This window comes from Methylobacter sp. (genome assembly GCF_036845245.1).
Taxonomy (GTDB): domain Bacteria; phylum Pseudomonadota; class Gammaproteobacteria; order Methylococcales; family Methylomonadaceae; genus Methylobacter_A.
On record NZ_DAIUEH010000026.1, the window covers coordinates 1 to 56,816 of the forward strand.

Annotated in this window: 63 protein-coding genes and 3 tRNA genes (1 of these 66 running past the window's edge); 17 read left to right on the top strand and 49 right to left on the bottom strand. The window is 46.2% G+C overall.

Annotation, left to right across the window (positions count from 1 at the left end):
• Window positions 1-7 precede the first annotated feature (7 nt).
• The 15 genes from V7051_RS12610 to V7051_RS12680 form a co-directional block, all read right to left on the bottom strand.
• Window positions 8-295, bottom strand: a complete 288-nt coding sequence (locus tag V7051_RS12610; protein WP_333876044.1) for a GFA family protein — start codon at window positions 293-295, stop codon at window positions 8-10.
• Window positions 296-335: 40 nt separating this feature from the next.
• Window positions 336-659, bottom strand: a complete 324-nt coding sequence (locus tag V7051_RS12615) for a DUF167 domain-containing protein (protein WP_333876042.1) — start codon at window positions 657-659, stop codon at window positions 336-338.
• A gap of 36 nt (window positions 660-695) precedes the next feature.
• On the bottom strand, window positions 696-1,118 hold the full coding sequence (locus V7051_RS12620; RefSeq protein ID WP_333876040.1) for a DUF4260 domain-containing protein: 423 nt from the start codon (window positions 1,116-1,118) through the stop codon (window positions 696-698).
• A 128-nt stretch (window positions 1,119-1,246) separates the two neighbouring features.
• A complete protein-coding gene (locus V7051_RS12625; protein ID WP_333876038.1) occupies window positions 1,247-1,972 on the bottom strand; it encodes a hypothetical protein in 726 nt (241 codons plus the stop codon).
• Between the two features lie 153 nt (window positions 1,973-2,125).
• Window positions 2,126-3,403 carry an MFS transporter gene (locus V7051_RS12630; RefSeq protein WP_333876036.1) on the bottom strand — a complete coding sequence of 426 codons (1,278 nt, stop codon included), beginning with the start codon at window positions 3,401-3,403 and terminating at the stop codon, window positions 2,126-2,128.
• A gap of 190 nt (window positions 3,404-3,593) precedes the next feature.
• Window positions 3,594-3,881 carry a hypothetical protein gene (locus V7051_RS12635; RefSeq protein WP_333876035.1) on the bottom strand — a complete coding sequence of 96 codons (288 nt, stop codon included), beginning with the start codon at window positions 3,879-3,881 and terminating at the stop codon, window positions 3,594-3,596.
• 30 nt (window positions 3,882-3,911) lie between these two features.
• Window positions 3,912-5,204 (bottom strand): adenylosuccinate synthase, encoded by a 1,293-nt coding sequence (locus V7051_RS12640; protein ID WP_333876033.1) that lies wholly within the window; start codon window positions 5,202-5,204, stop codon window positions 3,912-3,914.
• A gap of 2 nt (window positions 5,205-5,206) precedes the next feature.
• Window positions 5,207-6,406: an ATP phosphoribosyltransferase regulatory subunit gene (locus V7051_RS12645; protein ID WP_333876031.1), complete on the bottom strand. Its 1,200-nt coding sequence runs from the start codon at window positions 6,404-6,406 to the stop codon at window positions 5,207-5,209.
• A gap of 88 nt (window positions 6,407-6,494) precedes the next feature.
• Window positions 6,495-7,349: a protease modulator HflC gene (gene hflC / locus V7051_RS12650; protein ID WP_333876028.1), complete on the bottom strand. Its 855-nt coding sequence runs from the start codon at window positions 7,347-7,349 to the stop codon at window positions 6,495-6,497.
• A complete protein-coding gene (gene hflK, locus V7051_RS12655) occupies window positions 7,349-8,551 on the bottom strand; it encodes an FtsH protease activity modulator HflK (protein WP_333876026.1) in 1,203 nt (400 codons plus the stop codon). The genes hflC and hflK overlap by 1 nt, the downstream gene beginning before the upstream one ends.
• A 151-nt stretch (window positions 8,552-8,702) precedes the next feature.
• Complete coding sequence (gene hflX / locus V7051_RS12660; protein WP_333876024.1) at window positions 8,703-9,992, bottom strand: ribosome rescue GTPase HflX; 1,290 nt, start codon at window positions 9,990-9,992, stop codon at window positions 8,703-8,705.
• Between the two features lie 89 nt (window positions 9,993-10,081).
• Complete coding sequence (hfq, locus tag V7051_RS12665; RefSeq protein ID WP_333876022.1) at window positions 10,082-10,321, bottom strand: RNA chaperone Hfq; 240 nt, start codon at window positions 10,319-10,321, stop codon at window positions 10,082-10,084.
• Window positions 10,322-10,855: 534 nt separating this feature from the next.
• Window positions 10,856-12,382 (bottom strand): fumarate hydratase, encoded by a 1,527-nt coding sequence (locus V7051_RS12670; RefSeq protein WP_333876020.1) that lies wholly within the window; start codon window positions 12,380-12,382, stop codon window positions 10,856-10,858.
• 125 nt (window positions 12,383-12,507) lie between these two features.
• Window positions 12,508-13,344 (bottom strand): DHHA1 domain-containing protein, encoded by an 837-nt coding sequence (locus V7051_RS12675; protein ID WP_333876018.1) that lies wholly within the window; start codon window positions 13,342-13,344, stop codon window positions 12,508-12,510.
• A gap of 305 nt (window positions 13,345-13,649) precedes the next feature.
• Window positions 13,650-14,138, bottom strand: a complete 489-nt coding sequence (locus V7051_RS12680; RefSeq protein ID WP_333876016.1) for a septal ring lytic transglycosylase RlpA family protein — start codon at window positions 14,136-14,138, stop codon at window positions 13,650-13,652.
• A gap of 189 nt (window positions 14,139-14,327) precedes the next feature.
• Between V7051_RS12680 and V7051_RS12685 the strand changes: the two genes are divergently transcribed.
• Together V7051_RS12685 and V7051_RS12690 are read left to right on the top strand one after the other, a co-directional pair.
• A complete protein-coding gene (locus V7051_RS12685) occupies window positions 14,328-14,477 on the top strand; it encodes a hypothetical protein (protein WP_333876014.1) in 150 nt (49 codons plus the stop codon).
• 251 nt (window positions 14,478-14,728) lie between these two features.
• On the top strand, window positions 14,729-16,921 hold the full coding sequence (locus V7051_RS12690) for a putative bifunctional diguanylate cyclase/phosphodiesterase (protein ID WP_333876012.1): 2,193 nt from the start codon (window positions 14,729-14,731) through the stop codon (window positions 16,919-16,921).
• A gap of 83 nt (window positions 16,922-17,004) precedes the next feature.
• Here the strand turns inward: V7051_RS12690 and V7051_RS12695 are convergent, their stop codons facing one another.
• The 7 genes from V7051_RS12695 to V7051_RS12725 all read right to left on the bottom strand — a co-directional run bounded on the left by V7051_RS12695 (window position 17,005) and on the right by V7051_RS12725 (window position 24,526).
• Window positions 17,005-19,647 (bottom strand): MMPL family transporter, encoded by a 2,643-nt coding sequence (locus V7051_RS12695; RefSeq protein ID WP_333876009.1) that lies wholly within the window; start codon window positions 19,645-19,647, stop codon window positions 17,005-17,007.
• Window positions 19,648-19,663: 16 nt separating this feature from the next.
• Window positions 19,664-20,722 (bottom strand): FAD:protein FMN transferase, encoded by a 1,059-nt coding sequence (locus tag V7051_RS12700; protein ID WP_333876007.1) that lies wholly within the window; start codon window positions 20,720-20,722, stop codon window positions 19,664-19,666.
• A gap of 291 nt (window positions 20,723-21,013) precedes the next feature.
• Window positions 21,014-21,334 carry a non-heme iron oxygenase ferredoxin subunit gene (locus V7051_RS12705; protein WP_333876005.1) on the bottom strand — a complete coding sequence of 107 codons (321 nt, stop codon included), beginning with the start codon at window positions 21,332-21,334 and terminating at the stop codon, window positions 21,014-21,016.
• Between the two features lie 82 nt (window positions 21,335-21,416).
• Window positions 21,417-22,202, bottom strand: coding sequence for a class I SAM-dependent methyltransferase (locus V7051_RS12710; protein ID WP_333876003.1), 786 nt, complete (start codon window positions 22,200-22,202; stop codon window positions 21,417-21,419).
• 57 nt (window positions 22,203-22,259) lie between these two features.
• Entirely contained in the window at window positions 22,260-22,712 is a 453-nt protein-coding gene (gene sufU, locus V7051_RS12715; protein WP_333876001.1) for a Fe-S cluster assembly sulfur transfer protein SufU, read from the bottom strand.
• Window positions 22,713-22,725: 13 nt separating this feature from the next.
• Entirely contained in the window at window positions 22,726-23,286 is a 561-nt protein-coding gene (locus tag V7051_RS12720) for a DUF6155 family protein (protein WP_333876000.1), read from the bottom strand.
• Window positions 23,287-23,302: 16 nt separating this feature from the next.
• Window positions 23,303-24,526: a cysteine desulfurase gene (locus tag V7051_RS12725; RefSeq protein ID WP_333875998.1), complete on the bottom strand. Its 1,224-nt coding sequence runs from the start codon at window positions 24,524-24,526 to the stop codon at window positions 23,303-23,305.
• Between the two features lie 80 nt (window positions 24,527-24,606).
• On the opposite strand from V7051_RS12725, the gene V7051_RS12730 reads away from it, so the two are divergent.
• Window positions 24,607-25,173: a Uma2 family endonuclease gene (locus V7051_RS12730; protein ID WP_333875996.1), complete on the top strand. Its 567-nt coding sequence runs from the start codon at window positions 24,607-24,609 to the stop codon at window positions 25,171-25,173.
• Here V7051_RS12730 and sufD read toward each other — a convergent pair.
• From sufD to V7051_RS12785, 11 genes are all read right to left on the bottom strand, one after another.
• On the bottom strand, window positions 25,168-26,490 hold the full coding sequence (sufD, locus tag V7051_RS12735; protein WP_333875994.1) for a Fe-S cluster assembly protein SufD: 1,323 nt from the start codon (window positions 26,488-26,490) through the stop codon (window positions 25,168-25,170). The genes V7051_RS12730 and sufD overlap by 6 nt on opposite strands.
• Complete coding sequence (sufC, locus tag V7051_RS12740) at window positions 26,491-27,246, bottom strand: Fe-S cluster assembly ATPase SufC (protein WP_333875991.1); 756 nt, start codon at window positions 27,244-27,246, stop codon at window positions 26,491-26,493.
• A 68-nt stretch (window positions 27,247-27,314) separates the two neighbouring features.
• On the bottom strand, window positions 27,315-28,079 hold the full coding sequence (locus V7051_RS12745) for a hypothetical protein (protein ID WP_333875990.1): 765 nt from the start codon (window positions 28,077-28,079) through the stop codon (window positions 27,315-27,317).
• 167 nt (window positions 28,080-28,246) lie between these two features.
• Window positions 28,247-28,435, bottom strand: coding sequence for a type II toxin-antitoxin system HicA family toxin (locus V7051_RS12750; protein WP_333875989.1), 189 nt, complete (start codon window positions 28,433-28,435; stop codon window positions 28,247-28,249).
• On the bottom strand, window positions 28,432-28,644 hold the full coding sequence (locus V7051_RS12755) for a type II toxin-antitoxin system HicB family antitoxin (protein WP_333875987.1): 213 nt from the start codon (window positions 28,642-28,644) through the stop codon (window positions 28,432-28,434). Before V7051_RS12755 ends, V7051_RS12750 begins: the two co-directional genes overlap by 4 nt.
• An 18-nt stretch (window positions 28,645-28,662) precedes the next feature.
• Window positions 28,663-28,968 carry a hypothetical protein gene (locus tag V7051_RS12760; protein ID WP_333875985.1) on the bottom strand — a complete coding sequence of 102 codons (306 nt, stop codon included), beginning with the start codon at window positions 28,966-28,968 and terminating at the stop codon, window positions 28,663-28,665.
• Between the two features lie 286 nt (window positions 28,969-29,254).
• The gene (locus V7051_RS12765; RefSeq protein WP_333875983.1) at window positions 29,255-29,521 is read right to left on the bottom strand and encodes a type II toxin-antitoxin system RelE family toxin; all 267 of its coding nucleotides are present in this window, start codon (window positions 29,519-29,521) and stop codon (window positions 29,255-29,257) included.
• Window positions 29,521-29,715, bottom strand: a complete 195-nt coding sequence (locus tag V7051_RS12770) for a hypothetical protein (protein WP_333875981.1) — start codon at window positions 29,713-29,715, stop codon at window positions 29,521-29,523. The genes V7051_RS12765 and V7051_RS12770 overlap by 1 nt, the downstream gene beginning before the upstream one ends.
• A gap of 17 nt (window positions 29,716-29,732) precedes the next feature.
• Entirely contained in the window at window positions 29,733-31,181 is a 1,449-nt protein-coding gene (sufB, locus tag V7051_RS12775; RefSeq protein ID WP_333875980.1) for a Fe-S cluster assembly protein SufB, read from the bottom strand.
• Between the two features lie 8 nt (window positions 31,182-31,189).
• Window positions 31,190-31,639: an SUF system Fe-S cluster assembly regulator gene (locus tag V7051_RS12780; RefSeq protein ID WP_333875978.1), complete on the bottom strand. Its 450-nt coding sequence runs from the start codon at window positions 31,637-31,639 to the stop codon at window positions 31,190-31,192.
• Between the two features lie 68 nt (window positions 31,640-31,707).
• On the bottom strand, window positions 31,708-34,059 hold the full coding sequence (locus tag V7051_RS12785) for a DNA internalization-related competence protein ComEC/Rec2 (RefSeq protein ID WP_333875976.1): 2,352 nt from the start codon (window positions 34,057-34,059) through the stop codon (window positions 31,708-31,710).
• Between the two features lie 76 nt (window positions 34,060-34,135).
• On the opposite strand from V7051_RS12785, the gene V7051_RS12790 reads away from it, so the two are divergent.
• Complete coding sequence (locus V7051_RS12790; protein ID WP_333875975.1) at window positions 34,136-34,690, top strand: DUF2062 domain-containing protein; 555 nt, start codon at window positions 34,136-34,138, stop codon at window positions 34,688-34,690.
• 49 nt (window positions 34,691-34,739) lie between these two features.
• Here the strand turns inward: V7051_RS12790 and lolD are convergent, their stop codons facing one another.
• The 3 genes from lolD to fur form a co-directional block, all read right to left on the bottom strand.
• The gene (gene lolD / locus V7051_RS12795) at window positions 34,740-35,420 is read right to left on the bottom strand and encodes a lipoprotein-releasing ABC transporter ATP-binding protein LolD (protein WP_333875974.1); all 681 of its coding nucleotides are present in this window, start codon (window positions 35,418-35,420) and stop codon (window positions 34,740-34,742) included.
• The gene (locus V7051_RS12800) at window positions 35,413-36,660 is read right to left on the bottom strand and encodes a lipoprotein-releasing ABC transporter permease subunit (RefSeq protein WP_333875972.1); all 1,248 of its coding nucleotides are present in this window, start codon (window positions 36,658-36,660) and stop codon (window positions 35,413-35,415) included. The genes lolD and V7051_RS12800 overlap by 8 nt, the downstream gene beginning before the upstream one ends.
• A gap of 179 nt (window positions 36,661-36,839) precedes the next feature.
• A complete protein-coding gene (fur, locus tag V7051_RS12805) occupies window positions 36,840-37,256 on the bottom strand; it encodes a ferric iron uptake transcriptional regulator (RefSeq protein ID WP_442919662.1) in 417 nt (138 codons plus the stop codon).
• 151 nt (window positions 37,257-37,407) lie between these two features.
• Here fur and V7051_RS12810 point away from each other — a divergent pair, with 151 nt between their 5' ends.
• Window positions 37,408-37,962: an outer membrane protein assembly factor BamE gene (locus V7051_RS12810; RefSeq protein WP_333875969.1), complete on the top strand. Its 555-nt coding sequence runs from the start codon at window positions 37,408-37,410 to the stop codon at window positions 37,960-37,962.
• A 103-nt stretch (window positions 37,963-38,065) separates the two neighbouring features.
• Here the strand turns inward: V7051_RS12810 and V7051_RS12815 are convergent, their stop codons facing one another.
• The 3 genes from V7051_RS12815 to V7051_RS12825 are packed head-to-tail and all read right to left on the bottom strand — an operon-like array spanning window position 38,066 to window position 40,132.
• Complete coding sequence (locus V7051_RS12815) at window positions 38,066-38,341, bottom strand: RnfH family protein (RefSeq protein WP_333875967.1); 276 nt, start codon at window positions 38,339-38,341, stop codon at window positions 38,066-38,068.
• Window positions 38,334-38,765 (bottom strand): type II toxin-antitoxin system RatA family toxin, encoded by a 432-nt coding sequence (locus tag V7051_RS12820; protein ID WP_333875966.1) that lies wholly within the window; start codon window positions 38,763-38,765, stop codon window positions 38,334-38,336. Before V7051_RS12820 ends, V7051_RS12815 begins: the two co-directional genes overlap by 8 nt.
• A gap of 2 nt (window positions 38,766-38,767) precedes the next feature.
• Window positions 38,768-40,132 carry a sodium-dependent transporter gene (locus V7051_RS12825; RefSeq protein ID WP_333875964.1) on the bottom strand — a complete coding sequence of 455 codons (1,365 nt, stop codon included), beginning with the start codon at window positions 40,130-40,132 and terminating at the stop codon, window positions 38,768-38,770.
• Between the two features lie 142 nt (window positions 40,133-40,274).
• Between V7051_RS12825 and smpB the strand changes: the two genes are divergently transcribed.
• The 5 genes from smpB (at window position 40,275) to V7051_RS12850 (ending at window position 43,873) form a co-directional block, all read left to right on the top strand.
• Complete coding sequence (smpB, locus tag V7051_RS12830) at window positions 40,275-40,760, top strand: SsrA-binding protein SmpB (protein ID WP_333875962.1); 486 nt, start codon at window positions 40,275-40,277, stop codon at window positions 40,758-40,760.
• A 54-nt stretch (window positions 40,761-40,814) separates the two neighbouring features.
• On the top strand, window positions 40,815-41,381 hold the full coding sequence (locus V7051_RS12835) for a hydrolase (protein ID WP_333875960.1): 567 nt from the start codon (window positions 40,815-40,817) through the stop codon (window positions 41,379-41,381).
• A gap of 23 nt (window positions 41,382-41,404) precedes the next feature.
• Window positions 41,405-41,758: a HopJ type III effector protein gene (locus V7051_RS12840; RefSeq protein ID WP_333875959.1), complete on the top strand. Its 354-nt coding sequence runs from the start codon at window positions 41,405-41,407 to the stop codon at window positions 41,756-41,758.
• 125 nt (window positions 41,759-41,883) lie between these two features.
• Window positions 41,884-42,936 (top strand): NAD(P)/FAD-dependent oxidoreductase, encoded by a 1,053-nt coding sequence (locus tag V7051_RS12845; RefSeq protein ID WP_333875958.1) that lies wholly within the window; start codon window positions 41,884-41,886, stop codon window positions 42,934-42,936.
• Between the two features lie 361 nt (window positions 42,937-43,297).
• Window positions 43,298-43,873: a class I SAM-dependent methyltransferase gene (locus V7051_RS12850; protein ID WP_333875956.1), complete on the top strand. Its 576-nt coding sequence runs from the start codon at window positions 43,298-43,300 to the stop codon at window positions 43,871-43,873.
• On the opposite strand, the gene V7051_RS12855 is transcribed toward V7051_RS12850, so the two are convergent.
• Complete coding sequence (locus tag V7051_RS12855; protein WP_333875954.1) at window positions 43,870-44,244, bottom strand: hypothetical protein; 375 nt, start codon at window positions 44,242-44,244, stop codon at window positions 43,870-43,872. The two genes, V7051_RS12850 and V7051_RS12855, sit on opposite strands and share 4 nt — an antisense overlap.
• Window positions 44,245-44,424: 180 nt before the next feature.
• Here V7051_RS12855 and ppnP point away from each other — a divergent pair, with 180 nt between their 5' ends.
• The 4 genes from ppnP (at window position 44,425) to V7051_RS12875 (ending at window position 47,578) form a co-directional block, all read left to right on the top strand.
• Window positions 44,425-44,736 (top strand): pyrimidine/purine nucleoside phosphorylase, encoded by a 312-nt coding sequence (ppnP, locus tag V7051_RS12860; protein ID WP_333875952.1) that lies wholly within the window; start codon window positions 44,425-44,427, stop codon window positions 44,734-44,736.
• 4 nt (window positions 44,737-44,740) lie between these two features.
• A complete protein-coding gene (locus tag V7051_RS12865) occupies window positions 44,741-45,214 on the top strand; it encodes a LabA-like NYN domain-containing protein (protein WP_333875950.1) in 474 nt (157 codons plus the stop codon).
• A 62-nt stretch (window positions 45,215-45,276) separates the two neighbouring features.
• Window positions 45,277-45,813, top strand: a complete 537-nt coding sequence (locus V7051_RS12870; protein ID WP_333875949.1) for a YaeQ family protein — start codon at window positions 45,277-45,279, stop codon at window positions 45,811-45,813.
• A 178-nt stretch (window positions 45,814-45,991) separates the two neighbouring features.
• The gene (locus V7051_RS12875; RefSeq protein ID WP_333875947.1) at window positions 45,992-47,578 is read left to right on the top strand and encodes an ABC-F family ATPase; all 1,587 of its coding nucleotides are present in this window, start codon (window positions 45,992-45,994) and stop codon (window positions 47,576-47,578) included.
• 204 nt (window positions 47,579-47,782) lie between these two features.
• On the opposite strand, the gene V7051_RS12880 is transcribed toward V7051_RS12875, so the two are convergent.
• From V7051_RS12880 to V7051_RS12890, 3 genes are all read right to left on the bottom strand, one after another.
• Window positions 47,783-48,463: a metallophosphoesterase family protein gene (locus tag V7051_RS12880; protein WP_333875946.1), complete on the bottom strand. Its 681-nt coding sequence runs from the start codon at window positions 48,461-48,463 to the stop codon at window positions 47,783-47,785.
• Window positions 48,464-48,637: 174 nt separating this feature from the next.
• Entirely contained in the window at window positions 48,638-50,845 is a 2,208-nt protein-coding gene (locus tag V7051_RS12885) for an FAD-dependent oxidoreductase (RefSeq protein ID WP_333875945.1), read from the bottom strand.
• 138 nt (window positions 50,846-50,983) lie between these two features.
• Complete coding sequence (locus tag V7051_RS12890) at window positions 50,984-51,250, bottom strand: hypothetical protein (RefSeq protein ID WP_333875943.1); 267 nt, start codon at window positions 51,248-51,250, stop codon at window positions 50,984-50,986.
• 264 nt (window positions 51,251-51,514) lie between these two features.
• On the opposite strand from V7051_RS12890, the gene V7051_RS12895 reads away from it, so the two are divergent.
• The 3 genes from V7051_RS12895 (at window position 51,515) to V7051_RS12905 (ending at window position 54,249) form a co-directional block, all read left to right on the top strand.
• Window positions 51,515-52,024 (top strand): SixA phosphatase family protein, encoded by a 510-nt coding sequence (locus V7051_RS12895; protein WP_333875941.1) that lies wholly within the window; start codon window positions 51,515-51,517, stop codon window positions 52,022-52,024.
• 19 nt (window positions 52,025-52,043) lie between these two features.
• Window positions 52,044-52,997: a magnesium/cobalt transporter CorA gene (gene corA / locus V7051_RS12900; RefSeq protein WP_333875939.1), complete on the top strand. Its 954-nt coding sequence runs from the start codon at window positions 52,044-52,046 to the stop codon at window positions 52,995-52,997.
• A 202-nt stretch (window positions 52,998-53,199) separates the two neighbouring features.
• The gene (locus tag V7051_RS12905; RefSeq protein ID WP_333875937.1) at window positions 53,200-54,249 is read left to right on the top strand and encodes a GGDEF domain-containing protein; all 1,050 of its coding nucleotides are present in this window, start codon (window positions 53,200-53,202) and stop codon (window positions 54,247-54,249) included.
• Window positions 54,250-54,302: 53 nt separating this feature from the next.
• Here V7051_RS12905 and V7051_RS12910 read toward each other — a convergent pair whose 3' ends face one another.
• The 6 genes from V7051_RS12910 to gltX all read right to left on the bottom strand — a co-directional run.
• Window positions 54,303-54,425: a hypothetical protein gene (locus V7051_RS12910; protein ID WP_333875935.1), complete on the bottom strand. Its 123-nt coding sequence runs from the start codon at window positions 54,423-54,425 to the stop codon at window positions 54,303-54,305.
• 273 nt (window positions 54,426-54,698) lie between these two features.
• Window positions 54,699-55,385 (bottom strand): cation diffusion facilitator family transporter, encoded by a 687-nt coding sequence (locus V7051_RS12915; RefSeq protein WP_333875933.1) that lies wholly within the window; start codon window positions 55,383-55,385, stop codon window positions 54,699-54,701.
• A 142-nt stretch (window positions 55,386-55,527) separates the two neighbouring features.
• Window positions 55,528-55,603 (bottom strand) — tRNA-Glu (locus V7051_RS12920).
• 90 nt (window positions 55,604-55,693) lie between these two features.
• A tRNA-Glu gene (locus tag V7051_RS12925) sits at window positions 55,694-55,769 on the bottom strand.
• Between the two features lie 22 nt (window positions 55,770-55,791).
• Window positions 55,792-55,867: transfer RNA gene (locus tag V7051_RS12930), tRNA-Ala, on the bottom strand.
• Between the two features lie 47 nt (window positions 55,868-55,914).
• A protein-coding gene (gltX, locus tag V7051_RS12935; RefSeq protein WP_333875931.1) for a glutamate--tRNA ligase crosses the window boundary here: on the bottom strand, window positions 55,915-56,816 show its 3' portion. 502 nt of this gene lie beyond the right edge of the window; only the last 902 of its 1,404 coding nucleotides appear in the window; its start codon lies beyond the right edge, outside the window; its stop codon occupies window positions 55,915-55,917.

Sequence of the window (56,816 nt, forward strand, 5' to 3'; positions counted from 1 at the left end):
TCAAATTTTACGGATTCTGAAAATTTGAGGCGACAACTAGTCTGACGCAGGGGGCCGCCACCAGATGAGAACCGCACAGCGAACAGAAATAGCGTAACTTTCCCGGAGAAGACTCGAAAGAGGAAAGTTTTTCCTCGCCTTTCAGCCAGCGAAAATGCTCACTCATTACACCGGCAGTTGTGGCGAACGAAGCCGCATGAGCTTTTTGGCAAGTCCTGCAATGACAGTGAACAACAGGCATATCAATGCTGTCGATTTCGTACTCAATTGCTTTGCATAAACAACTGCCTTTCATATTTAGTTTCCTCGCTACAGAGTAAGAAAAGAAGCTTATTCTATGCTTGTTGAGATAAATGTTTGTTAATAACAGTGGGTAGATGTTTGGGCGATTTAATCCGCAGCTGTTTATTGACATTGAACCTGCCGAACACAACTTCAATATCCTTGGTTGCCACGCCAAATTCCTTGGTCAGGAACCGGACCATATGATCGGTTGCCCTGCCCGCCACAGGCGCTGCCGTGACACTGATTTTAAGCTGCTTGCCTTTAACCTTGCCGATAGCATCCTGTTTGGCGCTGGGTTGGCCCAGAATATTAAGCACTAAGGTTTCCCCATCCCAGGCACAGAAATAATTAATCGCCAATCCTTTGTTTCTCACAAACTCATGCTGTTGATTGTTTTTATTGACCAAAAGCTATTCGCCCGAGCCCTGTTTAACTTCAGCGCCGGACATCATTGCAGGAAATCGCCCGATACGGCCAAGATGAGTAAAACCAAAACCGGCTGAATACTTAAGCCCGTAGCCGAGTGCACGGTCAAAACCGATATGGGCGCACCAGATAAGGCCGATACAAAGAATAGTCGGGGCCGGAAGCATAACGCCAGCCGCCAAGCAAACAACTGCCCCAATATAGGAGTGCGCTAAATTGTAGCTAATAGCGCCAACCTTGGGGCCTGCGAGATAACCGAGAAAAGAAATGTCCGGCGTAAGAAAGAACAGCGCGAACGTTCCCCAGCCAAGACCGAATTTTGAATAGGCGACGGAAGCCGCAACGAGTACACACAAGCCCTCAAGCCGAAGCACGGTGCGCACTGCGCCGGTAGTTTCACCAGACATACGATCTCCTTAATTTATTGTGTGATTGAGTGGGTAAGGTAGCCCCGGAGAATTTGGAAGAGTTTATATCACGTTCCCGTATTTCGTTTCATTTTAGGCAAGACGGGGGATCCCTGCTTGGAGAATTCTCATTCTGCCCAACCCTTAACTGTCTTAATCTCGTTATCCAGCCATTCTGAGAAACATTCCACCTCTGAAATTGCCATGAACAACTTTTCCTCGGAAACATGCAAATTAAACCACTTATACCAGAACTTTTTTTCTTCATCTGTCTCAACAAAAGGATCAATCTCCCCCTCATCAATAAAGAAGGGGTTGTTTTGCAATTTATCTAAATCAGAATCTCCGTAATATGTTTTTAAGTTAGTAATCGACGGGGGATGCTCAATTTTATTCCGCGAAAGAAAAATATCCTCAAGCTTAACAAGACATGCTGGACTAGCATCAAAATCAATATTTAGATGATATGAAAAAACCCATCTATATCCATGTAGGGCACCTTTTTTGAACGATTCGTTTCTTTCTCTCCAATAGTCTTTATATTTCTGATCTATTTTTGTTCTCTTTTTATCTTCGCCTACAATTCCGATTGCTTCTTTTTCCCATGACTGAAAATAAAGTTTTAATGCTGTAGACAGCATTGAAACGCAGGAATATCCAATCACACAAAGAGAATCATTTGCTTCAGCCAAGTCTGCATAAAACTCACCTTCATCGTCTTCATTGTATGACGGGACAAATGGCTCTTCCCCTGCATAAATTTTTTCGATCCGCTCAATGTATGGCGTGGATGTTGTCGTATAAAACTGGCGAATAAATTTGGTTCGTTCTTTCAAGAAAAATAGAACATCCATTGATGTTGCCTTATTTTAAAATATACCGCTATTACTTTAATAAACCGATGCGTTTAATTAAAACAAAAACTTTGAGAAGCCAGCCAATAGCCCGTAGGTAACTCGTGTAATGGGATTCCACTTCATATGAGCTACATCACTAGATTCTGCGCCTTATACCCATCGATTATCTCGAGTTTCCCGCATCAAATACACTGCAAGCAGGCTAATAGCCGCAGCCAATGACACATAGCCGCCAACCCAGTCTAATCCTCCTTCGCTTACCAACCGTTGCGCGATATAAGGGGCAAACGAAGCGCCCAATATGCCACCTAAGTTATAGGCCGTTCCCGCACCGGTATAACGTAACTCGGACGGAAACAGTTCCGGCAGCAAGGCTCCCATCGGCGCGAAGGTGGCTCCCATCAGGAACAGCTCCAATGACAGGAAAGCGGTAATCATTAACGGCGAGCCGCTTTCCAGCATCGGCTTTAACAAGAAACCGGACAGGAATGCCAAGCTTCCGGCAACCAGCAAAACGGGTCGCCGTCCGAAACGATCACCCGCCCATGCCGATAGCGGCGTGGCTGCGGCCATAAACAGTACAGCCACGCATAACATACCGAGAAATTGCTGCCTTGGAATTTGAAGCGTCGTGGTACCGTAGCTCAGCGAAAACACGGTTGAAATATAGAACAGCGCATAGCAGACGACCATCGCCATCGCTCCCAGCGCCAGCGGGGCGGCATGGGATTTAAGTATTTCCTTAAGCGGCAGACCGACCTGTTGGTGTTGCTGTAACACTTTGGCAAACACTGGGGTTTCCGCCAAGGCCAGACGCACATACAAACCGATCACGACCAGCACCGAACTGGCAAGAAACGGAAGTCGCCAACCCCAGTCTTTAAACTCTTGTTCGCTTAGAAAATGAGCCAGCAGTAGAAAACTGCCGGTCGCCAGCAGAAAACCCACCGGCGGCCCCAACTGGGGAAACATGCCGTACCAGCCGCGCTTTCCGGCCGGGGCGTTCTCGGTCGCCAATAGTGCTGCCCCACCCCACTCGCCGCCCAAGCCGATGCCCTGACCAAAACGCAACAGGCACAACAACGCCGGAGCCCATGCGCCAATAGCGTCATAACCCGGCAATAAGCCGATCAATGTGGTTGAAACGCCCATGACCAACAGCGATGCGACCAAGGTTGTCTTGCGCCCGATGCGGTCTCCGAAATGCCCGAACAGCGTCGCACCTAAAGGCCGGGTAAGAAACGCAACAGCAAAAGTAAGAAAGGAACTGAGCGCTTGGGTTGTCGGGTTGCTGCCGGGGAAAAATACCGGGCCGATAACCAAGGCCGCCGCCATACCGTAGATATAAAAGTCGTAAAACTCGATAGCGGTGCCGATGAAGCTGGCTAAGGCGATACGGGTAACGGAAGGGGCGGTGGTTTTGCTCATGAATGCCTTGAACGTCCGGTGCTGGGTGGAATCCTCAGCTTGTTATTTTAGAAACCGATTATAACGAATGTGCTGGCTCAAGTTCTGGATCGGGCTACCAACTTTGATGTAGGGCGTACCGTGCGCGCCAAAGAATAGCAAGATTATTCAAGTATCTGAAAAGGCGCGCGCGGCGCGCCCTGCATTGACATTAATCCAATTTAACCCAATCTTCCAACGCTTCGATAATGGCTTTCGCCTGATCTTTGCTGGAAATATTGAACTTCGATTTTTGCTTGTATTCACCGTTTTGCTTCTGGTAACGGCGAATGGTGTATTTATCGGGACCGTATTCTTCTTTAGCACGATTCCAGTCCTGATAACGGTACATCACCGTAGCCCATGCGCCTTTGGTCAGCACTTTTTTGTCCAGTTCCTTGACTGTCTCAATACCGCCATCTTCGTATGTTACGGTTAACTCATCTACTGTTTCAGCCATGTTATCTCCAGGTAATTGGGCAACAGCCGTTCAAGCGAACGGATGTTCCAGGATTATTGTTTCGTCTCTATCCGGGCCGGTTGACAGAATAGCAATCTTAACGCCGACCAGTTCTTCAATTCTCTTGATATAGGCTTTGGCGTTATCAGGCAGCGCATCAAAATCGGTTACGCCGGCAGTCGTTCCCGTCCAGCCCGGCATGTCTTCGATGATCGCGTGACATTCCTCATATTGATCAGCACCTAAAGGCGCAGTTTCGGTAATCACACCGTTAAGCCTGTAGGCGGTACAAATACCGACCTTTTCCAGGCCGTCAAGCACATCAAGTTTGGTTAAACAAATACCACTCAGGCTGTTCATTTTGGCGGATTTGCGCATGGAGACCGCATCAAACCAGCCGGTGCGGCGTTTACGGCCCGTGGTAGCACCAAACTCATGCCCTACCGTACCCAAATGATCGCCGTTCGCGTCATGCAATTCGGTTGGGAATGGGCCATTACCTACGCGTGTCGAATAGGCTTTAGTGATACCCAGCACATAGTCAAGATCAAGAGGTCCGATCCCGGTTCCGGTAGCGGCCCCGCCTGCGGTAGTACTGGATGACGTCACATAAGGAAAGGTGCCGTGATCAATATCGAGCAGAGCGCCTTGGGCGCCTTCGAACAACAGGTTTTTGCCTTGATCTTGGTATTTATATAAAACCTCGCTCACATCGGTCAACATCGGCTTGATTTGCTCGCCCAGCTTCAGCGCTTCTTCAAGACCTGTTTGATAATCGATTGGATCGGCATCATAATAATTGGTCAGCATGAAGTTGTGGTATTCGACCAGTTCTTTAAACCGTTCGGCGAAAAGCGCGGGATTTAAAAAATCTCCGGCGCGCAGGCCTCTTCTGGCTGCCTTGTCTTCATACGCAGGCCCTATGCCGCGACCTGTCGTGCCGATCGCCTTGCTGCCTCTAGCTAATTCACGCGCCTTGTCAATGGCTACATGAACCGGCAATATCAGTGTGCAAGCTTCGCTGATCAGCAAGCGGTTTCTCACCGGAATACCGGCTTTTTCCAACAATTCAATTTCTTCCAGCAGGGCGTCGGGCGATAAAACCACACCGTTGCCGATCATGCATTGCACATTTTCCCGAAGGATGCCGGAGGGAATAAGATGCAAAACCGTCTTTTTTCCCTGTATAACCAGCGTGTGCCCTGCGTTATGACCGCCCTGAAAACGGATCACAGCTTCCGCCTGCTCCGTTAACAAATCAACCAGTTTACCTTTTCCTTCGTCACCCCATTGGGTACCGATGACAACGACATTTTTTCCCATAATTATTCCAAGCTTGCTAATGGCCTAACGACCCAATTTTGATGATCTTGTTCTAAGACGGATGTGCACTTAAGTTCTTGCGCAGTCCCGGTTTGTCCCGGCAGTTGTTGAACAACTGCCAGTCCTTCGGCACGTAAATCCCTGATTTTTTCATGTAGCGTTGCATCGTCCCCATATGGAGCGAAAATCAAAGCTTGCTGTTCTTTTTGATAGGAGGCTTTGCCTAATACCGACAATACTTTCAAGTCCGCACTAAAGCCAGTCGCCGCGCGCGCGCGTCCGAAAATGGCGCCGATATTGTCATAGCGGCCACCTCTGGCAATCTCCCTGCCTACCGTCGGTACGAAAGCAGCAAAAACCACGCCGGTGTGATAATGATAACCACGCAATTCAGCCAAATCGAAACTGATCGGTAGAGATGGAAAACAGGCTGTCAATTTATCCGCAATAGCTTCCAAATCCGCTAAAGCTTCTTTGACTTCACCATTAGCCGACAATAAAACATCTCTGGCTCTAGCAATGGTTTCCTTGCCGCCATTCAATTGCGGCAGTTTCAGGAACATAGTCTTCAGTTCATCATCAATGCTGTAGCTGACCATCAATTCCTGAAGTTCCGGCCTGGCCTTACGCTGCAACACATCGAACAACTCAGCTTCCTGCACTTCATTTAATCCAGCTTGTTTTGACAGCGCCCGATAAATGCCGACGTGACCCAAGTCAAGATGCACATTTTGCAATCCGCTCATCGCCAACATTTCCAGCATCAGGCGAATGACTTCTACATCGCTTTCCTTACCGTCATGACCGTATAGCTCGGCGCCTATCTGCATAGGGCTTCTTGTTTTTTCGAGCGGATCGCCTTTGGTATGCAAAATGGTTCCGGTATAGCAAAGGCGCGTCGGCCATTCGGCATTGAGATTATGCGCATCTATTCTGGCAACCTGGGGGGTCATATCCGCCCTCACCCCAAGCATTTCGCCGCTAATCTGGTCGGTCAGTTTAAAAGTCTGCAATTCCAGGTCATGACCTGAACCGGTCAATAAAGAATCCAGATAATCTATGAACGGAGGAATGACTAATTCATATCCCCAACAGGCAAATGTGTCCAATATTTTACGGCGCAAGCTTTCAAGATGCTTAGCCTCTTCCGGCAAAATCTCTTCTATGCCGTCGGGCAAAAGCCAAGAGTCTTTTTGTTGCATGTTTTGTATGTCCACTCAAACAAAACGCCCCGCATGCGGAGCGTTGGTTACTGGTTCCCAAGCTAAAACTTGGGAATCTTATCTTTGGCTATTTCTGCTGTTTAAAATATCTAAAAAAGTCGGAATCAGGATCAAGCACCATCATGCTAGAACTTGAAAACGTCTTTTTATAGGCATTCAAGCTGCGATAGAAAGTGAAAAACTCGGTATCGGCGCCATAGGCTTTGGCGTAGATTTCAGCAGATTTTGCATCGCCTTCACCACGCAGCATTTCCGCATCCCTAAACGCGTTTGCCATCGTAACAACCCGTTGCCTGTCGGCATCGGCACGAATTCTTTCTGCGGCTTCCGCACCTTGCGAACGGAACTCACGGGCAACCCGCTCACGCTCCGCTTCCATTCTGCGGAACACGGAACTGCTGACTTCGTCAGGCAAATCGATGCGCATGACTTGGACATCAACAATTTCCATACCCAAGTCTGCTGCAAGAGGTTTGGCATTTTTGATCAGTACTTCACGAATAACCTGACGATCCGTTGACAGTAATTGCTTGATATTACGCTTGCCGAATTCGCCACGAAAAGCATCTTTAACAATTTGATCGAGACGTAAATTAGCCTGATCGGTATCACCGGCAACAACCGTATAAAAAGTAGTTACGTCACCGATGCGCCATTTAACGAAAGAATCGACAATGACGTTTTTCTTTTCGGCGGTTAAAAAACGCTCAGGCTTGGCGTCCATCGTTTGGATACGTTTATCAAACTTTTTTACATTGTTGATAAGCGGCCATTTAAAATGCAATCCAGGCTCATAATCGTTTTTTACGATCTCGCCTAAACGAAACTTAATGGCTTTTTCTGTTTCATTGACGGTAAATATACACATCATGCCAATAAACAATAATGCACCCAGAGTTACCAATATTTTATTCTGTGTCATTAGCGTCCCCTTACATCACGACCGCGAGTTGAAGTTCGCACAGCCGGAGGTTGTGGTGTTTCAACCGCTGTCTGAGCAGGCTGTTCCGCTGTGCTTTGAGGAACATTAGGTTGTTGAATCGAAGGCTGATGCTGGATCATTTTATCTAATGGCAAATAAAGCATGTTATTGCTGCCTTTCACATCAACCATCACGGTATTGGTTTCACCCAATACATTTTCCATGGCTTCGATATAAAGACGTTTTCTGGTTACATCCGGCGCTTTGGTATATTCCGCCAGCAATTTTGAAAAACGGCTGGACTCACCTTCCGCCTGAGCAATAACCTGTTCTTTATAGCCTTCGGCTTCCTGCATTTTTCTGGCTGCGGCGCCGCGTGCTTTCGGCACAACGTCATTGGAATAGGCTTCGGCTTCGTTAATCAAGCGTTGTTGATCTTCACGCGACTTAATAGCGTCTTCAAATGCGTTTTGTACCTGTTCAGGTGGCTGCGCATCCTGGAGATTGACACTGGTAATCTGGATACCTGATTTGTAGCTATCCATAACCTCTTGAATTTCCTTTTTAATCTGGGCTACAACTTCACTGCGACCCTCAGTCAAGACAAAGTCCATTTCGCTGCTGCCGACTACGCCGCGTTGCGCACTTTCAGTGACTTGTTTCAAGGTCGCGGCAGGATTAACTATATTAAAAACAAATTCCTTTGCATTTTTAACTTGATACTGTACCGCCAAACGAACATCGATAATGTTTTCATCTTTGGTCAGCATTAATGCTTCTTTCGGCACCGAGCCCAAACCCTGCTCATTGCCACCGCTACGGTAACCTACTTCGATATAACGCTGTTGTTTAACATCAACGATATCAACTCGCTCAATAGGTGACGGTAAATGCCAGTTTAAACCGGCCTGAGTTGTAGCAACATATTTACCGAACCGTGTTTCAACACCTTGCGTACCTTCATTGATAATATAAAAGCCGCTTAAGCCCCATAACACTAATGCACCTGCTGCGAGAAAACCAAGACTTTTCCATGGAGGAGTGCCGGAAGAGCTATTATCGCCTTCTTGTCCGCCGCCAAAAAAATTACTTAACTTTTCTTGTAATGAACGTATTGCTTCGTCTAGATCAGGTGGGCCTTTTTGATCACCACGACCGCTCCAGGGGTCTTTCTTATCGCCGCCAGGCTCATTCCAGGACATAACTTTGCTCCATATAGGTTACTTAAACTTTCACACATCCCGCAGGATGATTTTAACTTTCAGAAAGAGACATCATTCCTTAAGCGTACCGATTCATGTTTGATATTCTATCGTAAATATCCGTAAAAGGCGAAAGACACAAGGTCAACACCTAAATACCAGCGCCTTCGCCTTCTTTAAGAACTGCTTCGATTTCAACCGATTTCAATAAGCCCAAATACTTCGTATCAATTTCGATTTCTAACTCACAAGCACCAAAATCATCAGTTTTATCACTAATTATTCTGGCGCATCCAAATAGCTTCGCCCTTATATCGCCTTGATCAGGCTGCAAATAACACTTTCTTTTGACTTTAGTATTTGAAAATATTTCAGCCAATGCCTGATAAAGCAGATCAACACCGGCTCCGGTTTCGGCGGATAGCCATACCCGAACAGGATTACCAACATCATCCCGTTCAATCCGAGGCTGGATGTCTGTCAATAAATCTATTTTATTGAAAACCTCAAGTTGCCTGATTTCATTGGCCTTGATATCTTCAAGCACTTGGTTGACCTGATAAATAGTCTCAACCCTGTCCTCGCTACTGGCATCAATCACATGCAACAATAAATCCGCTTCACTGGCTTCCTGCAACGTAGATTTAAACGCCGCCACCAGTTCATGCGGTAAATGTCGTATAAAACCTACGGTATCGGCCAAGACAATTTCGCTGCTATTAGGCAGCTGACAGTTACGCAAGGTCGGATCCAGGGTAGCAAACAACTGATCCGCCACATAAATATCGGCACCTGTCAGTCTATTAAACAAGGTTGATTTGCCGGCATTGGTGTATCCAACCAGAGAAACCGATGGAACTTCGGCTTTTTTTCTTTTGCTGCGCCCTTGATGCCGTTGTTTATCGACTTTATCCAAACGCTGTTGAATCTGTTTAATGCGTAAACCCAATAATCGCCTGTCGGTTTCCAGCTGGGTTTCCCCCGGCCCACGAAGCCCGATACCGCCTTTTTGACGTTCCAAATGCGTCCAGCCTCGGACCAGCCGCGTCGACAAATGCTGCAATTGCGCTAATTCAACCTGTAATTTACCTTCAAAGGTTTGCGCACGCTGAGCAAAAATATCAAGAATCAACCCATTTCTATCGACTACCCGAACACCTAAGAAGCCTTCAAGGTTTCTTTCCTGGCTCGGTGACAGCGGGTGATTGAATAAAACGATGTCAGCTTCATAAGCTTCTATGATGCCTTTAAGCTCTTCAAGCTTACCTTTACCGACAAAATATTTTGGATCTGGCTTTTTGCGAGTGCCTGTTACTACGTAGACAGGATCGGTTCCGGCTGATTTAGCTAATTCTTTTAATTCTAAAAGATCTTCCTGCCTGGAACGAAGTGACAGATGAACAAGGACCGCTCGTTCACCTGATTCGGGACGATCAAACAATTAAATACCCCAAAGTGATTATAAAAAGAAATTTATTTTCCGCATACATACAACTGCCTTGCAGGTTTATCGCCCCATACATAAATTAATCATTCATCACTGGTGTCATTTTCATGCATCATCTTTACAGCTTTACTTGGCACAATGGTGGATATGGCATGTTTGTAAACCATCTGACTTGACGTATTTTTCAGCATAACCACGTACTGATCAAACGAATCCACCTTACCCTGCAACTTTATCCCGTTAACAAGGAAAATAGAAACAGGCGTGTGCTCTTTTCTAAGAGCATTTAAAAAATTATCCTGTAAATTTTGACCTTTTGACATCCGATTTCTCCTTATTATTTTAAAACTTTTGATTAAGATAACTGTAATTACAAATCAATACAAATCAATACTCCGGTTTCAGAATATTTTTAGCTAAATTTGTGCATGTTTTGAGTTTTTCGTATTTTTACTTTGCAAGCGAAAAATATAATGGGGTGCATTTTTACAAATTCAAGCAGGTTATCCTGAACACCGGGGAGTCGCTATTTTTGCGAAAGCTTTTATGGGCCTCCCAGCCCAACAAGCGGCAAAAATTACGCGACCGCTAATGCCTGCGGCTGCCCCAGCCGTCCTGGTCACTCGATCGCTACCCAACAAGGGGTAGCTCACATGCTCTCCAATGACTCGACGCGATTTCGGAAAGCCTGCATTTTCACTTCGCAAGCTGCGTGAAAACACATGCACTATCGCTTCTGGGGACTACTCGACTCCTGTCTCGCAGCGTCGGAGCGATCCTCCTCGCGGTGCTTTTATTCAGCGTTTCGATAATGCTCCCAACTTTTAAATCCGTTAGGCCACTAAAAATAACCCGCCTTAACTTCCCTCAACAACAGGAATTTTTCCAATCTTGGCTTGCCAGCTTTTTGGCGCGATTTGATGCACAGAAACACCCGCAGTATCAACAGCAACCGTAACCGGCATATCCTCAACAACAAACTCGTGAATAGCTTCCATTCCCAGATCTTCAAAAGCGACAATACGCGATTTACGGATGGCTTTTGACACCAGGTAAGCCGCACCACCAACCGCCATTAAATAAACGGCTTTATGCTTTTTAATAGCGGCAATCCCCTCCGGTCCGCGTTCGGATTTACCGATCATACCGAGCAAGCCTGTTTTGTCCAACATCACTTCAGTAAATTTATCCATGCGTGTTGCTGTAGTTGGGCCCGCCGGCCCTACCACTTCATCACGAACCGGATCGACCGGTCCTACGTAATAAATGAATTTGTTGGTAAAATCCACGCTTTCAGGCAATGCTTCACCCCGTTCAAAAAGCTCAGCCATGCGCTTATGCGCTGCATCCCTACCAGTCAGCATGGTGCCGCTAAGCAATAAAGTTTCTCCCTGCTTCCAACTCTCCAAATCCTGTTGAGTTACAGTATCCAGATTAACTCTGCGGGCAGTTGCACCGGCATTCCAAGTGATTTCAGGCCAATCTTCCAAACGCGGCGGTTTAAATTCGGCAGCGCCACTGCCGTCCAGAACAAAATGCACATGCCGGGTAGCGGCGCAGTTAGGAATGATCGCAATCGGCTTGTTGGCTGCATGGGTCGGATAATCATTGATCTTAATATCCAGCACCGTGGTCAGACCACCCAAGCCTTGTGCGCCGATACCCAGCGCATTGACTTTGTCATATAGTTCCAGACGCAATTCTTCAAGCGCATTGCGAGGACCGCGAGCGATTAACCCATGAATATCTATCGATCCCATACACGCCTGCTTTGCCAAAAGCATGGCTTTTTCAGCCGTACCGCCTATACCTATCCCGAGAATGCCGGGCGGACACCAGCCCGCTCCCATGGCAGGAACGGATTTCAGCACCCATTCAACGATACTATCAGAAGGATTGAGCATCGCAAACTTTGCTTTGGCTTCAGAACCTCCACCTTTGGCGGCTATTTCGATATCGAGCGTATCGCCGGGAACAATTTCCATATGTATCACTGCCGGAGTATTATCTTTTGTATTGAGTCGCTTACCGGCCGGGTCGGCCAATATCGAAGCACGCAGCACATTATCAGGGTATAGATAAGCGTGTCGAACACCCTCATTGATCATATCGACAACACTCATATCTGCATCCCATCGGATATTCATACCAACCTTTAAAAATACCGTAACAATGCCGGTATCCTGGCAAATCGGGCGCCGGCCTTCGGCGCACATCCTGGAGTTGATTAAAATTTGCGCCATCGCATCTTTTGCCGCCGGATTCTCTTCCTTTTGATAGGCTTCATGCATAGCCTTGATAAAGTCCAGCGGATGGTAATACGAAATATATTGCAGAGAATCGGCAATGCTTTGAATAAGATCGTCTTGACGAATAATGCTCATCGGAGTTCCCTGTTGTATAGTTGCAAATAATTCAGTGGGAGCATTATATAGCATGGACGCGGAGCTACCAGACATCACTCAATGACAATTAACACAATCAATTCAATGTTTACCCGCACAAAAAACTAAAAAAACGGGTTGTTATCCAAGGCAAAGCCCGCGGCATTCCTATGCCCTCCTCCGCCAAAACTTGATGCTATATGACCTACATCGTAATCACCGATTGAACGGAGCGAGAAAGTCCACTGCTGCTTCCTGCCGTCATATTGATAGGTCATGCCGAACGTGCCTGATTTTTCTGCCAACACATGACCAAGGTCGCTTGAAAATAATGATGGCGCATTAACGGCAAGCCCCACCTGACCCGCCACCGAAACACTATGCGCGGATTTAGCGAGCCTTTGCACCATCCCTGCAAATTGCTCAACCTGTATGCGACCTACTGCCAATAGTTCCATCAGATCAAGCGTGCCTATTTCAGCAAAAGTGATCGGCATTTTTTCATACAGCGCGGTTGTTATTTCGCGGGTACCGTCCATCTTGAAATGCCAAAGATCACGGTCTTCGATATGCAATAGGATTTTAGGCGGTTTCAGATCATGGAAAAAATACTGCCAGGTCAGAACGCACCCACTCCGAGACATATCGAAATTGATCGACAGGTTTTCAGGAATTGGCTGCACCTTAAAAAAGGTGTCACATTGTTCCATGGCGGTCATATGGTGATCAATCAGGACGACTCTGCTTGCTTTCGCTGCGGCATTGACCAAGAACTCCGGCGGATAGGAATAATCCAATATATAAAGTATTGCTCCCTGCTCAAAATCGGGAATATCGTCACCATAGCGAGCCGGAATATAACGGACTTGATTGCCTAACTTGCAAAATGCGCTCCATGCTGAACCTAGGCCATCCAAGCAATCGGCATGATAAACAACTAAAATTTCATTGGCTTCTAACATGCTTTTTAAAAAATCCACTGTGTATTGTATGGGCCGAGAGCTATTGCCCAGCCATTTGAAATTACATTTTACACGACCCGAGCCCTAATCATAAGCATACACTTTGATTTTCAGGGATCAATGTTCTGAGACCTCGCCATATTCATGGTAGCGGGACGAATTTATACTTAGTGAATTTTTTGATATTACGCGTCACGTTGCTGCTTGGTCAGTCCGCGAGGCGGAGTATTGAATTTTGCTTGCCTTGCAATGCATGTTTGATGCGAGGCACAGAGGGGAGTTAATTTAATTTTATGCGGATCAGCTTAACCGCGCTTACTTGCTTTACCATTATTACTCAATGGTGATAATGTCTCATTGCTGCTCAACGGCGTAATTTTTACAGACCCTAATCCCCGAATACCGAGCTCTTTTGCGGCAGCATAAGATAAATCCATATCCCTTTTTCCGTGAAAAGAACCTCGATCGTTAATACGAACAACAACGCTACGATGATTTTTCAAGTTGGTAACTTTGGCGTAAGACAAAAGAGGTAGTGTTTTGTGTGCGGCCGTCATTGCATACATATCGTATTTTTGGCCGCTGGCAGTTTTTTTGCCGTGAAACTCAGAGCCATACCAGGAAACCGTACTTTGATGATTGTCTGACGGCTGCTTGGCTTTATGTGCTGCTACCGATGAGTGCCTGGAAGCTTTATGAGCCGAACGATGTTCTGATGCTTCGGCTGTTTGTATTGGGTTAACAAAATAACTGCACATTAAAAAAACAGGAACTGCTAGCATGATTTTATTCATAGGATAGAGCCTTTTTTATTTAAATCTGGCTCGATTTTAACTTAACAAATCTTAAGACTAGCTTAAACGCACAAAATCAATGCCTTGCAAAAAAGCTCTTTAACCTGCAACTCACTGGAGATTCTTTCATTAAATAAATTCACAAGTATTGTATTATTCCAACTTTATTTGAGGTTTCAGGATTCAATTATGAACAACTATGAGCAGGAAAAAAAAGCCAGGCGCATTGCTTCGGTGGTTTATATTTTAATAATGGCGGTGATTATGGGCGGAACTTATCTATCGCAACAGCAAAAAGAAGCGGCTAATAAATCATCGCAAAACTCACCAAATTATTAGACGCTACCAATTTTCAAATACAAGGCCACACCTTTCGCAAAAACTGAATGGAGCTAAATTTTATTTAGCTCCATTCAGTCCAAACTGCACTTATTAGGTGCTTCCGCACCATTTCAACACACATTAATCCTTTAGCTACCTTGGAACGCCCCGCTCTATGGGCATTCCGCCTTCCGGTATGAATATTGCTTATTCCTAATGCATGAGCTAGACCTTAGACATTTTTTTCATTTCCTGATACTGGTAGGCAGATGTCTTCATCCTTGATTACCAAAAACTTTAGCCCTAACCTGAGAAAATTATTGCAGGATAGGGAACGCATGTTGAGTACCCTCATGAGCAATCTTAAAGGGATGGTGTATTGCTGCCTGCTGGATGAGAACTGGACCATGGTATTTGTCAGCGATGGCTGTAAGGAAATTACCGGCTATGATGGCGAAGACCTGCTTTTTAATCACCGGATCAGTTATGAGGCGCTGACACTTGAGGATGATCGAGTTTGGGTGCGCGATAAAATTGAAAGTGCAGTTAGTATCGGCGAACAATTCGATGTGGAATACCGCATTACGCATGCCGACGGCGATATCCGCTGGGTGCAGGAAATCGGAGGCCCGCTCTTCAACGAAATTGGAGAGCTCGAAGCGTTAGAAGGGTTTATTCAGGACATCACCCGACGAAAACAAAGTGAACAACAGGCCCGCGAAGCAGAAGAGCGCTACCGCTCCATTTTTGAAAATGCCATGGAAGGTATATACCAGACCAGTCCCTCCGGGCAATATCTCAATTTTAATCCTGCGTTGGCGCGGATCTATGGCTACGACTCGGCAAACGACCTGATACATGGCATCCGCGATATTCAGAAACAGCTTTATGTCGACCCCGGCAAGCGTGCCGAATTTATCGCATTGATGGAAAAGCATGGTCATGTACATAACTTCGAGGCACAGGCTTATCGCAAAAATGGCGACATCATATGGATTACCGAAAATGCACGGGAAATCCGCAATGCTTCCGGAGATCTGCTGTTCTATGAAGGCTCAGTGGAAGATATCTCCGAGCGCAAGGACTACGAGCGCCAGATCGAATATCAAGCAACGCACGACACCTTAACCGGACTTCTGAATCGCACCTTGCTGACAGACAGATTGCAACAGTGCATGAGCTTTGCTCACCGCAACGACAGTAAGTTAGCAGTGGCTTTTGTCGATCTTGACCAATTCAAGTTAATCAACGACAGCATGGGCCACCATGTTGGGGATGAACTGCTGATAACTATGGCAGAACGTTTATCAGACTGCGTGCGCGAATCCGACACTGTAGTACGACTGGGCGGGGATGAATTCGTACTGTTATTAACCAGCCTGCATAAGATCGAAGACATCGCGCAAAGTATGCAACGCATCCTTGCCGCAGTAACAACCCCCTGGCTGATTGAGGGGCGCGATTTTGTCGTTTCCTGTAGTATCGGCATCGCCATATATCCTGATGACGGAGCTGATCCCAACACATTACTGAAGAATGCCGATTCTGCAATGTACAAAGCCAAGCAATCGGGCCGCAATAATTTCCAGTTTTATACCAATGAACTGAACAAAGTATTGACTGAACGGATGGATATTGAATATCGCTTGCGTCACGCGATAGAAAATGAAGAGTTTCTGCTTTACTACCAACCCAAGATGGATTTTGCAACCGGCAAAATGTGTGGTGTTGAAGCATTAATCCGTTGGCAGCCGCCGGGCGAAGCCATGATACCACCGTTAAATTTCATTCCGATAGCCGAGGAGACCGGGCAAATCGAAGAAATTGGCCGCTGGGTGCTGATAAACGCCTGCCGCAAGGCTTGCGAGCTGAAAAAGCTAGTGGGACAGCCCATCCCTGTTGCAGTCAACGTATCGCCGCGACAGTTCCGGCAACTCGATCTGGTCAATATGGTGGAATCGGCACTCGAAAGCACAAGACTCGACCCCCAATGCCTGGAACTGGAAATTACCGAAAGCAGTCTGGCCCAAGATCCTGTCAATTTCATCAAGATTCTGCATGACCTCAAAACATTGGGCGTTAAGCTGGCGATTGACGATTTCGGCACCGGTTATTCCAGCATGGCTTATCTGAAGGATTTTCCGGTTGACCGGCTTAAGATCGACAAAACTTTTGTCCTCGACCTGGAAACCGAATCAGCCAATATTGCTATCCTCAAGGCCATCGTCGCCCTTGGACACAGCTTGGGCCTGAAGGTAGTAGCCGAAGGCGTGGAAACGGCCTATCAGCAAGCCTTTTTGCATGGGATCGGCTGTGATGAATTACAGGGCTACTACTTCAGCAAGCCCTTACCGGCCGATGCGTTGCTAAAATTGCTGACTAACAGTCTAAGTCAACCTCAGCTTTCAGCCAAAGCTAATGACAGGATTAATTTTTACAAATCATATCCATCAGAGTCATAGGATGCGATTTCCGACGTAAACTGCATCCTGTAAAGCTCTCATCAACCAAGACATTGAATCGCTTCTATCCCGGCAAAATCGTATTAGACTTTTAGCACCAATTTACTCAGTGCAGGAAGAACAATAAACGTACAAATCATGATCCAGAATATACCTATGGTAATAATCAAACCCATGCTGGCGATGCCTTCATGCGGAGAGAATGCCAATCCGGCGAAACTGGAAGCGGTGGTCAATGCGCCGTAAAACATCGCTCTGGCGGTGCTGGATTGATAGATATTCTGCTCTTCGGAAAGCGAATGGTGCAGTTTTTCAACCATATGGATACCATTATCAACACCCAACCCCAGCAACAGCGGCAGGGCGATGATGTTGGCGAAATTAATCGGCGTATTGGTTATAACCGTGCTCGCCATGGTAAACAGTCCGGCTAATATCAGCGGCGTCATAACCAAAACCGTATCGATAACACTGCGCCTGATAACAAACAAAAGCAGTGCAATAGTAACCAGCGCGATCACAATAGCTTGCTGAAAGGCATCAATAACTTCTTTCATCGATTCCCAATACATGATCGGCAAATCGGTTGTTTCAGGTGCAATGGATTGTACTGCGGTAATAAACTCTTCCAAACTGGTTAAATCGTTCAGATCTTTTTTAGGAAAGATCTGGATACGATACATCCCATCCTTGCTTAGCCATTTGTCTTTGATATCGGCAGGCAAATCGGCCAAGGTGACTTTGCTGGCATTGAAGCCGGTGGATAACTCGTTCATAAGGATCGGCAACGTGCCAAGCAGCGTAGTCTGGACTTTTTCGATGAACAGGCTCCGACTCGGTTGTTGCCGCGTATCGAGCTCAATCAAAATATCCTCCAATTCCTTTCTAAAATTGGTTAATGCGGTACGTTCATGAACATCGGTTTTTTGCGGCAACAAAGTATCGATAGCTTTTATCAGTCGATTAATGCCGGGAACCGGGTCAGGATCTACTTTTAGCGCGGGAAAACTCTGCATCTGCCCGCCAAGCATCAAGCTCATCTCCTCAATCAAGGCCAGTTTGTCGTCCTGCTCGGTGGGCTGAAAATCAAAAAGACTGACCGTTTTATCAACCGAAGCTAATGCCGAAAGCTTTTGCTCCAAGGCCTTGGCGCTGTTTTCATCCTTGGCCAGAACAGTCAAGGTCAGCGGCGTGGTTTCCTTATCTTTCATCAAGTTCTTAAACGCGAGAACAGATTCAGTATTGGGGTCGCGAAGATTGATCGGATTGAAATCGGTCTTCACGTTAAAAGTCAGCGCGACGGAAATGACTGCGAGCATAAAGGTGGCTATCGCAATCGGCTTGGCATAATGGAGTGGATAAGACGCCAGCTTTTCAGAGAGACTAACAAATCCGCTCCGGCTTTCTTTTGCCGCCGGAAACTTTGACGGAGCCGGCATAACCCTTAACAGCGCCGGCAAGGCGACCAGAGTAATCAACAGACAGATAAACAAGCTGGTGCCTGCCAGCAGACCCAGCTCGGACACACCTTTGTAATCGGTCGGGATAAACGCATAAAGCCCGATGGATGTGGTGCCCGCACACAATAACAGCGAGGGGGCGGTACCCGTTAAAGTACTGCGTAGCGCCAACACTTTATGAACATGATGACTCAGATTATCCCGGTAGCGTAAACAAAAATGGATCGCATATTCTACGCCCAAGCCGATATTGGATACCGCAAAAGCTACTGAAATCAGGTTTAATTGTTTTACCGAAAAGGCCGCGAACGCTCCGCAAAAAAGCATGCCCAAGGCCAGAGTAGCCAACGTGGCTATCGTCAGCAAAACGGAGCGGTAGGCAACCAATAAAATAAACAACACCAGCACAATGGAAAAAATACTGGCGGTAAACGTACCTGTACTCATACCTGACAATTCATCATCTTCAAGACCGACTTCGCCGGTGACCCAAACTTTAACCGCAGGCAAGTTGGGGTCTTGAATTTGGGCAACGGCTTTACGAATAGACTCGATCGCCGTTTCGGCAGGACGGATTTGCGAAAAATTGAACTTCGGCGAAACAATAATAAAGCCGTTGCCTGAATGCGTTTTCTTTTCGCTAATCAACGACTCCCAGGACAATAAAGCATTTTCGCCATTGAGCGTTTTATGCAAGGCCGACGTTACCTTATCAATCAGGGAAGTTAAATCAATCGGCACAACCTGAGTCTTGTCGGTAGACGTCAGCGCATCTTCAAAAATTGAAAGAAAGCCGGTCAGATTGGGTTCCTGAGAAATTCTGCCGATAAAAGGCTGAGCCAGCGACAGATTATTGGACAAGGCTTGCAGCTCGTCTGTATCGAGATAAAGCAGGCCGTTCTGACGAAAAAACTCGTTGTCGTTGGGAATATAGGCCGAATTAAAATGCTCTTTGTCGGCGGTTATCAAACGCAGTAATCTTTTCGTAGCCGATTGGGTCAGCTCGGGCGTATTCGACTCAACCACCAGTAACAACGTATGCAAATCTTGCGAAAAGGCTTTTTCAAAATTACGCCGGTTTTTCTGAAAAGGCGCATCGGGAGCCACCAGTTCGGCGGTATCGGTATTAATGCTCAAATTGTCTGCTGTGTATTGCAAACCCAAAACGCCGAATAGAAGGATAATTGACAACACCACAAACGGCCTGCTTAAAATGAAGTTTCCCCAACGTGAAAAAATAATATGACTACGGGTTTTTAACGACATAAGTTAGGATTCGGCATTAATTGATGGTAAGAGTGGTTAACGTGTTCAGCGCATCACTTCGGGATTCGGTAAGTTCGTTGCCTTGCAGTTCGATGAACAAGGCGGGGATTTGTGCCGTATTCGCCGCTGCCATGCCGTCTTTTGGGCCCAGACACAGCAATGCAGTAGACCAGGCATCGGCAACCGCCGGATCAGCGAGCAGAACAGTCACGGAAACCAGGTTATGGTCAACCGGTTTGCCGGTGCGGGCGTCGAGGATATGACTATAACGCTTGCCATGATCGTCGAAATAATGCCGGTAAGTACCGGAAGTCATTACTGCAATCGGTGCATCCTTGGGCATGGTAACAATTTTATGCATAGTCCGCTCTTCGGGCAGCGGTCTTTCCACAGCAATACGCCAAGGTTGAAGCCCCGGTTTATAGCCGTTGGTTTTCAGCTCGCCGCCAATCTCGACCAGATAATTGCTTATGCCTTTTTGCGCCAGAACCTTGCTGATTCTTTCGACGCTGTAACCTTGAGCAATAGACGATAAATCGACTTTCAGGTCGGTTTGTTTTTTGCGTAGATGCGTGTCATCGACGACTTCAAGTTTTTCCATGCCGATTTGCTTCAGCGTTTTCTGAATGGTTAATTCATCAGGCATCGTCAGCGCATCGCCGCGAAAGCCCCATAAATCGAACAACGGTTTGATGGTTAAATCGTAACAACCGTGGCTGGCTTGGTTTACGACCTGTGCAATTTTAACCAAGGATACAATTTCGCCGCCGACTTCCTGGCTGTCAGTGTTCTCGACGCTATTGAAAGATTCTATGGTCGAGTCGGGACGGTAATTGGACAGCAGTTTATCGATGACCGCGAATTCGTTTTCGATTCCGGCTTTGATGTCTTTGGCATCGAACGGCGATTCCGACCAGTAACTGATATGGTAGGTCGTACCCTGAGCCGGGCCTTCAAGCTTTTGAATGGTCGGTTCCGAACAGCCTGTCAGCATGACTAAAAACATGCAGAAAGTGTAGAGATTTCCTAGCGTAAAACCGGATATGTTTTTTGTAGTTCTTGGGTTAACCATCATATCTGCCGTTTCTTTATCATCACAGGTTATCAATAATAAACTTCATAAAAAAACGCGGTGCATCGTAGGTTTTCAAACGATGACTTACCGCGCTATAACTGCGCTTGTTAAATACCCTATTTTAAAGCGCTGCTTATTATAATCCGAAAGATGCTAAAGCTTTTTAAAAAATGAGAGCTATCCCTAGCCGAAGATAGAGGAGCGGCTTTTCGTCCTCATAAAATTAAACAATGATAGTTAATTGAACCTGAAAGCAGGCTGCACGATAAAACCGGTAAAACCGGATCAACATTATTCCCAACGACTGTCCCTGACTTGCACTTTTCCATTTTCGATTCTAACCGGAAAACAATCGATATTTTCATACGCGGGCGGGGATTTTACTTGGCCGGTTTTTACACAAAAACGCGCACCATGACGAGGACAGATAATCTCGTCGCCCTCCAGCCTGCCGCTGGCGATTTCGGCTCCGTCGTGAGTACAGACATCTTCAAGCGCATAAAATTGACCGTCAATTTTAAATAGCGCGACATCGGTACCATCAACATCCAAAACTATGTGTTCGCCATTTGCCAAGACATTTTCATCTATTGCATCTATCCAGTCCGACATAATTTTTCCATTATTGTTGTGTTTTAAACAGGTGTAGGGCGATTAAATTCACCCCTACATGAATTTTGCCTTGCACCTTTCCTTAACCTTTCAAATAAACATCATAACGCAACAACTTACCTTGAAAACTTTGACTAGGTTTGCCGCCCAATGGATCGGCGTAATCAGGGCTTTTCACTACCACTCGCTTTCCGGCAGTATTTAACGCTGCTTCAAAAAGCTGCTCCTTATCCTGATCGTCGCCCAGCAGATCGCGCAATACCATCATTGATTTTTTGGCTAGCGCAGATTTTTTGCGTTTGGGCGGAAACATGGGATCAATATAAATACAATCCGGCGGGATTTCCAGATTAGCAAACAGATCGATGGCATTGCCTTGTAGCAATCGAGGGGACTCAAGATTAAGTCGCAGCATCCAGTCTTGTTGCGCCAATCGGTTGAAACCGTCTGTCAGCAATTCCGCCATAACGGGAGAGCGCTCGATACACAGCAGCTCATAACCCATACGAAAAATATGCAGGCTATCTTGGCCCCAGCCGGTAGTGGCATCGACAACGGTTCTGGTCTTGCGTCCGAGTGCCTGGGCCAAAGCGCCGTCTTTGGGTGCGGGCCATGAGCGCTGTTCGCCGTTGCGCGGTTCGATATCGACGGCCAAACCGCCTTTTTTAAGCAGCTCTTTATCGAGCAGTTTTAAACAGCCGTCACGCCAAGTTAAAAAGAAGTCTTCCAGGCTGTCACTATTAAGCGCCTGATGTAGCGGAACACCTAACCTTTCTGCAAGCAGTTGGAACAACTGCACATCGCCCTGATCCTGGTAAAGGACAGCCAGTTTTCCGGCGTATTTTTGCGAGTGAGTTGTCGTAGTCATGGCTTAATTAACCACGAAAAACACGAAGAAAAACTTCGTGCTCTTCGTGATGGAGAATTACTCAGTAGAAATGGATTTTTGTTCGTTTTTCAACGCGGCATCCAATGTGTGCCAAGCTAATGTCGCACATTTAACCCGCGCCGGATATTCACGCACACCGGCTAACACCGCCAGTTTGCCAACCGCTTCAAGGTTAATCTGCTCATTTTTGCCGGTAGTCATTTCATGGAACTTCTTAAATAAGTCTTCGGCTTCCTGTTCGGTTTTGCCTTTGACTATCTCGGTCATTAACGAAACGGACGCCGTTGAAATGGCGCAACCCGAGCCCTGAAAGCTGGCATCGGTAATCGTATCGCCGTCCATTTTCAAATAGAGGGTCAGGCGGTCGCCGCACAGCGGATTAAAACCTTCCACTTGCCGGTCGGCATTTTCCATGACGCGGAAATTGCGCGGGTTACGGTTGTGGTCGAAGATCACCTCTTGATAGAGGTCACGTAAATCATCAAACATAAGGAATTCTCTATTAAACGCTAAACGGTGCTTCCGGCTTTTCCACCATAGCCTCGTAAGTCTCAAATAAATAAGCTAATTGATCGTGGAATCCCCAGCCTATACCACGCGTATCATCAACAATAGCAATCAATCGATCATAAAACTCGCCAAATAAATGTTCTTTAACAACATATTTCAAGGCAGTTTCATACATACTTTCCATGCTGTTATAAAAAGGCTCATCAATATCGCCAAATTCATTGGTGCAACTGACTCCTGCTTCCACATAAGCAAGCATAATATCAACAATACTCTGTGCTGAACTGGATATTTTTTTAAAATCTGTCACTGCTTTTCGCGCAACTGAAAGGCGCATTTTAGGAAAACGATTACCACGCATCAAAAACTCGCTTCTTACAATTTCCTTGTACTTCTCTAAAATCGTCGAATCGTCCCCCAAAAGTGTGGATTGATAATATTCCTTAATATTTGGAAAATTTTTGTAAAGCAGTGCAATTTCCTCAATAAGTTCGGCATTGGTTTTAACGGACAAGCGTTTTTTTAACTCTGTTAAAGATAGTTTAGTCGTCATAACATTACACTGAATATTAGCCAAATACCTCAATCAAGGACTCTATGCCTTTCATTAAAATATCAATTTCTTCTTTGGTGTTATACATTGCAAACGATGCTCTTGCGGTCGCAGGAACTTCAAAAAAATCCATCACCGGCATCGCGCAATGGTGCCCTGCCCTGATCGCAATACCTAAACTGTCCAGCATGGTGCCGATATCGTGCGGATGGATTTTATCCAGTACAAAAGCCAATATCGCACCTTTTTGCTCAGCCTCGCCAATAATTCTAAGCCCTTTAATTTGTTTGGCTTTTGCAGTGGCGTAATCAAGCAACTCGGCTTCATAAGCGGCAATATTATCCATGCCGATATCGTTTAGATAATCAATGGCTGCACCCAAACCGACGACATCGGCAATGCTCGGTGTGCCTGCTTCAAACTTGTAAGGCAGCACATTATATTCGGTTTCTTCAAAGGTAACTTTGCGGATCATATCACCGCCGCCTTGATACGGCGGCATGGCTTCCAGTAAAGCCTGCTTGCCGTAAAGCACGCCTATGCCTGAAGGCGCATAAAGTTTATGGCCTGAAAAAACGTAAAAATCGCAATCCAAATCCTGCACATCGACCGTCATATGCGGAATAGCCTGTGCGCCATCCAGTAATACCGGAATGTTTTTGGCATGAGCAGCTGCGATAATTTTTTTAACCGGGTTAATTGTGCCTAAGGCATTGGACATATGCACGACAGAAACCAGTCTGGTTTTGTCGCTGATCAGCTGTTCAAACTCGCTGTAAATTAATTCGCCTTGCAGATTGATCGGTGCAACTTTTAAAACTGCCCCGGTCTGCTTGCAGAGCATTTGCCAAGGCACGATATTGGAATGATGCTCCATCGCGGTAATTAAAATCTCATCGCCGGCTTTGATATGGGTTTTACCGTAAGTCTGCGCAACCAGATTGATGGCTTCTGTAGCGCCTCTTACAAAAATAATCTCTTTTTCACTAGCCGCATGAATGAAATCTTTAACCTTGGTACGCGCACCTTCAAACTTATCGGTAGAGCGTACGCTCAATGTATGCACGCCGCGATGCACGTTGGCATAATCATGGCTATACAAATGCACAATGCTGTCGATAACCGCCTGCGGTTTTTGGCAAGTGGCAGCATTATCCAGATAAACCAATGGCTTGTTACGTATAAGTTCCGCCAATATGGGAAAATCGGCGCGGATTTTTTCTACAGGAAAGTTTGTCATATTTGTTCCAATAACATTGATTCTTTAATTACAACCTATTATATTCGAATCATTCTTCTTATCTGACGCTCATTAAGAAAATGACTATAGCCACCACGAATGTACGAAAACATCTAACCGACATTAAGGAATGGCAAAAATTGGGTGAAGCTAATATTTTTCCGCCTGGCAGCCGTCTTGAACTTATCGATGGAGAAATCTTGGAAATGGCACCTATTGGCTCTAATCATTCTGGTCATTTGAACCGCATTAACAAATTATTTACTATATTGACAGCCAATTGCGCCAATACTTCGGTTCAAAACCCTTTAAGGCTTGGAGATCTTTCCGAGCCTGAACCGGATTTCATGCTATTAAAGCCGAACAATGACTTTTACTGTTCCTGCCACCCTAATGCCGATGACGTATTGCTGCTGATCGAAGTCGCCGATAGCTCGCTCAGTTTCGACCAAAACCAGAAACTGCGTTTATACGCCAGCCATAGCGTTCCCGAATACTGGCTGATGAACCTGAACGACTCTTGCGTTGAAGTCTATCGCCAACCGCATGGTGATTGTTACGGTGAGAAAACCACATTACGCGTCGGCGATACCATCACTTTGTCTCAGCTGAATCAAATCACCATTAATATTACCGATATTTTATAGCCATTCCTTGTTGATGCCTTCCTGCGGAAAGCGCGCCAGCACTTGTTCTAAGATCATATCGTGCAACCCTCTAATTTTGACCTTATCGACCATTTCGTTAGCAAACGCAAAAGTCAGCATATTACGAGCCGTTTCTTCGTCGACGCAGCGTGATTGCAGATAGAAAATAGATTTTTCATCCAGTTGACCGACCGTCACGCCATGCCCGCATTTGACATCATCGGCGTAGATTTCCAGTTGCGGTTTGGTATCCGCTTCGGCGTCATCAGATAGCAGCAGGTTGCGGTTATTCATTTGCGAGTCGGTTTTTTGCGCATCGATAGCCACAATCACCCGGCCCTGAAAAACGCCTCTGGCTCTGTCGTCAAGCACACCTTTATACAATTCGCGGCTGATTGCATAAGGTTTTAAATGAGTGATGCGGGTATGGTTGTCGATATGTTGGCGTTTGATGCCCAAATACAAACCATTCAGTTCGCATTCCGACGCATGATCCAGATCGGCATGAATATCGCTCCGCGCCAGCAAGCCGCCAAACGCAAAATTGTGATGCGTAAACCGTGCATCCCGAGCCTGTTTAATGTAACTGCCGCCAAAATGGTAGGCTTTTTCAGACTCGCTTTGCATTTTATACAGTGTCAGATCGGCGTTTTGCCTGACAAAAACTTCGGTGACTGCTGCGGTCAAATAGGCGTTATCAGCACCCACAAAAGTCTCTATCACTTTAGCTTCGGCCATTTCGTCGGCAATAATAATATTGCGGGTTGTAGCCATTGCATCGGCACCAGTCACAATATGCAGCAACTGTATCGGCTTGTCTAAAACCTGCTTGGCCGGTATATGCACGAATAGGCCATCGGTAAACCATGCGGTATTGAATGCGATGAAGCTGTGCTCTGATTGATCTGCAGCTGTACCCAGATATTTTTCCACTTTGTCCGGCTGTTTTACCAATGCTTCAGCCATGCTCATCACTGAAACAGCCTCCGGTAAATCAGTTAACACCGAAAGCTCTGCTGAAAAATGTCCGTTCACTAAAACCAGGACCCAGGCATTTTCCAGCCGATACGGTTTCAGCCAATCTGCGTCTATGTCAGCGGCGTTCAAACTGATCGACGGTGAAAACAGTTTCTTTTCAATAGCTAACACATTGGTATAGCGCCATTCTTCTTCACGTGGGGATGGAAAGCCCTGCGCAGAGAAGGCTATCAATGCCTCAGCTCTTAACGCATTCAACCAAGGCAATGTTTGCCCCGGCAATACAGGTGCTATTGTTGAATATTCAGCCGCATAACGGCTTGCTGTTGCCGTAGTCATTTATGCCGCCGCCTGATTGTCTTCAACCCAACTGTAACCTTTTTCTTCCAGCTCTAATGCCAGCTCGGGACCGCCGGATTTGACTATCCTGCCATGCGCCAACACGTGGACCTTATCCGGCTTGATATAATCCAGCAAGCGCTGATAATGCGTCACCATCACAAACGAGCGATCCGGAGAACGCAAAGAATTAACACCTTCCGAGACGATTTTTAACGCGTCTATATCCAGACCTGAATCGGTTTCATCCATAATGCACAGCTTAGGCTCCAAAATAGCCATTTGCAGGATTTCATTACGTTTCTTTTCGCCACCTGAAAAACCTTCGTTAACCGCACGGTATAGAAACTTCTCGTCCATTTCCAGCAAGCGCACTTTTTCTTTAACCAGCGTTAAAAAGTCCATCGCATCGACTTCAGGCTGGCCATTATGTTTACGAATAGAGTTCAGCGCGGCTTTCAATAAATAGATATTGCTGACGCCGGGGATTTCAACCGGATACTGGAACGCCAAAAACACGCCTTCGCGCGCCCTGATTTCAGGCGCCATTTCCAGTAAATCCTTGCCTTGGTAAGTTGCCGTTCCGCCGGTTACCGTGTAACCGGCCTTACCGGACAACACATGCGACAAGGTGCTTTTACCGGAACCGTTGGGTCCCATAATGGCGTGAATTTCGCCCGCTTTAATCTCAAGGTTAATACCTTTGAGAATTTGTTTGTCGTTCACATTGACGGTTAAATCTTTAATACTAAGCATGATAGTTCCAATTGTTTTAACGTTACTTAAATAGCTTGCCGCTCGTTTTATTAAGGGCGTGTATAAGTTTAATTTTCAACTTTTAAAATATTAAGTTCTTCCCTGGATTGATATTTCCACGCAGAAGGATGATGCGCTGTATATAAATTATTATTAAACCCATGACTAAGCAGACAATCCGTAATATTCATTTTCAAATTTGCCGTGCAGCAATTAATAATATATTCGGGCCGATAGTGTTTACAGCGAGTAATAAACTCTTCCCTAATAACATATTCGCCTTTTCCATTAATAATATTCCAAATCGCATTCCATACATTATCCCGGATCTTGGCATTTAATTTATCGGTAAAAATGCCTAAAGAACACAGATAAGGAATCGGGTTGGATATAATCAAGTTATAACTACCTTTTGATAAATCCGGTATTTTTTTCAAAATATCGCCGATAAAACTTTCTATATTACGTCCCGTATAACCTTGAGCCGGTGCTTTGGGTTTTAATGTAAATTTTTTCTTATCCTGTTTATATTCGCTTTTATGAGGCGACTCTAAAATAAGTAATATATTATTCGTATCCTTGGCATCGGCTGCTGGACGATCATTAAAATCCGATAATGGAATAGTTTTATCAACCGGCATTATAGTTATATCAATATTGCTGACTACTACGATATACCGCCATACATCAGAAACGCGATGCTTATTTTTAAAAATATCAAGATATTCATCTGTACAATAATTATTTATTTGTTCTCGCGTGATAGGCGAAATATCAATTTCATCCGTAACATATTCTTCGTTGTTACAATCAACCTTGGCTTTAATTTTCATGTCACATACCCCATTAATTCATTCAATTTTCAAAAAACTAAAACAATTTTGTTTGTCTGATAATTGAGATGGGCGTTTCCGCCTTAATGCTGTGGTACAAGTGCTAGGTATTGATGAATCATTTATTCAGCCTAATCTACGGCATTGAACATATTGTTCTACCTGTGTTATTTAATAGGTTTTATACCGAGATCTTTACAAATTTTATTTGCTAAAATATCTTTTATTTCCGTATGTCTTGGAATGGCTGAACGTCTATTTTGTTCCGGATTATGCCACCATGAATGTCGCCCGCCTTCTCGTAATAGCTCACAACCTTGGGCTGTCAAATATCTAATCAGTTCAGACCGTTTCACAACGCAATAAGCTCTTCTTGATAATGAGCACCCGCATTTAACAATGCTTCTTCACGATTAAAGGCTAATGCTTCTTGCAATGTGATTTTCAGCGTTTCAATCAATTCATCATGAGTTGATTCCTGGCAATTAACGCCTGGGATTTCTTCAATCCAACCTAGCCACCAATCACCGTCTTGTTTAATTACTGCTGTGTATTTGTTATTCATGATTTGACCTAAGTGATTTTATTCATTCGAAAACGATTCTATTTGAGTTTCTAGTCTGATATTTTTCTTTTTTAACTCAGCGACTTCATCTTTTATGTAATCTTTTCTATCTTTCACGTGAGCGTCAAACTCTCCTCTAAGCGCCTTTCTTAGGAAGTCCTGAGAATCAACCTGCACTTTAGGCCTAGGATTCCGTAACTCACTTTCCAATAATGAGTGTTTCTCAGATTCAAGCAAACTAATTCTCGTTAAATTCGAATTAAGAAGCGCAGTCAGTGCAGCTAATTTTATTTGATTCTTTTGTGCATCGGTTGAAACTTCCAATAAACTTCTTGTCGCTTCTAATTCTCTTTTTTGTAACTCATAAGTCTTGGCTATTAAATAAAATGCAAATGCAGCAATAACAGGATTAAGTATTCCGCCAAAGTAATCGCCGAATGTTCCCCAATCACTATTTTCGATTGATAAGCCATAATGAAAATTAACAAAGTAAAAACCTATAACACCAAAAACTATAAAACTAATTATTTTTATAACTTATTTTGTATTAATGTTATTTGAATCTACATTGTTTATTTCATTCGAACTACTCATGAATAGCCTTATAAGGTTAAGGAAAAAACTTATATATTTCTCTTCTATGCATGACTGTTTTTACAGCAATCGTTTCATTTTTAAGCACTAAACCCAGCCGGTAATTACCAAATCTGACTTTATAAAAACCCTCATAACCTTTCATTTTCTCAACCTTCCCCATTTCATAAATGGATGAAGTTGAAGCTAATTCATCAAATACAAAACTTTCAATCTTTGACCGAATATCACTAGGAATCGCTGCCAATTCTTTCAAGAATCTTTTACTGTACTCGACTTTCATCAAGCCTTATCCAGAGTCGCATAATATTTCTGTGCTTCTTCAATGCTCAGCGTTTCACTTTCATCCGCATTAATAAGTTGGACTAACGCGTAATTCTCCAAAACATTTTCAATCTTCTCGAAAGTATCAATATCAAGCTGTACCGCAACCTTATGATTGTCTTCATCAACAATATATTGTCTTTTTAATTCCATAACCTTAACTCCAGTCGTTAACCCACTGAACCTTCCAGGCTCAAACCCAACAACGCTTGAGCCTCCACAGCAAACTCCATCGGCAATTCCCTGAATACCTCTTTACAGAAACCATTAACAATCATCGATACCGCATCTTCGGCCGACAATCCGCGTTGCTGACAAAAGAACAGCTGATCTTCGCTAATCTTGGACGTCGTCGCTTCGTGTTCGACCTGAGCCGATGGCTGCTTGACTTCTACATAAGGAAAAGTATGCGCGCCGCATTTATCGCCGATTAACAACGAATCGCACTGGGTATAATTACGGGCATTTTCCGCGCTTTTTAATACTTTAACCAAACCACGATAAGTGTTCTGTGCCTTGCCTGCCGAAATACCTTTGGAAACAATCGTGCTGCTGGTGTTTTTGCCGATATGAATCATCTTGGTGCCGGTATCGGCCTGCTGATAATTATTGGTCAGCGCCACCGAGTAAAACTCGCCGGTGGAATTGTCGCCAGTCAAAATGCAGCTTGGATATTTCCAGGTAATTGCCGAACCGGTTTCCACCTGTGTCCATGACACTTTGGAATTTTCGCCCCGGCAATCGGCACGTTTGGTCACGAAGTTGTAAATACCGCCCAAGCCATTTTTATCGCCCGGATACCAGTTTTGCACGGTCGAGTATTTGATAGTCGCATCTTTCATTGCGATTAACTCAACCACGGCCGCATGCAGCTGATTTTCGTCACGCATCGGTGCGGTGCAGCCTTCCAGGTAACTGACATGACTGCCTTCGTCGGCAATAATCAACGTCCGTTCAAACTGCCCGGTATTGGCAGCGTTGATCCTGAAATAAGTCGACAATTCCATAGGGCAGCGCACGCCTTTCGGAATATAAACAAACGACCCGTCGGTAAAAACAGCTGCGTTTAAAGCGGCAAAGAAGTTGTCCGTATGCGGCACAACTGAACCCAAGTATTGCTTGATCAACTCAGGATGATCGCGCAAAGCTTCTGAAATCGGGCAGAAAATAACGCCCGCTTCTTTTAATTTACCTTTAAACGTGGTCGCCACCGACACGCTGTCAAAAACCGCATCGACCGCAACACCGGCTAAACGCTCCTGTTCATCCAAAGGAATACCCAGCTTTTTGTAGGCTTCCAATACTTGCGGATCGATTTCATCCAGGCTTTTAGGACCGTCTTCTTTGCGTTTGGGCGCTGAGTAATAGCTGATCGATTGATAATCGATAGGATCGAACTTGACGAATGCCCATTCCGGCGTTTTCATGGTCTGCCAATGGCGAAACGCTTTTAACCGGTATTCCAGCATAAACTCAGGCTCATTTTTGACCTTTGACAATTTATGGATAACCGCTTCATCCAATCCGGGAAGAAAAGTGTCGGTTTCCAGTTCAGTCACAAAACCTTGTTTGTACTCTTTACCGATTAGATTCTTGATTTCTTGTTCACTTGCTGACATAAAATTTTCTACCTATATAAACTGGCAACCGGAACAAATACTTCTTCCGGCACAATAACGGGTCTGATCAAATCGGCCAGAGTTACCGACTCTAATGCATTATGAATAGTCTGATTAATCAGACTCCAGCTCCCCAAAATATCGCAGCCTGAAGCCTGCTCGCAGCCCTGATGGGAAATACTGCATTCGGTCAGGGCAATGGGCCCTTCCAGAGCGCTGATAACAGTCGCCACGCTAATTTCTTCCGGCATTCTGGCTAAAGCATAACCGCCCTTGGCTCCACGTGTAGAAATCAACACATTGGCATTAACCAGAAGCTTGAGAATTTTACTGACTGTAGGCTGAGCAATGCCCGTAATTGCCGCTATTTCCATAGCCGCACGCACCTGCGCTTGGTCTCTCGCCATCACACTTAAAATAACTGTTGCATAATCAGTTAACTTGCTCAGCCGTAACATACCTTGCTCCCAATAATTGAGTACTATTCTAGTCCTATTTAATTACAGAGTAAAGCTCTCGGCAATTATCACTTTGCATTCCAATATTTGCTCTCCGTTTCACGCGTTCCTTGAACCACAAATGCATTATTTTCAACATTAACGACAATAGCGCCACTGTCCGCATTATTCAGCCATTTAGCATTAACTTGCCTATAACGCGCCAAAACATCTTTATGCGGATGACCGAATTGATTGCGATAACCCGCAGGAATCAACACGTAGTCGGGCTGTATGGCTCGTAAAAAACCGGTGGTGGATGAAGTTTTGCTGCCGTGATGCGGAGCAACCAAAATATCAGATTTCAATTCATCGCCATAGGTATTAACCAGCCAGGATTCCGCCAAGGCCTCTATATCACCGGTCAACAAGACCGTACCATGTTTTGATTGAATTTTCAGTACGCAGGAATTGTCGTTTTCCAACATAAATGATTGCTTTGGCGCCAACATGGTGAACTTGACCTCGTCCCATAACCACGATTGCCCGGCTTTACATGTAATTGGCGCATACTCGCTTAACTGTTGCGGAACGCTGGTCAACACTTGTTTTGTATCAATTCCGCGCATTAGTGATACGGCACCGCCGATATGATCGTTATCGCCGTGGCTGATGATTAAGCTGTCGATTTTAGCTACGCCTTGTGAGCGCAAAAAAGGCAGTAATACACTCTGCCCCATATCGCTTTGTTCGGAAAATTTAGCGCCGGTATCATAAACCAGCAAATGATGACTGGTTTGCATGACAGCCGATAAGCCTTGGCCAACATCCAGCAAGGTCATCTTGATATCGCCGGTTTCAGGTGGTTTTGCATCGGTAAAAATCAGCGGCAAAAACATCACCAGACTCAACCACCGAACCGGAATGCCGGCCGGAGCAAGCAATAGCAAAATACCCGGCACAGCAAAAAGCAATGCCCAATACGATGGCAGCGCATGATTTATCGATGCCATCGGAATTTCAGCCAAATAAGCTAATAGCCACCATAAACCTTGCAATACATGATCGACTAAAAAGAATAATTTACTCGCCATCGACGGCAAGATAAACATAATGATGACAGCCAACAGCGCTAACGGCACAACCAATAGGCTGATGACCGGCACTGCGACCAGATTAGCCAGCGGCGCAATCAAGGAAACCTGTTGAAAAAACAGTAGTAGCAAGGGCGACAAACCCACCGACGTGGCCCAGTTGATTTTTATTGCTCCCCAAACATGCCCAAGCTTGCCTAAGCGCCCGGAAACGGCATAAATAATCAGACTCACAGCGAGAAATGACAACCAGAATCCAGCCGCTAACACCGCCAATGGATCGAATACCAACACCGCGAACATTGCAATGGACAAGGTATTAAAAGGACGGCTGTTGCGTTGCAGAATAATGGCGATCATGACAATCGACAACATGACGACGGAACGCTGGGTAGGCACTGAAAACCCGGCTAAGGCTGAATAAAAAATCGCAACCAGTAATGCCGAAACTGCCGCAACCTTTTGTGGCGACTGGCTAAGCCATCCCGTCCTCGCCCATAATTTCAGCACCAGGAAATAAACCAACCCGGCAATAAGACCGATATGCGAACCGGAAATCACCACCAAATGAGTCGTACCGGTTTTACGAAAAACCTCCCATTGTTCCTGAGTAACGCTGTTACCGTCGCCAATAGTCAGCGCTTTTATCAGCGCCAAACTTGGGCTGTCACCCAATATGCTTGAAAGCTGGTCGGTGATGCTTTGCCGCCAGACAGAAACGCTGCTCCAGGCCGGATCGTGCCCCAGTAAAACCGGTTTCGGACTGGGGCGCACATAGCCTGTCGCGCCGATACCTTCGGTAAACAGCCAGCGTTCGTAATCAAAGCCGCCGGGATTCAAATTGCCGTGAACGCGCTTCAACTTAACGGTAAAAGTCCACTGCTGGCCGGCTTTGATGGGTTGATCCGGGTAATACCAGCTTAACCTCAGCTTAGTAGGCAGGCGTTCGGACTCGGCGGCAATCGCTGCGCCAGTTCCAGGCTGCTTTTTGGTATCCCTGGTGATCGCTGCACTTGCTCCCGGCAGGTTTGCAGCATACACACCATCCCTGGTGATAAAATCGAAACGGGCGCGCTTTTCATCCTGCTCCGGCAAGTCGGCTATGGTGCCGATAACCTGAACCTCCACACCTTCCAGTTGTTCGGGCAATCGATCGGACAATCGATGCATAGCAAACACTGTCGCCCATAGAATGCCGACGACAAAAAACAGAAACCGCCAATAACGCAACCATGCAATAATGCCGGCCAACAGGCTACCGACTATCAGCCATTTAGTATCCGGCAAAACCGAAAACTGTTGAACCAGCAACAGACCGGCTAAAAATGACAGAGCGGAAACAAGCACTTAGCACCTTGGTGTTTTTTAAGCTGATAAAAACCTGATAAACTGTGTGAATGTAACTTTAAAATAAAAAATAACGATGCCAAAAGAACTCATACAAAAATTGATCCACAAGTTCATCCCCGATCCGGAGGTGATCAAACGGCACAAGAGTCTTCAATTTCTTGGCGATAAACTGCACGAGCCTAACCTCTGGCATTTAAACCGACGCTCCGTCTCTATGGCTTTTGCGGTAGGTCTTTTTTGCGCCTGGATTCCGACGCCCACGCAAATGGCTATTGCCGCTGCGGGCGCTATTTATTTCAGGGCTAATCTACCGCTTTCAGTCGGACTGGTCTGGATAACCAACCCCATCACCATGCCGCCGCTGTTTTATTTTGCTTATAAAGTTGGACTCTGGTTTATGAACCAGCCGGCCGTCGCCGATGAATCCGAATTCTCATTAAGCGGTATGTTCTCCGGGCTTGGTGATGTCTGGCAACCGTTTCTGATGGGCTGTTTTATTATGGGCATAGTTTCGTCCGCCGTTGGTTATTTCGGCATTCAATATTATTGGGAACAACATATAACCAAAAAATGGGCGGAACGAAAGGATAAAAGGCCTACTGCACAGGACTCAAACGAATCAGATTGAGTGATAAACCACGAACAGCGACAAGCAGTTGTTCGTGGTTTTACATTTTCTATCCTAAAATCACTCCATCTTCCATATGTAAAACCTTGCCCATCCTTGCGGCAAGCTCATGATCATGAGTCACCACCAAAAAGCTGACATTCAGCTCCTGATTTAATTCCAACATTAATTGGTAAACTTGGTCAGCGGTTTTGCTATCCAGGTTTCCGGTGGGCTCATCCGCCAGAACCACTCCAGGCTTATTGATCAACGCTCTGGCTACTGCAGCACGCTGTCTTTCCCCGCCGGACAATTCCCCCGGTTTGTGTTCAATACGATGCCCCAGCCCTACCCGCTTCAGTAATTCACCCGCACGAATACCCGCCTCTTTTACCGAATGTCCGCCAATCAACAAAGGCATCGCCACATTTTCCAGCACGGTAAATTCACCCAACAGATGATGCGACTGATAGATAAAGCCTAAGGATTTATTTCTTAATTTAGCCAGCTGGCCGGCACCAACTTTATTAAGATTAACACCGTCCAAAATCACTTTACCGCCGCTGGGCTTTTCAAGCCCACCGAGCAAATGCAGCAAAGTGCTTTTGCCTGAACCCGACGCGCCCATAATGGCGACACGTTCACCGATACCGATACTTAAATTAACGCCTTTTAAAACGTCAACATCCAGCCCGCCCTGGTCATAGCGCATAGTCAACTGCTGACATTGCAAAATACTGGTATTATTCATATCTGAGAACTTCCGCCGGATTGACTTTAGATGCCTGCCAGGCAGGATAAATAGTTGCCATTAATGACAGTAAAAAGGCCATGCCCGCGATTGCATAAACATCGGTCCAAACCAGTTTGGACGGCAGTTCGCTGATGTAATACACATCCGCCGCCATGAACTGGACATGAAATAACTTTTCGATAGCAGGAACAATGGTTTCAACATTCAACGCCAGCAACACCCCGCCCACGGTGCCAAGTGCGGTGCCGACGACACCGATGATAGACCCCAATACCATAAAAATCCCCATCACCGATCTCGACGTCAGTCCCTGGGTTTTTAAAATAGCAATATCGCCTCGTTTATCGGTCACAACCATCACCAGCGTAGAAACAATATTGAAAGCCGCCACAGCCACGATTAACAGCAGGATAATAAACATGACCCGCTTTTCCGTCTGTATCGCTCGAAAGAAATTGCTATGCGCCAGCGTCCAGTCGCTGACCTGATAATCGTCATACAAAGCATTTGAAAGCGCACGGGTTATTTTCGGCGCATTAAACAGGTCATCCAGCTTGATTCTAAGACCTGAAACCGCATCATCCAAACGAAACAATTTCGCCGCATCATCAAGATGAATCATCGCCATATTGCGATCATATTCATACATGCCCACCTTAAAAATACCGACTACGGTAAACCGCCTCATGCGCGGCACAATACCGGCCGGTGTGGAATTAATCTGCGGACTGATGACGGTAATTTTATCGCCGGTAAAAACCCCCAGGTAATTAGCCAGCTCTACGCCCAAAATAATACCGTATTCGCCGGGAACCAAATCAGACAACTTGCCCTCCTTCATTTTATCGGCAACTTCAGATACCTTGGACTCGTATTCCGGCAGAATCCCGGTCAACATAGTCCCGCTGACGCGCCGGTCGGCATTAATCATCACTTGGCCATTAATAAAAGGCGCGGTGCCTTCGACATGCGGATAGTTTTTTAATTTCCGTTCCAGTTCCTGCCAGTTATCCAACTGACCGTACTTTCCGGTGACGGTCGCGTGTGACGTCATGCCGAGAATCCGCTCGCGTAACTCGGCTTCAAAACCGTTCATTACCGACAACACGGCAATCAACGCAGTGACACCCAAAGCGATGCCCAGAACTGAAGTTAAGGTAATAAAAGAAATGAACTGAGTTCGGCGTTTGGCTCGCGTATAACGCAAGCCGATATAAAAAATGAGAGGTTTAAACATGAAGCCTACAATTTAAAATAAAAAATCAGGATTTTTGCATCCGGTGCAAAATTAATAAATATAGCGTGTGTTCGCCCAACTCATAGGGTGGTTTTTATGTGATTTCCGGCTTGCGTTTGCCGGCTCCCAATCTCCGGATCGAGAGCGTCCAAACCGGGTTCTCAAACTTGATGCAAAAATCAGGATTTCCTGCAGTCAGCACAATAACCGTATAAATAAAGGCCATGATCAGTTAATTCATAACCCAATTTTGCTGCAATTTCTTTTTGCCGGGCTTCAATAACCTCATCGGTAAACTCATCCACTTTGCCGCATTTCATGCAAAGTATATGATCGTGATGCGAGCCTTTATCAAGCTCAAAGACTGAATTGCCGCCTTCAAAGTGATGCCGGCTCACCAGCCCGGCCGCTTCGAATTGGGTTAAAACACGATAAACCGTAGCCAGGCCGATTTCTTCATCTTCGCTCAGCAAAATCTTATAAACTTGCTCAGCGGTTAAATGACGTTCATTAACCTGATTTTCTAAAATCTGCAGAATCTTGACCCGAGGTAACGTTACCTTCAGGCCTGCATTCCTTAAATCATGAGTATCCAACATTAATCTCCGTTTATACCTTTGTGCAGGCGGTTTTATATATAATTACGCGCATTGTAGCCTTTTTTTGACAGTATGGGCATGACAGTTTTATAGGATAATCCTTTAACATCCTGTATGATTTTGCATTTTTAACATATCCGCAGCCTCAATGAGAAAGCCGTTTTTCGCTTTAAATCCACTTGGAAACCGCTCCTCCTGCATCTTTGCAGTCGCGGCAAGCCTGACACTCACCTCCTGCACTACCATTCTGACCAACCTGCCCGGCGTCTACACAGTCGATGTCCAGCAAGGCAATATCGTCGATCAAGCCATGATTGACCAACTCAGACCCAACATGAACAAACGCCAAGTGCTTTACATAATGGGCTCACCCATGCTGGTTGATTTTTTTCATCAAAAACGCTGGGACTACCTCTACTCGGCACAAGTTGAAGGCGGAGACAGGCAACAAAAAAGAATTTCACTATTCTTCAATAACGATCAACTGATCGGCGTACAAGGCGATTTCAAACCCAGCGCGGTTCCCGTTATTAAAACATCGGAAGAAACCACTGTAGAAGTACCCAAACGGGATCTTGAAAAAACCCTGTGGGAAATGATCAGTGGTCTGTTCGGCTATGACGACATTGATGACACGCCCAAAAGCGACAAATCGAATGCAAAACCGGCACCGGGATCACCAGCGGACCAATTGCCGCTTTAACTACGGAAAAGTCGTGCAGGTTCGGGTGACAGCTTTTCGTTGCCCGACATTACGGCATGCGATGATAGAATGGCAACAAACAAAATCGAAATTCGCCATACTATCAAAAACCTTTCAAAGCCCGCTGTCGTCTAGCCTCTTTAGGATCATGAACCAAAGCCCGATAAATTTCTATTCTATCGGCTTCTCTAACAGGCTGATCCAGCTTGCAGGCTACGCCAAAAATCCCCGCCTTAAGCTCGGATAACACAATCTCAGGAAAAAGCTCCAGCAAGCCGGATGCTTTTATCGCAGCCTCAACAGTCGCCCCTTCCTCCATTGCAACCGTGACTATCACCTGTTGTTCAGGTTTGGCGTAGGCCACTTCGACATTAACCATAAACGACTTTGGCCCGTGCGGTAAACGAACTGACCATGGTGTTGCAGATTTGGTTAAAGACTGCGCCGAAAGCCAAGCTGGCCAATTTGCCTGACATTTCAAATTCCAGATCCAGGGAGATTTTGCTGGCATCTTCGCGTAACGCTATAAAGTCCCACACCCCATCCAAATGGGAAAACGGCCCGTTCAACAAGGAGACTGTCATCCTGCGACCATTTTCAATTTTGTTCCTGGTCGCAAAGGATTTTTTAAAGCCGCCTTTGGAAATCAATAACTCGGCTTCAACAATATCAGCTTCGCGCTTGATGATTCGGCTACCGCTGCACCAAGGTAAAAACTCCGGGTAAGCTTCAATATCGTCAACCAAATCAAACATCTGCTGCGCTGAAAACTTAACCAAGGCACTTTTTTGAACAACAGTCATATCTAAAGAACTCCGACCACATGCAGGAATACAAAAAACACTGCGGCAGGAGATACATAGCAAATTAAAAACCGCCAAACCTGATAGCTAAGCGCGTCGGGCATGTCGAGTTCATTCTCGGTGTGTTGCTGCTTCATGATCCAGCCGGCGAACACCGCGATACAAAAACCGCCGATAGGCAACATCAGATTGGCGGTTAAATAATCCAGTAATTGAAAAATAGTTCTGTCGAAAATCTTGAATTCGGACCAAACATTGAATGAAAAAATAGTCCCGAATCCCAGCAGCCACGTTATCGAGCCTGACCAGATGCACGCTTGTTGCCTGCTCATATCTTTATTTTCAATCAACCAGGCAACAGCCGGTTCGATCAATGAAATCGACGAAGACAATGCCGCAAACACCAACATCACAAAAAACAAAATGCCGAATAACCAGCCGCCGGTCATATTGCCGAAAGCAATAGGCAAGGTTTGAAAGATCAATCCGGGACCGGCCGCAGGTTCCAGTCCGGAGGCAAAAACAATCGGAAAAATGGCGATACCCGCCAATAATGCAACCACTGTATCGGTACCAGCAATCAAATAGACGGTTTTGGCAATCGATACATCTTTCGGTAAATAAGAGCCGTAAATCATAATCGCGCCCATGCCCAAACTCAGGGTAAAGAAAGCGTGCCCCATCGCGGTCAACACGCCGTTAGCGGTCAGTTTGCTAAAATCAGGCGTGAATAAGAAAGCGATGCCTTGATCATAATATTTATCAAAGGTCATTGCATAAGCCACCATTAATATCAGTAGCACAAACAAACTCGGCATTAAAAAACGCACCGCTTTCTCAAGTCCGGTATTAACCCCACGAACCACAATCAGCATGGTCGCCAACATGAACAGGCTATGCCAGAACATCAATTGCACCGGACTGGCCATAAAATCGTCAAAAAGCTCTTTTATCCTTATTGCATCGCCGCCGAAAAAGCTCCCGCTAACCGCTTTTAACACATAAGCCGAGGCCCAGCCTGCAATAACGCTGTAGTAAGAGAGTATTAAAAAACCGGCAATAACGCCCATCCAGCCTAAATAATGCCAGTTTTTATCGGCTCCGGCTTCATCGGCCAGCGTTATCATGGTATTAATCGGATTCTGCCTGCTGCGCCGTCCCAACATGGTTTCCGCCATCATAATAGGAATGCCGATCAGCAACACGCACAGCAAATAGACGATGACGAATGCCCCGCCGCCATTTTCCCCGGCGATATACGGAAACTTCCAGATATTACCCAGACCGACTGCGGAACCTGTTGCCGCCAGGATAAATGCGAAACGCGATGACCATTCACCATGAATTGATTTTTTTGTATCCGTCATTTGTATGCCTGTAGAACTTTATAATTATAGAATCACCACAAAGGGGGGCTTTCGTGGCGAGCTTTTCTGACTATTGCAGTAATATCGAGTAAAATAACAAAATTATTCCTTTACGTCAGTTTAAAAATCTTAACTCGCACTTATGGCCGACAAAAAGTCCAAGAAAAACAATAAGCAGCAAAACGCCACCATTGCCGTTAATCGTCAGGCTACTTTTGAGTATTCGATTGAGGAACGGTTTGAAGCGGGGGTTGTTTTGGAAGGCTGGGAAGTTAAAAGCCTGAGAGATGGGCGCATCCAACTCAAAGAGAGTTATGTTGCGATAAAACGAGGCGAAGCCTGGTTGTCCGGCGCTCATATTTCACCGATGTTATCTGCATCGACCCATGTTAATCCCGATTCTATCCGCGCAAAAAAACTGTTGCTGCACCGGAACGAACTCAACAAGCTGATCGGTTCGGTCGAACGCAAAGGCTACACCTTGATTCCATTGAAGATGTACTGGAAAAACGGCAGGGCCAAACTGGAAATCGGTCTGGCAAAAGGCAAGCAATTACACGACAAGCGCGCCACATCAAAAGACCGCGATTGGCAACGCGAAAAAGCCCGGATCATGAAAAAAGGCTAAGTCCTTTTTTCACCTCTTACCCTGACACTTCCCTCTAACTAAATTTCTTTGCCAATGACCACACACCCTAACCTCCTGTCGGTAAAAAACAGCCTGCTGATCGTCGTCGATTTGCAGACAAAACTATCTGCGGCCATGTCCGAGAGCGATGCCGAACTGATGACGGCAAACTCCCGCAGCCTGGTTGAAGCGGCCGGACTCTTAGGCATCCCGGTATTGTTAACAGAACAATATCCCAAGGGCTTGGGCTCGACAGATACGACCATCACCGACATCTTGTCGGAAGATACCCTGATTTTCGACAAGACCGGTTTTTCCTGTTGTGCAGCTGAAGGCTTTACCGATACCGTAGCCAGCACCGATCGCAAGCAAATCATACTGGTCGGCCAGGAAGCGCATGTTTGCGTATTACAGACCGCATTGGAATTGATGCAGTTCGGCTATCAGGTGCATGTTGTCGAAGACGCGATTTGCTCACGCAAGGCGGAACATAAATTTTATGCCTTGCAACGCATGCAGCAACAAGGCGCGACCATTACCAATTATGAATCGGTATTATTCGAATGGGTCAAAGATTCGACTCACCCTGAATTTAAAAAGATTTCCGGATTACTCCACTAACCCCATTCGCCCCGAACTTACCCATGTCACTCGCATCGTTTCTTGCAAAAGTAACCCATAATGAAGCTATCAGTTTTGATGAAACCATCTCGGTCATTACTGAAAACTACGACTACCAAGCTACCGAATTCAGCAACGGCCTGAATAAAAATTTGCTGGTAAATCAGGCCGGTACTAATGAAGGCTCCTGCAAGATTTTCGCCTTTGCCCAACTCCACCGGCTCGACCAGCAACAGACGTTAAACCTGTTCGGCGATTATTACCGGGTTGATGTTTTGAATGATCCGGACGGCACAGGCCACCAGAATATCAGGAATTTCATGCAATACGGGTGGGATGGGATCAGCTTTAAAGGCTCGGCGCTGACGGCTAAATAGGATAACAAGTATTGCTTAGCAGTAGGAGCGGGCCGTGCCCGCGATATTTTGGCAACGATTGTGAAATATTAGTTCATGCCACTCTCGCGGGCATGGCCCGCTCCTACAGATAACCATTCAAAACTATGATCGACTACCTAATCATCGGCCAGGGACTGGCGGGCAGTTTACTGGCCTGGGAACTGATACAACGCGGTTGCAAAGTCGTCATTGTAGACAATGGCAGGGAAAATGCCTCGCAGGTTGCAGCAGGACTGATTAATCCGATCACCGGTATGCGTTTTGTAAAATCCGCCGATGTCGATACATTTTTGCCTGCGGCAAAGCAGCTTTACTCACAGTTAGCCGATTTTTTTCAGCAGGAGTTTTATATAGAAAAACCGATGCTGCGAATTTTTCGTAGCGAAAGCGAATTAAAAAACGCTGGCAAACGCTTCAACAGCCCCGATTATCAAGCCTATCTAACCGACATTCAGCCGCCAGACAAAAACATCGGTATTCTTGTCACACCGTTCGGTTTTTTGGAACAAAAGCAGACCGGTTATTTATTAACCCGGCCTTTATTAAGCTGCTTGAAAGCGTTTTTCATTGCCCAAAACAGTTACCGGCAGGCTGATTTCGATTACCGGGACATACAGCTTCAACCGTCTTTGCGCTGGCAGGACATTTATCCTAAGCATATTATTTTCTGCGAGGGCTATAAGGCGACACAAAACCCCTGGTTTTCCTGGCTACCCTTTCAACCCGTCAAAGGCGAAATTCTAACGCTGGAACACCAAACCGAATTGCCCGATAAAATCCTCAATTACGGCAACTGGCTGATCCCGCTAAACGACCATCGCATCCGTATCGGCGCAACCTTCGACCGGGGAAACCTGAACATCCAAACTACCGAGCGGGGCAAAAACGACTTGTTACATGCGCTCAGCCAAATCTCACCCGACTTGAGTGATGCAACCGTGATTAACCATCAGGCCAATATCCGGCCTTGCACCCAAGACAGGCAGCCTTTTATCGGCCTGCATCCGCAACACAAGCAGCTCGCTATTTTTAACGGCTTCGGCGCCAAAGGCAGTTTACAGATACCTTGGCACGGTCGACATTTTACCGATGCTTTATTAAACGGCGCACCGCTGTCTCAAGCTTGCAACATTCAACGTTATTATGAAAAACCATAACTCCGCCAACACATTGCAATGAAAATTCCGATGCGCCACGCTGCAGTTAAGGACTTGGTTGGAAATAACTTCCCGACTTAGAATGTTGCCCTGTAGGGGCGAATTCATTCGCCTAGGGCGATTAAAATCGCCTCTACAAATAGGAGGATTCAAGGAAATTATTTATAGCTAGATCCTAAGTCAAGCTGTGTGGTAAGAAGTTAAGCCGTTCGTGGTGAGCCTGTCGAACCATGAACGCCTTAACTTCGGGCTTGCGGCTTATTCCGTTTGTCCTGAGCTTGTCGAAGGGTGAACGGAATAAGCCGCAAGCCCACAAAATACTCGTAATCAGAAAACAAGAAAAACTTAAACCGTTAAAATTATGAAACGCATTTCACTGGTTAAAACCGCCCACGACCTGATCAAGAACATTCTCCATCCCGGCGATATTACGATTGATGCAACGGTAGGCAACGGCCACGATACCTTGTTCCTGGCCGAACAAGTCGCCCCATCCGGCCATGTTTTCGGCTTTGACATACAACAGGCGGCTATAGATGCAACGCTGGAGAAGCTCCGGCAAACACATATATCGGAATGCCTGACCTTGATCCAGGCCAGCCATGCAATCATGGACGCCAAAATCCCCGCAGATTTGCACGGCAATATCCGCGCGATCATGTTTAACCTGGGCTACCTGCCGGGCGGCGATAAAAGCGTCATCACCCAAACCGATTCCACATTAAAAGCCTTGAATATCGCCGCAAAAATTTTAGCTGTCGAAGGCGTTATTACGCTACTGGCTTACCCCGGTCACCCTGACGGCGACCTGGAAACCGATCAAGTCAAAAACTGGTGCGAACAACTCAATAACAAGCAATTTGAAGTCCACACTATTTACAGTACCGAACACAAAGATACGGCGCCCCGGCTTTTTGTGGTTAACAGGATAAGCTAAGGCTCGAACTTTATCGCTACAGCACGAACACTATCCAACGTAATGCCTCGATAACTACCGGCCGGTCCGTCCAATAACTCACCATTGATAGGTACATACACCGGGTCATGTCGATGGACGGGTCCTACGACTATTGCATCCGCGCCTATTTCCTTGGCTTTATCGAGCAGAGCTTTGTTTGCCTGATCGCCCGCACTGACCTCAAGTTCCGCGATTTCTATGTATTTACGATCCCGTGGCCAAGTTTGCAAAAACTCGACGTTAGCGGTCGGCTCGAATGCATCCATGGTGTAACGCGTTTCCTTTACCGATGGCAGTCCACAGGCAGTCAGTGCAAAAAGCGCAACTAACAGGCTTAATAGATATTTCATGTTACGCCTCAAATAGAATGGTTTATCTAAAATAGCCCTTTCCCGGCTGTTAGCAATACTGACAAATACTTATGAAAACACCCCTTTAGAACTTGAAAGACGCGCTAAAACATAGCAACAACACATCAATCTGGTATTATGCGCGCTATTTTTACTCATTCCCTGCCCTTAAGGACTCAAATGTCAGAATTCAATAATGTAACCATCGTCAAAAAAGCCAATGTCTATTTCGGCGGCAATGTCAGCAGCCGGACTATCAAGTTCGCGGATGGCTCTTCAAAAACATTGGGCTTCATGCTGCCCGGCGAATACACGTTCAACACCGCCGATCCGGAAATAATGGAAATCATCGACGGCGAACTGGATGTTTTATTGCCCGGCGCGGAATGGCAAAGCATAAAAGGCGGTGAATCTTTTAATGTGCCTGCCAATGCAGCGTTCACGATGAAAGTCAAAACGCCTAGCGATTATTGCTGTTCATTCATCAAATAACGACATGGAAAAAATCGCCATCTTTGTCGATGTGCAAAATATCTATTACACCACCAAGCAAAGTTACCGGCGGCATTTCAACTACACCGCGTTCTGGGCGCAGGCGACCGCAGGCCGGGAAGTGGTTGCGGCCATTGCTTATGCAATCGACAAAGGCGACAGCAAGCAACAGGGATTTCAGCAGGTACTCAGGAATATCGGTTTTGAAGTTAAGCTGAAACCTTATATCCAGCGTAGCGACGGCTCCGCAAAAGGCGATTGGGACGTAGGTATTACGCTGGATGTGATCGATTATGCGGCCAAGGTTGATGTGACTATTTTGTTATCCGGCGACGGCGACTTCAACCTGTTGTTGGACAAGGCTCGAACCGTTTACGGCGTAACCACGGAAGTCTACGGCGTTCCGACACTGACAGCGCCCTCGCTGATTAATTCAGCCGGCCGTTTTATAGCGATTGACGATAAGCTGCTACTGTAAAACACCCGAAGGCTAAAACCTGTTAAAATAGTCCTTTATTACCCAAAACCGTAAAACGCTCAATGGCGCTTAAGTCAACCATTTATAAAGCGGACTGTCAGATTTCAGACATGGACAGAGGCTATTATCAATCGCATCACCTGACCATTGCCCTGCACCCTTCGGAAACCGAAGAGCGCATGATGACGCGTCTGCTGGCTTTTGCAATCAATGCCGATGAACACCTGCAATTCACTAAAGGCCTGAGCACCGATGATGAACCCGAACTCTGGCAAAAAAGCCTGACCGACGACATCGAGCTGTGGATTGATGTCGGCATGCCCGATGACAAACGCATCCGCAAAGCGTCTAACCGTGCCGATAAAGTCATCATTTACACCTACGGCGGGCGCAATAGTGTCTGGTGGAACCAGATTCATCCCAAGCTGGATCGTTTTAAAAACCTGACGGTTATTAATTTACCCAAAGAAGCGACCGATCAACTCGCACCGATGGTAAAGCGCACCATGCAGTTACAAATCAGCATCCAGGACGGACAGGTTTGGGTCAGCGACGATCAAAATACGGCCACTATAGTGCCTGAAACATGGCTTAATTAATTTAAAATTCACCACGAACGACTGCATGGATGCAGGAGGTAGAGCAATGCAGGAGCAATTGCCGAGGCACGAAGAACACGAAGCTTTAATGATATTCTTCGTGAACTTCGTGCCTTCGTGGTGAATCAATCCCTTTGCAATCCAACAATCTTTTACCCTTAATCTTCGGAACAAAAACTTGATCTCTACAGCTAACATCACCATGCAGTTCGGGGCTAAACCCCTGTTTGAAAACGTCTCGGTCAAATTCGGCGACGGCAACCGTTACGGCCTGATCGGCGCGAACGGCTGCGGCAAATCGACCTTCATGAAAATCTTGAGCGGCGATTTGGAGCCATCGGCGGGCAACGTCAGTATCAGTCCCAATGAGCGTCTGGGTAACTTGCGCCAGGATCAATTCGCCTTTGAAGATCAACGCGTACTGGACGTAGTACTAATGGGTCACGCCGAAATGTGGGCGGCCATGTCCGAGCGCGACGCCATCTACGCCAACATGGAAGCGACCGAAGACGACTACATGCACGCCGCCGAGCTTGAGTCGGTATTCGCCGAATACAACGGCTATACCGCCGAAGCCAGGGCCGGCGAGCTATTGTTGGGCTTGGATATTCCGCTGGAACAGCATAACGGGCCGATGAGTGCGGTAGCGCCGGGCTGGAAGCTGCGGGTCTTGCTGGCGCAGGCTTTGTTTTCCAACCCCGACATCATGCTGCTTGATGAGCCGACCAACAACCTGGACATCAACACCATCCGCTGGCTTGAAGACATCCTGAACCAGCGCAATTGCACCATGATCATCATCTCGCATGACCGTCACTTTTTAAACAGCATCTGCACTCATATGGCCGACATGGACTACGGCGAACTGCGTGTTTATCCGGGCAATTATGACGACTACATGATCGCGGTGACCGAAGTACGCGAACGCCTGCTTGCAGGCAACGCCAAGAAAAAAGCCCAGATTGCCGAACTGCAAACTTTCGTCAGCCGCTTCTCGGCGAATGCCTCCAAAGCCAAGCAAGCCACATCGCGCGCCAAGCAGCTGGACAAAATCAAGCTGGATGAAGTTAAACCGTCAAGCCGGGTTAATCCGTTTATTCGTTTCGATCAAACTAAAAAACTGCACCGCTTGGCGCTGGAAGTCGAAGGATTAACTAAAGGCTATGGTGAGCAACCGTTATTCAAAAACCTGAACCTGATGGTTGCGGTCGGCGAGCGCGTTGCCGTCTTGGGTCCTAACGGTATCGGCAAATCAACTTTACTGCGCACGCTGGTCGGCGATTTAACGCCGGATGCCGGAGCGGTTAAGTGGTCGGAAAACTCGGAGGTGGGTTACTATGCCCAGGATCATGCCGAAGACTTCGCCGAAGACATGACGCTTATCGAGTGGATGGGCCAATGGCGCAAGGAAACGGACGACGACCAAACCATACGCGGCACTTTGGGCCGTTTATTGTTCAGCGCAGACGACATTAACAAATCCGTTAAAGTCATCTCAGGTGGAGAACAAGGCCGCATGCTGTTCGGCAAGCTGATCCTGCAAAAAAACAACATCATGGTGCTGGACGAACCGACCAACCATTTGGACATGGAATCGATTGAATCGCTGAATACCGCGTTGGAAAACTATCCCGGCACCTTGATATTTGTCAGTCATGACCGGGAATTCGTGTCATCTCTGGCAACACGGGTTATCGAGCTAACACCCAATGGAATTGTCGATTTCAACGGCAATTATGAGGATTATTTGAGCAGTCAGGCTTAGATCGACAAAGCAAGCTTTATAATCCCCTAACATCATTGATATGTGCAACACAGACGGTTTTTGTCTCCCTTTCCGGCAAAAACCGTCCGCAGCCTAACGGAGTTCAAAGCTTGCTTTGAACTTTCAAAATCCACGCAATGTTTGACTTGCGCCTGCACTCCTGCTTTGTGCGTTCTTATGCTCGAATAGTTGATGGGAAACAGCCTAAATCTGATTCAGGGTATTTCCCATTAAGTCAGCGACAGCCCTGTTCGCCACACCGAATACCTTGATGTTGTTTTTAACGATGGCGGTATAATTTTCATGCAAATGGCCATGAAAGATATTTTTTACGCCCATAGCAACAGCCAGCTCGCTAATCACATCAAAGCCGTGCCGATGAGATCCCGGCGCTTCATGGGTCACCAGAATATCCGCTTTCAGTGCCTTTAATGCTTCAAACTCATCATGCCAAATCGCCCCCTTGTATTTCAATGACAGCGGCGAACACCTTATATTGACAGGTTGACCATGCAGATAATGCTGTTTGTTACGCCATTTAGGCTGCTGCGGAGGATACCAGACACGACCAAGAAAAATCCCACCTAAACCGGCAATTCTCAATCCTGCTATTTCCGTTACTTTCAGGTGCAAGCCGTTTTCAGCCAAGGCCGAATGAAACAGATTTTTATATTTCACCGGCGTTTCAAAATCATGATTTCCTGCAATCCACCAGATTTGGGTTAAACCGATAATTTCCTGTAAACATGTCTCCAACGGCATGTCCAGGTCATAATCGCCGAGTAACACAACGGCTTCAGGGTGGTATTGATGCACTGCCGCTATTAACGGCTTGAAATCTCCATGCGGATCGCCTGCAAATAAAATCTTGTTGTTGGGGTTCAAATTGTTACTCCTGTTAACCGGAACTTGAACCTAATGTTAAAACAACAACATTCTATTTCCGTTGTTCGGCGCGGATTGAAAATTTTTCACCGATTATAGACAAAAGTTGCCTTGATTAATATCAAGCTGTTGAATGTTAGAAAAGCCGGTAAAATTTCCAGGCCGAATAACGGCTCATCCTCTACGCCATTTGTGGTAACGAGCGATACACCACAGCAAGCCTTTCGGCGCATGGTTACGCTTCCAGACCCCGGCCGCGTATTTATTGGCCTCGGATAAGGTCGGGTAAATATGAATTGTGCCCAGCAATTTATTCAGGCCGAGTTTGTGCTTCATCGCCAGCACAAACTCGGCGATCAAATCACCGGCCTGCTCACCGACAATGGTTACACCCAAAATCCTGTCCTTGCCCGGCACAGTTAATACTTTGACGAAGCCGTGAGCGACTCCGTCGGCAATCGCGCGATCAAGATCCTCAATATGATAGATGCTGACTTCATAGGCAACCCCTTTTGCTTTAGCCTCCTGCTCATTAAGGCCGACCCGCGCAACTTCAGGATCGGTAAAAGTAGCCCAGGGAATCACAGAATAATCGGTACGAAATTTCAATAAGCCGCCGAACAACGCATTCACTGCCGCATACCAGGCTTGGTGGGCGGCGACATGAGTAAATTGAAACGGGCCGGATACATCGCCGCAGGCAAAAATGTTCGGGTAATTGGTCTGTTGAAACTCATTAATTTCAATGGTGCGGCTAGGCGAGGTTTCAATGCCCAGCTGTTCAAGACCGTATCCCTGGATATTCGCAACTCGGCCGATAGCCAATAATACTTGATCGAACGGAATACGCAGCTCGTTATCGTCATGCTCGACAAGCAGGATTTTTTCACCGTTTTCGATAATAAATCGTTTGGCGGTATGTTCAATGAGTACATTAATGCCTTCCTGGCGAAACTTTGCCATCACGGCCTCTGAGACGTCGGCGTCTTCCCGAATTAATAAGCGCGGCGACATTTCGACTTGCGTAACCTGACTGCCAAAACGAGCAAAGCACTGTGCCAATTCGCAACCGATAGGCCCGCCGCCCAATACAACCAATCGCCTGGGCAATTCGCGCAACTCCCAAATATTATCGGAGGTTAGATAAGCGATGTCTTCGACGCCTGGAATCGAGGGAACTAATGGCCGCGAACCGGCGGCAACGACAATGGAACGCGTGGTGATAATACGGGTTGCTCCGGCTATTGTGACCTGGACTTCCCAAGGTGAAACAATCTTCGCCTCGCCTTCAACAACTTCGACGCCAAAGTCCGTGTAACGTTGCACGGAATCATGCGGTTCGATGGTTTTAATAATTGCCTGTACCCGGCTCATAATATCGGCAAAATCCAATTCGGCGTCGCTTTTTTTGATGCCAAAGTCGGCGGATCGGTGTATCTGAGCCAGCAACCTTGAGGAACGGATTAAGGCTTTAGAGGGGACGCAGCCGGTATTAAGGCATTCGCCGCCCATTTTGTACTTTTCAACCAGGGTAACTTTGGCTTTGACGGCAGCCGCGATGTAAGCGGTAACCAAGCCGCCGGAGCCCGCACCTATCACGACGATATTGCTGTCAAAGCGAGGTGGTTTAGTCCATTGGGCATAGACCTTGTTTGCCTTAATGGCTTCGACAATTTTATTGGTCAGTAACGGAAAAATGCCCAATAAAGCAAAAGACCCGATCAATCCGGGAGACAAGATACCCGACAACGATTCCAGCTTACCCAACTGAGTTCCGGCATTCACATAAACCACAGTACCGGCTAACATCCCAATCTGGCTGACCCAATAGAAAGTTTTAGTTTTAAGGTTTGTTAAACCCATAGCCAGATTAATGACAAAGAATGGAAAAAGCGGCACCAACCTCAGCGTAAAAAGATAAAGCGCGCCATCTTTATCAATGCCTTTATTAATAACATTCAGGCGATCGGCAAAACGGGCTTTAACGGCATCGCGGAACAAAAACCGAGCCGCCAGAAAGGCCAGCGTTGCGCCGATGGTGGAAGCAAACGAGACAATCAGCGTTCCCCACAGCAAACCGAACACTGCGCCGCCGGCCAGAGTCAGAATTGTGGCCCCCGGCAGTGATAAACCGGTCACTGCGATATAGATTAACGCATAAATAGCCGCTGCTGAACCGGGATGGTTACTACGATAAGCTTCGATAGACGCTTGCTGTGTCTTGAGTGTTTCCAGTGTTAAATAGCTTTGCAGGTCAAAAATAAAGAATGCCGCAATCAGGGCGATAATCGCAACCAACAATGCCCAACGCGACAAATCCGTCCGGAATAAATGTGTATTAGCCCGAAGGCCGGGCAGGATAGCCTTATGTGAATTATTCATAATATTCTCCTTACCGAAAGCCTGTTGACTGGAATTTCCATAGTCCTTTTTTAAAAAATAAACTATGAATTTAATGCCCTTCCTTGACCGTAGAAAATGCAAGAAAGTGATTTTTCTATAACGGGTAACAGATAAAGCTTAATGAGCCAGACGCTTGGCAATTCGATGGTAAGTATCTTTAAGTTCTTCACCGACTATTTTGGCATTGGCTATAAACTCTTCGGAAGTGTCCACCGAATCATCCGCTATTTCACCGGCTTTGACTTTTAAACGGCTCCATTCTTTTTCAGCTTCTTCAAATTCCTGCTTGGCTTCCATTGATGCCAGATGCAGTTTTAAATTGATTTCATCGCGCTCCGTTTGCAACTTTGCTAAAAGTTTTTCAAAATCTTCTTTTATTGACATAACATACCCCATTTTATCGTTGACCGATAACTTAAAAAATCAGTTGATATTACTTAGCCTTTTGTAGCATAGAGAAGTCAACCTCTTCAATCAATAAGTAGTATCACTAGTCAGACTTGTTCACTAACATGCCGAATGCCTCGCATTACCTGGGTTCCGGGTGTTTTTTACTTTTGTTTTTAATGGGATTGTAATCATTAACTGTTATAGTATTACAGTTTATACCCGCCCCGAAAATCACCTTCCTATTGCCAAAAATATTTTATGACTCACGAACTTTTATTATTACGACACGCCAAGTCAGATTGGGCCGTTGATATGGATGATTTTTCCCGCCCTTTAAAAAAACGCGGTCGGTGCGCTGCCAAACAGGTAGGGCGTTGGCTGTGTAAGCAGCATTTGATACCCGACACCATACTCAGCTCTCCGGCGGCACGCGCTCTGGCAACAGCGCAGCGCGTTTGTCGGCAATTAGACATAGACGAGTCGGCTATCGTCTGCGACTCGCGCATTTATGAAGCGGATGCAGCAACATTACTGACTGTGCTGAAAAACAGCGGACATGGACAGCGGGTGCTGTTGGTCGGGCATAATCCCGGCCTGGAAAACTTATTGTTAAAATTAATTCCTCATTCGGTTCCGTTATCGCTTAAAGGAAAATGCCTGCCGACCGCCGCTTTAGCCCAACTCTCTTTTGAAGGCGATTGGACAGATTTGACAGAAGGCGGCGCCAAGTTAGTCACGCTGATTCGCCCGGACAGCCTGCCTGAGTAATTAAAAACGGAAATATTTAATGTTACGACTATTCAATTTCGACAAGGGCCGACTCAAAGAACACACTCCGCCTGAAGATCAGATCAAGCTAGCCGTGGCCAAAGCTTCCTGGATCGACGCCCACGACCCCAGCGACGATGAGCGCGCGCAACTGCAAGCATTTCTACGCACGACACTGCCCGAATCCGACGATGTCGAGGAAATCGAATCATCGGCGCGTTACTTCACCGATAACACCGGCGTTCATGTACGGTCCTTGTTTCTTGCCCAAAGCGAAGGGCGGCACAGCACTGCGACGGTCGCCTTCATTTTACAAAACGACCGGCTAATTACCTTGCGTGAAGGCGCGTTGGCCGATTTTCGCCTGCTGCGGATGCGCGCCCGACATGGGCAGGTAGCGGCGCATTCGCCGCAGGAGTTGCTGGTGCTGATATTCGAGCAAAAAGTGGAAAATCTCGCCGATGCGCTAGAAGATATCCACCGTAAACTGGAAGATGTCAGTTATCTGGTGCTGGAAGAAATAGACTCCGACCTTGAAAATGCCATTGATCAACTGGCCAAATTGGAAGATAGCAACGGTAAGATCCGGCTATGCCTGATGGATACGCAACGTTCTATTTCTTTTTTGCAACGACACTTGCGTAATCACCCCGAACTACAGGAAACGGCGCGGGAGATCATGCGCGACGTGGACACCTTGATGTCGCATACCACGTTCCTTTTCGATAAAATCAATTTCTTGATGGATTCGACTCAAGGCTTTATTAATATTACCCAAAACAAGATCATCAAAATCTTTTCCATTGCTGCTGTAGTATTTCTGCCCCCTACCCTGGTGGCCAGTATTTACGGCATGAATTTTCAAAATATGCCGGAACTCAATTTACAACTGGGTTATCCCGGCGCACTGTGCTTAATGTTGCTGTCGGGAATTGCGCCTTATTGGTTTTTTAAACGAAAAGGCTGGCTATAAAGGTGCGTCGATTAACACAGCATACCAATTGGGCGTACCGTTTTAACCCAAGCTAAATTATTCATTGATCCAGAAGCAAGGGCCTCGCTCATCAACAGCTTACCGCTCACAATCGTCTCACAGCAATTGTGCTAAGATAGAGAGATTGATCCGCCCTTTTCGTATGCTTTAATGCCCAACATTATCAACCGGAAAATTTCACATGTCCAAGGAACCTTTTTTTCGTCTTAATCAAGAACCTGACGCTCTGAGTGGCTTTTCCCGCACTGTCGCGGAAATCCAGTGGTTACTTCTGGTCTTGATGATGTTCTATCTGGTGGTAGGGCAAGTGGAAGAAAACGTTAAAATCTTTTTGTTAGGCGGCCTCTGCGCTTTTGCCGGTTTTGTCATGGCATTCCATTACCTTAATTTTTTTGCCAAAGCCAACGTTTGGAAACTGGCCTTGGAAACTTGGGTGATGATCTTGTTGGTGACTTGGTTTGTCTGGCACACCGGACGCCAGAACAGCCTGTTACTTAACTTGTACTTTTTACCCATCATCACCAGCGCCCTGGCCTTGGGCAGGCTAACGACATTATTGGAAGTTCTGTTAATCGGCGCCTGCTATCTATACTTGGGCAAAAGCGGCGTACCTAGCGACGAGGTTCTTACTCTAGCCCAAAGCAGCATCCTGCTGGCCTGGCTGTTTCCCATGCTGTTGGTAGGTTATGTCACCACCATGTTGTCCAGCGACATTTACCATGCTTTTAGCCGCATTAAAACTACCGCGCAAACCGATGAATTAACCAGTCTCTACAACCGTCGGGCGTTCATGGATCTACTGGAAAAACAATTGTCACAAGCCCGGCGCAGGGAAAGCTCTTTCAGCCTGTTACTGGGGGATTGCGATAACTTAAAAATCGTCAATGACCAATACGGCCATGAAGCAGGCAACTTATTGTTGCAAGCCATCGCCGACAATTTTCGGCACTGTTTAAGAGGCTGCGATTCCGCCGCCCGTTACGGGGGCGATGAGTTCACCGTATTACTGCCGAACACCACTGTAGAAGCAGCTGAACTGGTGGCAAAGCGCATCAAAGAAACATTGGTTGCCAACAGTTTTAACTACCGCGGCAACGCAATCACCACCAATATCAGTATCGGCGTCTCCACCTATCCCCAACACGGTGATACGGCCGAAGCCTTGTTACGACATGCCGACCAAGCCATGTATGCCAATAAGCGCGAAAGTAAAAATCAAGTTACCACTTAAAAAACTCGGCAAGTAAGTAGCCCATATGAAAATGTAATCGGCTACTTGCTGCTTTAGCCCAAGCGAAATAATTCCTTGACTAACAGCTCGACGCCCCAAGTTACAACCAAGCCCAAAACAGACATTGCCAGTGATACAGTCATTATATTGAGATTGTTCAGTGTAAATTTGTTCATGACGATTACTCCTTGATAAATGATTCAAGAAGTATTCTGAACCTACCACGTTAAAGTTTGATGACATGCTAATGATTCAAGAAAAAATCAGTCAGTGCGCAGAAAGCAATAAAATAATCAAAGGGATGCAAACTACTGACTCATCTATTGCCCACCCCTGCTCCATCATACGTCTAATGCGGCAGTACGGTTGGCGATAGCACTATCCAGAGCCTATCTGGCATAAGAAAATAATAACCCATCTGGCTGCGGTTCCCATGCCGTCACCGATAATCATGATGATATTTTTGGTTTGGCTGAGCCTCTGGCTTGACGTCGTTTAATGGGGTGTAACTTAGCAGCGCGGTAATCAGACAATAAGTCCGCCCTTTCGACACTGGTAATTTCATAATTATTCGCTTTGAAACCGGACCGCACATTGCAACCCAAAGGAAAAGCATAAAAAGCTTGTACATGAAAATATGCCGATTTGAAATTATGATGATGTACGTGATCGTGACTGTGGTCATAATCTTTAAGCAAGAGCGCGGAAATCAAGTTAATACATAAACCAAAACCAGCAATGGCAATGGCTTCATTAAAATGAATAATATGGGGATGAGCTATGCGCTGTCCCGACTCAATCAACATGATCAAAGCTACAATGCCTAAGACAACAGAACTGGTATATCCCCCTAAAACGCTCACTTTTCCAGGGCTAAACGCAAAGGTCTGGTCATGCGCGTGAACGCGCGAATAGCGATAAGCAATGATGGCGATCATGAAGGCGGCAACATGTGTTCCCATGTGCCGGCCATCGGCAAGTAGCGCCATCGATCCGAACAGGATGCCTGCCGCTATTTCCAATATCATGGTTAAAAAGGTAAGCACAAGAACCTGCTTGGTCCTCCGCTCTCTTTTTTTATTGATGACGTAGAAATCGTGCTCGTGTTCCAGAAGACTGAGTATGTGCGTATGCATGAACAGACTGCAATGATTACAAAAATTCTATTCTATAGAATCATCACTGCTTTTGATAAAGATTATTCTGAGATGCCCGATACCAAAATCAGGACGGATAGGCATAAAAAAAGGGTTATCATTTTGATAACCCTTCTATTAATGGCGTCCCCAGGGGGGTTCGAACCCCCGTTACCGCCGTGAAAGGGCGGTGTCCTAGGCCACTAGACGATGGGGACTAAAACTGGTTTAGTCAGCCTGCACTTAACTGTAAATCTTCTTTATGTTCTAACAATTATAAAAAGCCTAAGTATATAGACCTTAAAATATGGCGTCCCCAGGGGGGTTCGAACCCCCGTTACCGCCGTGAAAGGGCGGTGTCCTAGGCCACTAGACGATGGGGACTAGAACTGATTTACCAACTATTTGGTGGAGCCAAGCGGGATCGAACCGCTGACCTCAACACTGCCAGTGTTGCGCTCTCCCAATTGAGCTATGGCCCCTAAGTTGAGAACCGGCATTGTACAGTAATTACCGGCTGTGTCCAACACTAATTTATATTTTTTATATGGTTTATGGCACGCTGTATTCTAGCCAAGGTTTTTTCCTTACCCAATAACGATAAGGTTATATCAATCGCCGGTGAAACCGCTGAACCGCAAACTGCGACACGCAACGGCTGAGCTACTTTACCCAACCCCAGCGCCATGGTTTCGGCGAGATTCAGCACAATTTGGTGCAAGGCCTCGCCCTGCCATTCTGTCACGACTGCAAACTCATCGTGCAACCGCGCCAAAACCTCATCCGAGCCTGGGGTAAAATTCTTTTTAGCCGCCTTTTCATCATACGACTCGAAATCCTTATAAAAATAAACACTGGCAGCTGCGATTTCAACCAATGTTTTACAGCGCTCCCGCTGCGCCATGACCATATCGACAAGGCTGGGTCCTGTGGAAGGATCGATGCCCAACTCACCCATGTGCCAACTTAAATGACGCGCCACATGAGCCGGATCGCTATTCATAATGTACTGGTGATTCAGCCATAACAGCTTTTCGGTGTTGAATGCAGAAGCCGATACATTGACATTTTCCAACGCAAAATGCTCGACCATTTCATCAATGGAAAAAACCTCCTGATCGCCATGCGACCAGCCCAGACGCACCAGATAATTCAGCAACGCCTCGGGCAAATAGCCGTCGTCGCGAAATTGCATCACGCTGACCGCCCCGTGGCGCTTTGAAAGCCTCGCACCATCCGGCCCCAATATCATCGGCAGATGCGCATATTTAGGCAATTCCGCACCCAAGGCTTTAAGAATATTCATCTGTCTTGGCGTGTTATTGATATGATCGTCACCGCGGATAACATGCGTGACCTTCATATCCATATCGTCAACAACTACCGTTAAGTTGTAGGTCGGTGAGCCATCGCCCCTAGCAATAATCAAAT

Coding starts and splice junctions, on each gene's coding strand:
- V7051_RS12610 (WP_333876044.1), bottom strand. CDS start 295: ATGAAAGGCAGTTGTTTATGCAAAGCAATTGAGTACGAAATCGACAGC.
- V7051_RS12620 (WP_333876040.1), bottom strand. CDS start 1,118: ATGTCTGGTGAAACTACCGGCGCAGTGCGCACCGTGCTTCGGCTTGAG.
- V7051_RS12625 (WP_333876038.1), bottom strand. CDS start 1,972: ATGGATGTTCTATTTTTCTTGAAAGAACGAACCAAATTTATTCGCCAG.
- V7051_RS12630 (WP_333876036.1), bottom strand. CDS start 3,403: ATGAGCAAAACCACCGCCCCTTCCGTTACCCGTATCGCCTTAGCCAGC.
- V7051_RS12635 (WP_333876035.1), bottom strand. CDS start 3,881: ATGGCTGAAACAGTAGATGAGTTAACCGTAACATACGAAGATGGCGGT.
- V7051_RS12640 (WP_333876033.1), bottom strand. CDS start 5,204: ATGGGAAAAAATGTCGTTGTCATCGGTACCCAATGGGGTGACGAAGGA.
- V7051_RS12645 (WP_333876031.1), bottom strand. CDS start 6,406: ATGCAACAAAAAGACTCTTGGCTTTTGCCCGACGGCATAGAAGAGATT.
- hflC (WP_333876028.1), bottom strand. CDS start 7,349: ATGACACAGAATAAAATATTGGTAACTCTGGGTGCATTATTGTTTATT.
- hflK (WP_333876026.1), bottom strand. CDS start 8,551: ATGTCCTGGAATGAGCCTGGCGGCGATAAGAAAGACCCCTGGAGCGGT.
- hfq (WP_333876022.1), bottom strand. CDS start 10,321: ATGTCAAAAGGTCAAAATTTACAGGATAATTTTTTAAATGCTCTTAGA.
- V7051_RS12670 (WP_333876020.1), bottom strand. CDS start 12,382: ATGAGCATTATTCGTCAAGACGATCTTATTCAAAGCATTGCCGATTCT.
- V7051_RS12675 (WP_333876018.1), bottom strand. CDS start 13,344: ATGTTAGAAGCCAATGAAATTTTAGTTGTTTATCATGCCGATTGCTTG.
- V7051_RS12680 (WP_333876016.1), bottom strand. CDS start 14,138: ATGAATAAAATCATGCTAGCAGTTCCTGTTTTTTTAATGTGCAGTTAT.
- V7051_RS12685 (WP_333876014.1), top strand. CDS start 14,328: ATGAACAACTATGAGCAGGAAAAAAAAGCCAGGCGCATTGCTTCGGTG.
- V7051_RS12690 (WP_333876012.1), top strand. CDS start 14,729: ATGTCTTCATCCTTGATTACCAAAAACTTTAGCCCTAACCTGAGAAAA.
- V7051_RS12695 (WP_333876009.1), bottom strand. CDS start 19,647: ATGTCGTTAAAAACCCGTAGTCATATTATTTTTTCACGTTGGGGAAAC.
- V7051_RS12700 (WP_333876007.1), bottom strand. CDS start 20,722: ATGATGGTTAACCCAAGAACTACAAAAAACATATCCGGTTTTACGCTA.
- V7051_RS12705 (WP_333876005.1), bottom strand. CDS start 21,334: ATGTCGGACTGGATAGATGCAATAGATGAAAATGTCTTGGCAAATGGC.
- V7051_RS12710 (WP_333876003.1), bottom strand. CDS start 22,202: ATGACTACGACAACTCACTCGCAAAAATACGCCGGAAAACTGGCTGTC.
- sufU (WP_333876001.1), bottom strand. CDS start 22,712: ATGTTTGATGATTTACGTGACCTCTATCAAGAGGTGATCTTCGACCAC.
- V7051_RS12720 (WP_333876000.1), bottom strand. CDS start 23,286: ATGACGACTAAACTATCTTTAACAGAGTTAAAAAAACGCTTGTCCGTT.
- V7051_RS12725 (WP_333875998.1), bottom strand. CDS start 24,526: ATGACAAACTTTCCTGTAGAAAAAATCCGCGCCGATTTTCCCATATTG.
- V7051_RS12730 (WP_333875996.1), top strand. CDS start 24,607: ATGACTATAGCCACCACGAATGTACGAAAACATCTAACCGACATTAAG.
- sufD (WP_333875994.1), bottom strand. CDS start 26,490: ATGACTACGGCAACAGCAAGCCGTTATGCGGCTGAATATTCAACAATA.
- sufC (WP_333875991.1), bottom strand. CDS start 27,246: ATGCTTAGTATTAAAGATTTAACCGTCAATGTGAACGACAAACAAATT.
- V7051_RS12745 (WP_333875990.1), bottom strand. CDS start 28,079: ATGAAAATTAAAGCCAAGGTTGATTGTAACAACGAAGAATATGTTACG.
- V7051_RS12755 (WP_333875987.1), bottom strand. CDS start 28,644: ATGAATAACAAATACACAGCAGTAATTAAACAAGACGGTGATTGGTGG.
- V7051_RS12765 (WP_333875983.1), bottom strand. CDS start 29,521: ATGAAAGTCGAGTACAGTAAAAGATTCTTGAAAGAATTGGCAGCGATT.
- V7051_RS12770 (WP_333875981.1), bottom strand. CDS start 29,715: ATGGAATTAAAAAGACAATATATTGTTGATGAAGACAATCATAAGGTT.
- sufB (WP_333875980.1), bottom strand. CDS start 31,181: ATGTCAGCAAGTGAACAAGAAATCAAGAATCTAATCGGTAAAGAGTAC.
- V7051_RS12780 (WP_333875978.1), bottom strand. CDS start 31,639: ATGTTACGGCTGAGCAAGTTAACTGATTATGCAACAGTTATTTTAAGT.
- V7051_RS12790 (WP_333875975.1), top strand. CDS start 34,136: ATGCCAAAAGAACTCATACAAAAATTGATCCACAAGTTCATCCCCGAT.
- lolD (WP_333875974.1), bottom strand. CDS start 35,420: ATGAATAATACCAGTATTTTGCAATGTCAGCAGTTGACTATGCGCTAT.
- V7051_RS12800 (WP_333875972.1), bottom strand. CDS start 36,660: ATGTTTAAACCTCTCATTTTTTATATCGGCTTGCGTTATACGCGAGCC.
- V7051_RS12810 (WP_333875969.1), top strand. CDS start 37,408: ATGAGAAAGCCGTTTTTCGCTTTAAATCCACTTGGAAACCGCTCCTCC.
- V7051_RS12815 (WP_333875967.1), bottom strand. CDS start 38,341: ATGGTTAATGTCGAAGTGGCCTACGCCAAACCTGAACAACAGGTGATA.
- V7051_RS12820 (WP_333875966.1), bottom strand. CDS start 38,765: ATGACTGTTGTTCAAAAAAGTGCCTTGGTTAAGTTTTCAGCGCAGCAG.
- V7051_RS12825 (WP_333875964.1), bottom strand. CDS start 40,132: ATGACGGATACAAAAAAATCAATTCATGGTGAATGGTCATCGCGTTTC.
- smpB (WP_333875962.1), top strand. CDS start 40,275: ATGGCCGACAAAAAGTCCAAGAAAAACAATAAGCAGCAAAACGCCACC.
- V7051_RS12835 (WP_333875960.1), top strand. CDS start 40,815: ATGACCACACACCCTAACCTCCTGTCGGTAAAAAACAGCCTGCTGATC.
- V7051_RS12840 (WP_333875959.1), top strand. CDS start 41,405: ATGTCACTCGCATCGTTTCTTGCAAAAGTAACCCATAATGAAGCTATC.
- V7051_RS12845 (WP_333875958.1), top strand. CDS start 41,884: ATGATCGACTACCTAATCATCGGCCAGGGACTGGCGGGCAGTTTACTG.
- V7051_RS12850 (WP_333875956.1), top strand. CDS start 43,298: ATGAAACGCATTTCACTGGTTAAAACCGCCCACGACCTGATCAAGAAC.
- V7051_RS12855 (WP_333875954.1), bottom strand. CDS start 44,244: ATGAAATATCTATTAAGCCTGTTAGTTGCGCTTTTTGCACTGACTGCC.
- ppnP (WP_333875952.1), top strand. CDS start 44,425: ATGTCAGAATTCAATAATGTAACCATCGTCAAAAAAGCCAATGTCTAT.
- V7051_RS12865 (WP_333875950.1), top strand. CDS start 44,741: ATGGAAAAAATCGCCATCTTTGTCGATGTGCAAAATATCTATTACACC.
- V7051_RS12870 (WP_333875949.1), top strand. CDS start 45,277: ATGGCGCTTAAGTCAACCATTTATAAAGCGGACTGTCAGATTTCAGAC.
- V7051_RS12885 (WP_333875945.1), bottom strand. CDS start 50,845: ATGAATAATTCACATAAGGCTATCCTGCCCGGCCTTCGGGCTAATACA.
- V7051_RS12890 (WP_333875943.1), bottom strand. CDS start 51,250: ATGTCAATAAAAGAAGATTTTGAAAAACTTTTAGCAAAGTTGCAAACG.
- V7051_RS12895 (WP_333875941.1), top strand. CDS start 51,515: ATGACTCACGAACTTTTATTATTACGACACGCCAAGTCAGATTGGGCC.
- corA (WP_333875939.1), top strand. CDS start 52,044: ATGTTACGACTATTCAATTTCGACAAGGGCCGACTCAAAGAACACACT.
- V7051_RS12905 (WP_333875937.1), top strand. CDS start 53,200: ATGTCCAAGGAACCTTTTTTTCGTCTTAATCAAGAACCTGACGCTCTG.
- V7051_RS12910 (WP_333875935.1), bottom strand. CDS start 54,425: ATGAACAAATTTACACTGAACAATCTCAATATAATGACTGTATCACTG.
- V7051_RS12915 (WP_333875933.1), bottom strand. CDS start 55,385: ATGCATACGCACATACTCAGTCTTCTGGAACACGAGCACGATTTCTAC.